Annotated in this window: 58 protein-coding genes and 2 tRNA genes (2 of these 60 only partly in view); 7 read left to right on the plus strand and 53 right to left on the minus strand. The window is 41.2% G+C overall.

Annotated elements, in window-relative coordinates:
• The 20 genes from lepA to gyrA all read right to left on the minus strand — a co-directional run.
• Window positions 1–1,443, minus strand: partial view of a translation elongation factor 4 gene (gene lepA, locus HMPREF9188_RS05940; RefSeq protein ID WP_009730246.1) — the 5' portion only. The gene continues 381 nt to the left of window position 1, outside the view; the window shows 1,443 of its 1,824 coding nt (coding positions 1–1,443); the start codon lies at window positions 1,441–1,443; the stop codon falls past the left edge of the window.
• Window positions 1,444–1,521: 78 nt separating this feature from the next.
• Window positions 1,522–2,250, minus strand: a complete 729-nt coding sequence (locus HMPREF9188_RS05945; protein WP_009730247.1) for a metallophosphoesterase family protein — start codon at window positions 2,248–2,250, stop codon at window positions 1,522–1,524.
• Complete coding sequence (gene recN, locus HMPREF9188_RS05950) at window positions 2,251–3,918, minus strand: DNA repair protein RecN (protein WP_009730248.1); 1,668 nt, start codon at window positions 3,916–3,918, stop codon at window positions 2,251–2,253.
• A gap of 6 nt (window positions 3,919–3,924) precedes the next feature.
• Complete coding sequence (locus HMPREF9188_RS05955; RefSeq protein WP_001034409.1) at window positions 3,925–4,356, minus strand: arginine repressor; 432 nt, start codon at window positions 4,354–4,356, stop codon at window positions 3,925–3,927.
• Window positions 4,349–5,164, minus strand: coding sequence for a TlyA family RNA methyltransferase (locus tag HMPREF9188_RS05960; RefSeq protein ID WP_009730249.1), 816 nt, complete (start codon window positions 5,162–5,164; stop codon window positions 4,349–4,351). Before HMPREF9188_RS05960 ends, HMPREF9188_RS05955 begins: the two co-directional genes overlap by 8 nt.
• Window positions 5,157–6,032, minus strand: coding sequence for a polyprenyl synthetase family protein (locus HMPREF9188_RS05965; protein WP_009730250.1), 876 nt, complete (start codon window positions 6,030–6,032; stop codon window positions 5,157–5,159). Before HMPREF9188_RS05965 ends, HMPREF9188_RS05960 begins: the two co-directional genes overlap by 8 nt.
• Window positions 6,029–6,241, minus strand: a complete 213-nt coding sequence (locus HMPREF9188_RS05970; RefSeq protein ID WP_000043226.1) for an exodeoxyribonuclease VII small subunit — start codon at window positions 6,239–6,241, stop codon at window positions 6,029–6,031. The genes HMPREF9188_RS05965 and HMPREF9188_RS05970 overlap by 4 nt, the downstream gene beginning before the upstream one ends.
• On the minus strand, window positions 6,219–7,559 hold the full coding sequence (gene xseA / locus HMPREF9188_RS05975) for an exodeoxyribonuclease VII large subunit (RefSeq protein WP_009730251.1): 1,341 nt from the start codon (window positions 7,557–7,559) through the stop codon (window positions 6,219–6,221). The genes HMPREF9188_RS05970 and xseA overlap by 23 nt, the downstream gene beginning before the upstream one ends.
• Before the next feature lie 128 nt (window positions 7,560–7,687).
• A complete protein-coding gene (gene udk, locus HMPREF9188_RS05980; protein ID WP_009730252.1) occupies window positions 7,688–8,326 on the minus strand; it encodes a uridine kinase in 639 nt (212 codons plus the stop codon).
• 112 nt (window positions 8,327–8,438) lie between these two features.
• A complete protein-coding gene (truB, locus tag HMPREF9188_RS05985; RefSeq protein ID WP_009730253.1) occupies window positions 8,439–9,317 on the minus strand; it encodes a tRNA pseudouridine(55) synthase TruB in 879 nt (292 codons plus the stop codon).
• 10 nt (window positions 9,318–9,327) lie between these two features.
• On the minus strand, window positions 9,328–10,602 hold the full coding sequence (locus tag HMPREF9188_RS05990; RefSeq protein ID WP_009730254.1) for a DUF2130 domain-containing protein: 1,275 nt from the start codon (window positions 10,600–10,602) through the stop codon (window positions 9,328–9,330).
• Window positions 10,603–10,696: 94 nt separating this feature from the next.
• The gene (locus tag HMPREF9188_RS05995) at window positions 10,697–11,977 is read right to left on the minus strand and encodes an O-acetylhomoserine aminocarboxypropyltransferase/cysteine synthase family protein (protein WP_000196306.1); all 1,281 of its coding nucleotides are present in this window, start codon (window positions 11,975–11,977) and stop codon (window positions 10,697–10,699) included.
• Window positions 11,978–12,126: 149 nt separating this feature from the next.
• On the minus strand, window positions 12,127–12,924 hold the full coding sequence (locus HMPREF9188_RS06000; protein WP_000254787.1) for a formate/nitrite transporter family protein: 798 nt from the start codon (window positions 12,922–12,924) through the stop codon (window positions 12,127–12,129).
• 125 nt (window positions 12,925–13,049) lie between these two features.
• Window positions 13,050–13,397, minus strand: coding sequence for a hypothetical protein (locus tag HMPREF9188_RS06005; protein ID WP_009730255.1), 348 nt, complete (start codon window positions 13,395–13,397; stop codon window positions 13,050–13,052).
• 122 nt (window positions 13,398–13,519) lie between these two features.
• Window positions 13,520–13,861 (minus strand): hypothetical protein, encoded by a 342-nt coding sequence (locus tag HMPREF9188_RS06010; protein WP_009730256.1) that lies wholly within the window; start codon window positions 13,859–13,861, stop codon window positions 13,520–13,522.
• Between the two features lie 37 nt (window positions 13,862–13,898).
• Entirely contained in the window at window positions 13,899–14,102 is a 204-nt protein-coding gene (locus HMPREF9188_RS06015; RefSeq protein WP_009730257.1) for a hypothetical protein, read from the minus strand.
• 131 nt (window positions 14,103–14,233) lie between these two features.
• Window positions 14,234–14,863 carry a hypothetical protein gene (locus HMPREF9188_RS06020; RefSeq protein ID WP_009730258.1) on the minus strand — a complete coding sequence of 210 codons (630 nt, stop codon included), beginning with the start codon at window positions 14,861–14,863 and terminating at the stop codon, window positions 14,234–14,236.
• Between the two features lie 26 nt (window positions 14,864–14,889).
• Window positions 14,890–15,306, minus strand: a complete 417-nt coding sequence (locus HMPREF9188_RS06025) for a hypothetical protein (RefSeq protein WP_000464449.1) — start codon at window positions 15,304–15,306, stop codon at window positions 14,890–14,892.
• Between the two features lie 74 nt (window positions 15,307–15,380).
• Window positions 15,381–16,127, minus strand: a complete 747-nt coding sequence (locus HMPREF9188_RS06030; RefSeq protein ID WP_000018514.1) for a class A sortase — start codon at window positions 16,125–16,127, stop codon at window positions 15,381–15,383.
• On the minus strand, window positions 16,127–18,595 hold the full coding sequence (gene gyrA, locus HMPREF9188_RS06035) for a DNA gyrase subunit A (RefSeq protein ID WP_009730259.1): 2,469 nt from the start codon (window positions 18,593–18,595) through the stop codon (window positions 16,127–16,129). The genes HMPREF9188_RS06030 and gyrA overlap by 1 nt, the downstream gene beginning before the upstream one ends.
• 194 nt (window positions 18,596–18,789) lie before the next feature.
• Here gyrA and HMPREF9188_RS06040 point away from each other — a divergent pair, with 194 nt between their 5' ends.
• Window positions 18,790–19,776, plus strand: coding sequence for an L-lactate dehydrogenase (locus HMPREF9188_RS06040; RefSeq protein ID WP_000204722.1), 987 nt, complete (start codon window positions 18,790–18,792; stop codon window positions 19,774–19,776).
• A gap of 278 nt (window positions 19,777–20,054) precedes the next feature.
• On the opposite strand, the gene HMPREF9188_RS06045 is transcribed toward HMPREF9188_RS06040, so the two are convergent.
• On the minus strand, window positions 20,055–20,330 hold the full coding sequence (locus HMPREF9188_RS06045; protein ID WP_001284630.1) for an HU family DNA-binding protein: 276 nt from the start codon (window positions 20,328–20,330) through the stop codon (window positions 20,055–20,057).
• Window positions 20,331–20,436: 106 nt separating this feature from the next.
• Window positions 20,437–21,273: a DegV family protein gene (locus HMPREF9188_RS06050; protein WP_000195447.1), complete on the minus strand. Its 837-nt coding sequence runs from the start codon at window positions 21,271–21,273 to the stop codon at window positions 20,437–20,439.
• 143 nt (window positions 21,274–21,416) lie between these two features.
• Here HMPREF9188_RS06050 and HMPREF9188_RS06055 point away from each other — a divergent pair, with 143 nt between their 5' ends.
• A complete protein-coding gene (locus HMPREF9188_RS06055; RefSeq protein WP_000619962.1) occupies window positions 21,417–22,265 on the plus strand; it encodes a YitT family protein in 849 nt (282 codons plus the stop codon).
• Window positions 22,266–22,287: 22 nt separating this feature from the next.
• Here the strand turns inward: HMPREF9188_RS06055 and HMPREF9188_RS06060 are convergent, their stop codons facing one another.
• From HMPREF9188_RS06060 to parE, 19 genes are all read right to left on the minus strand, one after another.
• Window positions 22,288–23,685: an APC family permease gene (locus tag HMPREF9188_RS06060; protein ID WP_001020303.1), complete on the minus strand. Its 1,398-nt coding sequence runs from the start codon at window positions 23,683–23,685 to the stop codon at window positions 22,288–22,290.
• Between the two features lie 126 nt (window positions 23,686–23,811).
• Window positions 23,812–25,224: a Fe-S cluster assembly protein SufB gene (gene sufB, locus HMPREF9188_RS06065; RefSeq protein ID WP_000797070.1), complete on the minus strand. Its 1,413-nt coding sequence runs from the start codon at window positions 25,222–25,224 to the stop codon at window positions 23,812–23,814.
• A gap of 53 nt (window positions 25,225–25,277) precedes the next feature.
• Complete coding sequence (gene sufU / locus HMPREF9188_RS06070) at window positions 25,278–25,718, minus strand: Fe-S cluster assembly sulfur transfer protein SufU (protein WP_009730261.1); 441 nt, start codon at window positions 25,716–25,718, stop codon at window positions 25,278–25,280.
• The gene (locus tag HMPREF9188_RS06075; protein ID WP_009730262.1) at window positions 25,705–26,931 is read right to left on the minus strand and encodes a cysteine desulfurase; all 1,227 of its coding nucleotides are present in this window, start codon (window positions 26,929–26,931) and stop codon (window positions 25,705–25,707) included. Before HMPREF9188_RS06075 ends, sufU begins: the two co-directional genes overlap by 14 nt.
• Window positions 26,932–26,941: 10 nt before the next feature.
• On the minus strand, window positions 26,942–28,204 hold the full coding sequence (sufD, locus tag HMPREF9188_RS06080) for a Fe-S cluster assembly protein SufD (protein WP_009730263.1): 1,263 nt from the start codon (window positions 28,202–28,204) through the stop codon (window positions 26,942–26,944).
• Window positions 28,205–28,231: 27 nt separating this feature from the next.
• Window positions 28,232–29,002: a Fe-S cluster assembly ATPase SufC gene (gene sufC / locus HMPREF9188_RS06085; RefSeq protein ID WP_009730264.1), complete on the minus strand. Its 771-nt coding sequence runs from the start codon at window positions 29,000–29,002 to the stop codon at window positions 28,232–28,234.
• Between the two features lie 152 nt (window positions 29,003–29,154).
• Entirely contained in the window at window positions 29,155–29,349 is a 195-nt protein-coding gene (locus HMPREF9188_RS06090) for a DUF3272 family protein (protein ID WP_033588917.1), read from the minus strand.
• A 27-nt stretch (window positions 29,350–29,376) separates the two neighbouring features.
• A complete protein-coding gene (dnaX, locus tag HMPREF9188_RS06095) occupies window positions 29,377–31,032 on the minus strand; it encodes a DNA polymerase III subunit gamma/tau (protein ID WP_009730265.1) in 1,656 nt (551 codons plus the stop codon).
• Window positions 31,032–31,529, minus strand: coding sequence for a GAF domain-containing protein (locus tag HMPREF9188_RS06100; RefSeq protein ID WP_009730266.1), 498 nt, complete (start codon window positions 31,527–31,529; stop codon window positions 31,032–31,034). Before HMPREF9188_RS06100 ends, dnaX begins: the two co-directional genes overlap by 1 nt.
• 82 nt (window positions 31,530–31,611) lie before the next feature.
• Window positions 31,612–32,814, minus strand: coding sequence for a 30S ribosomal protein S1 (rpsA, locus tag HMPREF9188_RS06105; RefSeq protein WP_001001620.1), 1,203 nt, complete (start codon window positions 32,812–32,814; stop codon window positions 31,612–31,614).
• 162 nt (window positions 32,815–32,976) lie between these two features.
• Window positions 32,977–33,048, minus strand: a tRNA-Gln gene (locus HMPREF9188_RS06110).
• Between the two features lie 8 nt (window positions 33,049–33,056).
• Window positions 33,057–33,137 (minus strand) — tRNA-Tyr (locus HMPREF9188_RS06115).
• Between the two features lie 49 nt (window positions 33,138–33,186).
• Window positions 33,187–33,417, minus strand: coding sequence for a DUF2969 domain-containing protein (locus tag HMPREF9188_RS06120; RefSeq protein ID WP_000037105.1), 231 nt, complete (start codon window positions 33,415–33,417; stop codon window positions 33,187–33,189).
• A gap of 112 nt (window positions 33,418–33,529) precedes the next feature.
• Window positions 33,530–34,567, minus strand: coding sequence for a branched-chain amino acid aminotransferase (locus HMPREF9188_RS06125; protein WP_311043421.1), 1,038 nt, complete (start codon window positions 34,565–34,567; stop codon window positions 33,530–33,532).
• A gap of 115 nt (window positions 34,568–34,682) precedes the next feature.
• The gene (parC, locus tag HMPREF9188_RS06130) at window positions 34,683–37,163 is read right to left on the minus strand and encodes a DNA topoisomerase IV subunit A (protein ID WP_083888892.1); all 2,481 of its coding nucleotides are present in this window, start codon (window positions 37,161–37,163) and stop codon (window positions 34,683–34,685) included.
• 233 nt (window positions 37,164–37,396) lie between these two features.
• Window positions 37,397–38,215: an aminoglycoside 6-adenylyltransferase gene (locus tag HMPREF9188_RS06135; RefSeq protein WP_033588975.1), complete on the minus strand. Its 819-nt coding sequence runs from the start codon at window positions 38,213–38,215 to the stop codon at window positions 37,397–37,399.
• A 140-nt stretch (window positions 38,216–38,355) separates the two neighbouring features.
• Window positions 38,356–38,553: a hypothetical protein gene (locus tag HMPREF9188_RS10625; RefSeq protein WP_232194155.1), complete on the minus strand. Its 198-nt coding sequence runs from the start codon at window positions 38,551–38,553 to the stop codon at window positions 38,356–38,358.
• 20 nt (window positions 38,554–38,573) lie between these two features.
• Window positions 38,574–39,464, minus strand: a complete 891-nt coding sequence (locus HMPREF9188_RS06140; protein ID WP_232194156.1) for a hypothetical protein — start codon at window positions 39,462–39,464, stop codon at window positions 38,574–38,576.
• 16 nt (window positions 39,465–39,480) lie between these two features.
• Window positions 39,481–41,430, minus strand: a complete 1,950-nt coding sequence (gene parE / locus HMPREF9188_RS06145) for a DNA topoisomerase IV subunit B (protein ID WP_009730271.1) — start codon at window positions 41,428–41,430, stop codon at window positions 39,481–39,483.
• Between the two features lie 135 nt (window positions 41,431–41,565).
• Here parE and plsY point away from each other — a divergent pair, with 135 nt between their 5' ends.
• Together plsY and HMPREF9188_RS06155 are read left to right on the plus strand one after the other, a co-directional pair.
• The gene (gene plsY / locus HMPREF9188_RS06150; RefSeq protein ID WP_033588918.1) at window positions 41,566–42,207 is read left to right on the plus strand and encodes a glycerol-3-phosphate 1-O-acyltransferase PlsY; all 642 of its coding nucleotides are present in this window, start codon (window positions 41,566–41,568) and stop codon (window positions 42,205–42,207) included.
• Between the two features lie 108 nt (window positions 42,208–42,315).
• Window positions 42,316–43,590, plus strand: coding sequence for an MFS transporter (locus HMPREF9188_RS06155; RefSeq protein ID WP_009730273.1), 1,275 nt, complete (start codon window positions 42,316–42,318; stop codon window positions 43,588–43,590).
• A gap of 120 nt (window positions 43,591–43,710) precedes the next feature.
• Here HMPREF9188_RS06155 and HMPREF9188_RS06160 read toward each other — a convergent pair whose 3' ends face one another.
• The 9 genes from HMPREF9188_RS06160 to HMPREF9188_RS06200 all read right to left on the minus strand — a co-directional run bounded on the left by HMPREF9188_RS06160 (window position 43,711) and on the right by HMPREF9188_RS06200 (window position 52,072).
• Window positions 43,711–44,667, minus strand: coding sequence for an ABC transporter permease (locus tag HMPREF9188_RS06160; protein ID WP_009730274.1), 957 nt, complete (start codon window positions 44,665–44,667; stop codon window positions 43,711–43,713).
• A 2-nt stretch (window positions 44,668–44,669) separates the two neighbouring features.
• A complete protein-coding gene (locus tag HMPREF9188_RS06165; RefSeq protein ID WP_009730275.1) occupies window positions 44,670–45,728 on the minus strand; it encodes an ABC transporter permease in 1,059 nt (352 codons plus the stop codon).
• Window positions 45,721–47,256, minus strand: a complete 1,536-nt coding sequence (locus tag HMPREF9188_RS06170) for an ABC transporter ATP-binding protein (RefSeq protein ID WP_007519847.1) — start codon at window positions 47,254–47,256, stop codon at window positions 45,721–45,723. Before HMPREF9188_RS06170 ends, HMPREF9188_RS06165 begins: the two co-directional genes overlap by 8 nt.
• 137 nt (window positions 47,257–47,393) lie before the next feature.
• Window positions 47,394–48,449 carry a BMP family lipoprotein gene (locus tag HMPREF9188_RS06175; RefSeq protein ID WP_009730276.1) on the minus strand — a complete coding sequence of 352 codons (1,056 nt, stop codon included), beginning with the start codon at window positions 48,447–48,449 and terminating at the stop codon, window positions 47,394–47,396.
• A 90-nt stretch (window positions 48,450–48,539) separates the two neighbouring features.
• Window positions 48,540–48,929 carry a cytidine deaminase gene (locus HMPREF9188_RS06180; RefSeq protein ID WP_009730277.1) on the minus strand — a complete coding sequence of 130 codons (390 nt, stop codon included), beginning with the start codon at window positions 48,927–48,929 and terminating at the stop codon, window positions 48,540–48,542.
• Window positions 48,916–49,578 carry a deoxyribose-phosphate aldolase gene (deoC, locus tag HMPREF9188_RS06185; protein ID WP_009730278.1) on the minus strand — a complete coding sequence of 221 codons (663 nt, stop codon included), beginning with the start codon at window positions 49,576–49,578 and terminating at the stop codon, window positions 48,916–48,918. Before deoC ends, HMPREF9188_RS06180 begins: the two co-directional genes overlap by 14 nt.
• A gap of 19 nt (window positions 49,579–49,597) precedes the next feature.
• On the minus strand, window positions 49,598–50,875 hold the full coding sequence (locus tag HMPREF9188_RS06190) for a pyrimidine-nucleoside phosphorylase (RefSeq protein ID WP_009730279.1): 1,278 nt from the start codon (window positions 50,873–50,875) through the stop codon (window positions 49,598–49,600).
• Window positions 50,872–51,462, minus strand: coding sequence for a class I SAM-dependent methyltransferase (locus tag HMPREF9188_RS06195; RefSeq protein WP_083888893.1), 591 nt, complete (start codon window positions 51,460–51,462; stop codon window positions 50,872–50,874). Before HMPREF9188_RS06195 ends, HMPREF9188_RS06190 begins: the two co-directional genes overlap by 4 nt.
• 208 nt (window positions 51,463–51,670) lie before the next feature.
• Window positions 51,671–52,072 carry a hypothetical protein gene (locus HMPREF9188_RS06200; protein ID WP_009730281.1) on the minus strand — a complete coding sequence of 134 codons (402 nt, stop codon included), beginning with the start codon at window positions 52,070–52,072 and terminating at the stop codon, window positions 51,671–51,673.
• A gap of 201 nt (window positions 52,073–52,273) precedes the next feature.
• Here HMPREF9188_RS06200 and coaA point away from each other — a divergent pair, with 201 nt between their 5' ends.
• From coaA to HMPREF9188_RS06215, 3 genes are all read left to right on the plus strand, one after another.
• Window positions 52,274–53,194 carry a type I pantothenate kinase gene (gene coaA / locus HMPREF9188_RS06205; RefSeq protein ID WP_009730282.1) on the plus strand — a complete coding sequence of 307 codons (921 nt, stop codon included), beginning with the start codon at window positions 52,274–52,276 and terminating at the stop codon, window positions 53,192–53,194.
• Window positions 53,195–53,261: 67 nt separating this feature from the next.
• Complete coding sequence (gene rpsT, locus HMPREF9188_RS06210; RefSeq protein WP_001274000.1) at window positions 53,262–53,498, plus strand: 30S ribosomal protein S20; 237 nt, start codon at window positions 53,262–53,264, stop codon at window positions 53,496–53,498.
• Between the two features lie 52 nt (window positions 53,499–53,550).
• On the plus strand, window positions 53,551–54,084 hold the full coding sequence (locus HMPREF9188_RS06215; protein ID WP_009730283.1) for a DNA topology modulation protein: 534 nt from the start codon (window positions 53,551–53,553) through the stop codon (window positions 54,082–54,084).
• A 16-nt stretch (window positions 54,085–54,100) separates the two neighbouring features.
• Here the strand turns inward: HMPREF9188_RS06215 and metG are convergent, their stop codons facing one another.
• From metG to HMPREF9188_RS06230, 3 genes are all read right to left on the minus strand, one after another.
• Complete coding sequence (gene metG / locus HMPREF9188_RS06220) at window positions 54,101–56,098, minus strand: methionine--tRNA ligase (protein WP_009730284.1); 1,998 nt, start codon at window positions 56,096–56,098, stop codon at window positions 54,101–54,103.
• Window positions 56,099–56,233: 135 nt separating this feature from the next.
• Window positions 56,234–57,493 (minus strand): ABC transporter permease, encoded by a 1,260-nt coding sequence (locus HMPREF9188_RS06225; protein WP_009730285.1) that lies wholly within the window; start codon window positions 57,491–57,493, stop codon window positions 56,234–56,236.
• On the minus strand, window positions 57,494–57,671 hold the 3' portion of the coding sequence (locus HMPREF9188_RS06230) for an ABC transporter ATP-binding protein (RefSeq protein ID WP_009730286.1). It continues 524 nt past the right edge of the window; only the last 178 of its 702 coding nucleotides appear in the window; the start codon falls outside the window, past its right edge; it ends in the stop codon at window positions 57,494–57,496.

The following is a 57,671-nucleotide window of genomic DNA, read 5'->3' on the forward strand; positions in this document are numbered from 1 at the left end:
TTCGTAGTCAAAGCTTGCATAACCACGCGTCGAAGACTTGAGCTTGTCAAAAAAGTCAAAGACAATTTCAGCAAGTGGGATTTGATAGATAACATTGACACGATTGTCATCAATATAGTCCATGGTCACAAAGTCCCCACGTTTGCGTTGAGTCAATTCCATTACTGCTCCAACAAACTCCTGTGGTACCATGATTTGCGCCTTAACATACGGTTCTTCAATAGTCGCAATCTTGGTTGGATCTGGAAACTCTGATGGGTTAGAGACATCCATAGACTCACCGTCAGTTTGGTTAACCTTATAGATAACAGACGGAGCTGTCATGATGAGGTCAATATTGAACTCACGCTCCAAACGTTCTTGGATAACATCCATATGGAGAAGCCCAAGGAATCCACAACGGAAACCAAATCCAAGCGCCTGAGATGTTTCTGGTTCAAACTGCAAGCTGGCATCGTTGAGCTGCAATTTTTCTAGGGCTTCACGAAGGTCATTGTATTTATTTGACTCGATTGGGTAAAGTCCTGCAAAGACCATAGGATTCATCTGCTTGTAGCCATGTAATGGCTCTGCCGCAGGATTGGTTGCCAAGGTAACTGTATCACCCACACGAGTGTCTTGAACTGTCTTGATAGAAGCCGCAATATAACCAACGTCACCTGTCGCTAGGAAATCGCGCCCGACTGCTTTCGGCGTGAAAATACCAACTTCCGTCACATCAAAGGTCTTGCCATTGCTCATAAGCTGAATCTTATCGCCAGGTTTAACCACTCCGTCCATAACACGAACTTGGAGAATAACCCCGCGGTAGGCATCATAGACCGAGTCGAAAATTAAGGCTTTTAATGGAGCTGAAACATCACCAGTTGGTGCTGGCACTTTTTCTACGATTTGCTCGAGGATTTCTTCAATCCCGATACCAGCCTTGGCAGAAGCTAATACTGCTTCACTGGCATCCAGTCCAATGACATCCTCAATCTCTGTACGAACACGCTCAGGATCGGCTGCCGGTAGGTCAATCTTGTTAATGACGGGCAAGATTTCCAAATCATTGTCCAAGGCTAGATAAACGTTAGCAAGAGTTTGAGCTTCAATCCCTTGGGCAGCATCAACCACCAAAATCGCTCCTTCACAGGCCGCTAGCGAACGCGACACTTCATAGGTAAAATCCACGTGCCCCGGCGTATCAATCAAGTGGAAAATATAGGTCTCGCCATCTTTTGCAGTGTAATTGAGCTCGATAGCATTGAGTTTAATGGTAATCCCACGTTCCCGTTCTAGATCCATGCTATCCAGAAGCTGGGCCTGCATTTCACGGCTTGAAACCGTCTCTGTCTTTTCCAAAATTCGGTCTGCAAGCGTTGACTTCCCATGGTCAATATGGGCGATAATAGAGAAGTTTCTAATCTTCTCCTGTCGTTTCTTTAATTCTTCTAAGTTCATGCTGCTCTTCCTTTCAGGGTATCTATTAATTATAAATTGTTTTTAACATTTTGACAAGACCATACCCTGCTAGGAGTACTAATCTTCGGCAATAAAGCCATCATTTTCAATAAAGTGGTGTTCTGTCATGCCTTGGTCAGTAAAGACAATTCCATGAAGGACACCACCATAAACAGCTCCTCCATCCATGCCAATCTTACCATCTTCTGTTATCCAAAGCTCAGCAGTACCTCGGTCTTGCTTCAGCAAACCATAAACTGGTGTATGCCCAAAAACAATGGTTTTCCCGGTATGATTTTCAGCTTCATGGAATGGCTTTCTGAGCCAGACTTTCTTGTAATCAGTCGTTTCATGCCAGTCTTCCAAGGTCAAATCAATACCAGCATGAACAAAGATATACTTGTCTGTCTCAACAACAAAAGGCATCTGACGAATAAATTCAACTAAATCTGCTGCTTCCGTCTTGACTCGTTTAGCGTCTTCAACTGCATCCACAGGTGCATCCAAGGGACGACCTAGGATCGAGTTAATGGTTGTATCACCACCATTTCGACGATAGTGGTCATAGCTTTCTTCGGGATTGTCCAACCAAGTTAAAAACATATACTCGTGGTTGCCTGATAGACAGATAGCCCCTTGATTGTCCACCAAGTCCTTGACCATTTCTAGAACACGGCGGCTATCTTCACCTCGGTCAATCAAATCCCCTAGAAAAAGCAACTGGGTGTGACCATCCCATGTTTTGAGAAGGTCTTCCAGCATACCTGCTTTTCCATGGACATCTCCAATTACATAATAGTCTGTCATTTATTTCTCCCTCGTTTGCAATAATTCTCTGGCTTGGGTAAGGGCAGCTTCGGTTACATTCTCCCCGGCCAACATCTTAGCAACTTCCTCTACTCGCTCTTCTAAAGTTAAGAGACGAACCGTCGACACCGTAGAATGCTCATCACTAATCTTCTCAATAAAGAATTGATAATCCGCAATCGCAATTACTTGAGGTAAGTGAGAGATAGCAAGAACCTGACCATGCTGGCCAATCTTATGAATCTTTTGAGCAATGGCTTGGGCCACACGACCTGAAACTCCAGTATCCACCTCATCAAAGACAATACTGGTCTTGCCTTCTTTACGAGAAAAGGCAGACTTGATAGCCAACATGAGACGGGATAATTCCCCACCGGACGCAACTTTGACCAAAGGCTTAAAGTCCTCACCCGGGTTAGTAGAAATGTAAAACTCGACCGTTTCATTCCCCTCACGACTAAATTTGCCCTTGCTAAAGCGAACCTGGAACTGTGCCTTCTCCATATAGAGATCCTGAAGTTCTTGTTTAATCTCAGCTTCGAGCTGCTGGGCCAAATCATGACGAGCAGATGCAAGCTGCCCTGCCAAATCAACAAGATTAACTTCCAATTTCTTGAGCTCTGCTTCCATGTCTTCAGAAGAAAGGTTATTACCCGTCAAGAGATTGTACTCATCCGTAATCTTGGCAAAATAAAGCAAAACATCGTCTACAGTCCCACCGTACTTGCGGGTAATAGTATTCAGAAGGTCTAAGCGATTCTCAACCTGCATGAGACGATTACCATCAAAATCCAAGTCATCAATAATATCTTCCAAACGCTTGCTAATATCTTCTAAAACATAGTAGGTCTCAGACAGAGAACTTGAAATTTCACGGTATTCAGGATCGTATTCTTCAACACTTTCCATGTCATTCATGGCTGAACGAACATTAGCTAGGCTAGAAAACTCCTCATTGTCCAACATGCTATAGGCATTAGTTAGCGTATCCGCTATATTTTTATGATTGAGGAGTTTATCTCGTTCTTGGTTGAGAGCCAAGTCTTCACCAGCCTGCAAGTTTGCTGTCTCAATCTCTGCCATTTGAAATTCCAACATCTCAATACGAGCCTTATGTTCCTGCTGATTTTTCTTGACTTCAAGAACTTGTTTACGCATTTTGCGATAGGCGTCAAAGCTTGTCTGATAGGCTTGTTTAAGCTCAAAAAAGGCAGTATCACCAAACTCATCCAACATTTGGATATGAAGTTGTGGACGCATTAACTCCTCTTGGTCATGCTGACCATGGATATCTACAAGGTGTTGCCCAATTGCACGCAGGACAGAAAGATTGACCATCTGCCCATTGACGCGACTAATACTACGTCCGTTTTGGAGAATTTCACGGCGAATGATGATTTCATCGCCCAATTCCAAACCTTGCTCATCAAAAAGTTCCTGTAAAAGGCGACTGTTTTCAACCGAGAAAAGCCCCTCAATCTCTGCCTTTGGCGCACCGTGACGAATAACGTCTGTCGTTGCACGAGCCCCCAACATGAGATTCATAGCGTCGATAATGATAGACTTTCCAGCACCCGTTTCCCCGGTCAAAACAGTCATACCCTTTTCAAAATTGAGGGAAATCGCCTCAATAATGGCAAAGTTTTTTATCGAAATTTCAAGTAACATACTGACCTACCATTTTTTGACTTGTTCAACAATTTCCTCAGCTGCCTCTGCTGTTCTAGCTACAATTAAGATAGAATCATCATCCGCTAGACAGCTAAAAATCTGTTCAGAAAATGCTTCAACCAACTGACTCTTCACAAAAATGGTATTTCCAGGGATGACAGAAAGGTTGATCATATTTCCCATTAACTCAGAACTCACAATATTGTCCTCAGCCAACTGCAAACTTTTGACGATTGATTTTGGCAACTCATAGATATAGGTGTTGTTCTTCAAAGGAATTTTAACAATACCAAGCTCCTTGATGTCCCTTGAGACAGTGGCTTGCGTAGCAGAAATACCTGCTTCCCTCAAGTACTCAACGATTTCTTCCTGAGTCCCGATTTGATAATCCGTAACAAATCTTCTAATTTTTTCAAGTCTTTCTTTTTTATTCATCTTTAAATTCTCTATGCGCTCTCTCTACAACTTTTTCTATTTCAGGGGCAACTTGGTTACTTGCTCTGTCTTCCTTTTTCAAATATGCCAGAAATTCGATGTTTCCATGTCCACCTTGGATAGGTGAATAGTCTAATCCAAGAACTGAAAAACCTTGTTCAACCGCCATAGCAGTGAAAGATTCAAGGACAGTTTGATGAACCTTGGCATCTCGAATGATTCCATTCTTTCCAATCTGCTCACGACCTGCTTCAAACTGAGGTTTGACAAGTGCTACCACCTGACCTTGATCAACCAAGACACGGTGCAAGGCAGGCAAAATCAGACTGAGGGAAATGAAACTCACATCAATACTGGCAAAACTTGGTTCCTGCTCAAAATCAGTCTTTTCAGCATAGCGGAAATTGAACTGCTCCATACTGATAACCCGAAGGTCTTGACGTAATTTCCAAGCCAACTGATTGGTACCAACATCAACTGCAAAGACTAACTCAGCACCACTCTGAAGCATGACATCGGTAAATCCTCCAGTGGAGGCTCCAATATCAATCGTTGTCGCTCCTTCAACTGACAAATCAAAGACCTGCAAGGCCTTCTCCAGTTTTAGACCACCTCGACTGACATACTTGAGTTTTTCACCCTTGAGTTTTAGCTCAGTGTCATCTGGGATTTTCTCTCCTGGTTTGTCAAAACGCTCCCCATTGAGGACAGCTACAACCAGACCAGCCATGACACCACGCTTGGCTTGTTCGCGTGTTTCAAACAAGCCCTGTTTATAAGCTAGTACATCCACTCTTTCCTTAGCCATTGATTCTCAAACTTTCTACTACTTTCACAATCGCCTCTGTTTCAAAGCTGACTTGCTGGGAAATTTCTTCTAATTTTTCATTAGCTTGATCCAAGGTTTGGTTACAAAAGGCAATCGCCTCCTCCAAACCCAACAAGGCTGGATAGGTTGACTTTTCTGCCTGCAAATCCTTTTGTGGAGTCTTCCCGATTTCCTCAAAACTAGCTGTCACATCCAGCACATCATCTCGAACTTGAAAGGCCAGCCCAATCAATTCACCAACCGTTTTCAATTTTGCTTGAATTTCTGGTGCTAATTCAGCTATGATAGCAGCTGCTTGGAAAGGATAGGCAAGTAACTTACCTGTTTTATTAGCATGAATGGTCTGAAGTTCTTCCAAGGACAAGTGCTGACGTTCACCCTCCATGTCCAGAACCTGCCCTGCCACCATGCCCAAACTACCTGACGCAAGGGATAAGTTGGCTATCAAGTCCACCTTGATCTGACTTGGCAAATCTGCCTGCGCAATCAAGGCATAAGGATCTAGGAACAAAGCATCTCCAGCCAAAATGGCCATCGCTTCGCCAAATTTCTTATGATTGGTCAAGCGTCCACGACGATAATCGTCGTCATCCATAGCAGGAAGATCATCATGAATCAAGCTTCCTGTATGAATCATTTCCAAAGCCGCAGCCACCTGCGCGTGTGCTGGTCTAATAGCAACATGCAAGGCTTCCAGAACTTCTAGCAAGAGAAAAGGTCGAATACGCTTGCCACCAGCATGAATGGAATAGAGAACGGACTCTCGCAAACTAGAAGCAAACTGCTGGTCTCCATAAAAGTCTTCCAAAGCAGACTCCACAAGAGCTAATTTTTCTTGCTTCTTCATTCAAAATCACTTTCTGTTCCGTCTTCTTGCATGACCTTGACCAAGGTCTTTTCAGCCTTGTCTAGCGTCGCTTGGAGTTCTTTTGATAAGACCATGCCCTTTTGAAAGGCCGCAATCGCATCTTCCAGAGCAATTTCACCATTTTCCAAACTTTGGACAATGGTCTCCAGCTCTGCTAGATTTTCCTCAAATTTCTTTTGTTTTGACATCTTTAACCTCTAATTCTACCTGACCATCTCGCATCAAAAGCGTTACTTGGTCTTTTTTCTTTAACTTCTCAACCGAATCTACTACGGACTCTTCTTTTTTGACAATAGCATAGCCACGCGCCACGATTCGACTGGTATCCAGCATCAGCAGGGCTTCTGAAAGTCGCTTCACTTCAGCGACCTTGGCATCATAAACCAGAGCCATTTGGCTACGTAGGAGCTTGTCCAACTGACCTAGACGGTCTTGATAACGCTGGATTTTGGTAACAGGTGATAATTGTACCAGTCGGTGTGTTCTAGCTTGTACTAATTGGTTGCTATCAGAAATCCGCGTTCGCAAACTTTGTTTTAATCGCAGTTGCAGCTGATCCAACCGTTGCAAATAACCATCATACAAGCGCTCTGGCTGTCTAAAGATGACTGACTGACTGCATTTTTTCAGAGCTTCTTTTTTCCTTGACAGGACATTCTGAACCGCTGTTGCCAATCGTTTTTCTTGATTCTGCAAATGCGTCAAGAGATCCAACTTAGTGACAGGTGTTGCCAGTTCAGCTGCAGCCGTTGGGGTCGCCGCTCTGCGATCCGCTACAAAATCTGCCAAGGTCACATCCGTCTCATGCCCCACACTAGAAATGATTGGCAAGCGAGATTCAAAAATAGCCCGTACCACAATCTCTTCGTTAAAGGCCCAGAGATCCTCGATGGAACCCCCACCACGACCAATGATGAGGACATCTAGATCCTCACGCTGATTGGCACGAGCAATATTCCGTGCTATTTCCTCTGCTGCTCCATCTCCTTGCACCTTGGTCGGATAGAGAAGGATATCGACACTAGGAAAACGTCTGCTGACGGTTGTGATAATATCTCGAATAACGGCTCCACTGCGACTGGTTACTACGCCGATACGCTTAGCAAACTGGGGCAGAGGCTGCTTGAACCGTTCTTGAAACAGGCCTTCTTCTGTCAATTTTTTCTTGAGTTGTTCAAACTGAATCGCAAGCGCACCAACCCCATCAGGTTCAGCCTTCTCAATGATGATAGAGTAGCTCCCACTTGGCTCATAAACCTGAACACGCCCAATCACATTGATCTTCATTCCTTCTTCGAGGTCAAAGCCTAATTTCTGATAGATCCCTGACCAGATGGTCGCTTGGATGACCGCGTGATCATCTTTTAGGGAGAAATATTGGTGAGTAGGTCGTTTACGAAAGTTGGAAACTTGACCAGTTAAATAGACCCGTTCCAAGTAAGGGTCTTTATCGAATTTCATTTTCAGATACTTAGTCAAAGTTGTTACCGATAAATACTTTTCCATCTCCACCTACTATTCATTTTCTTGCTTTTCCATGGGTATTATTATACCAAAAAGATGATTAAAAATCTCCTTTTGCATACTGAAACCAAAGGAAAAATAGAAAAAGGAGGCTAGGCCTCCTCATCTGATTATTTGCTGTTTCGTGCTTCTTCCAAAATCTTTGCAATTTTGGTGGTCAAAAGGTCGATAGCAACGGTATTGCTGACCCCTTCAGGAATGACGATATCCGCATAGCGCTTGGTCGGCTCGATAAACTGGTGGTACATAGGTTTAACTACACCTAAGTACTGCTCAATGACACTGTCAAGGCTACGTCCACGCTCTTCCATATCACGCTTGATCCGACGAATAATACGCACATCATCATCTGTATCCACAAAAATCTTGATATCCATCAAATCGCGCAGACGCTTGTCCTCCAAGACCAGAATCCCCTCAACGATAAAGACATCCTGAGGCTCCTGACGATAGGTCTTGCTACTCCGTGTATGCTCTGTATAGTCATAAGTTGGAATGTCCACCGGGCGCCCTGCCAACAATTCCTTAATCTGCTCGATCATCAAGTCTGTATCAAAGGCAAATGGATGGTCGTAGTTGGTTTTGACACGCTCTTCAAAGGTCAAGTGAGACTGATCCTTGTAGTAAGAATCATGCTCAATCATGGAAATCTTTTCATCAGGAAAGTGAGATAAAATGGCTCTTGAAACACTGGTCTTACCACCACCAGAACCACCTGTCACTCCGATAATGATTGGTCTATTTTGCATGCTATCCTCCGTTTTTTTATCCGTCGTCTATTCTATCATATTTTTTGTAAAATTTATAGTCTGATTTTGGATAGATTATGGGTAACAATTCTAATACTTGCACTTAGCTAGACTAGCAAAAAACCTTCCTTGGCTTATAGAGATTACCACGTTTTTCTAGAATAGCTAGCAATTTATCTCCCTCAAAGGCGGCCAATTCTTTATCCGACTGTTCTAACTCGATAAAACGACCAAAACGAACTTCTGTAGCCTGTTCTGGAGTTAGGGAAACTTTGTCAAGATCCCCTGTCCCAATCTCTAGAGGATGGAGAAAGTCCAGTTGCCCATCTTCCACTTTTTCAGCAATTTCTTCCAAGGTAAGAGCATCTTCTAGCTGTAAACCGGCTGCACTAGTCCGTGTTAAATGGGACATATGAGCCGCATAACCCAGTTTCTCTCCCAAGTCAACTGACAAGGTACGGATATAGGTTCCCTTACTGCATTTTACACGAAAAGTAAAGCGTGCAAGATGACCATCATAAGAAATCGGACTTGTCCGTTCAAATTGATAAATGGTCACTTGACGTTCTGGACGCTCCACTTCCTGACCAGCACGCGCATACTCATAGAGCTTGCGACCATTGACCTTGACTGCCGAAAACATAGGCGGAATCTGAGTAATAGGCCCAGTCAGGCTAGCAATGGCTTCATCGACAATGGTTTCATCCAAGGGTGATAAAACGGGTGTCTCTGCGACCACTTCACCACTGGCATCTTCGGTCGTTGTTGAATAGCCGAGAGTGATTTCCCCCTCGTAGACCTTGCCCTCATCCTGCATAAATTCGACCATACGAGTCGCCTTGCCAACCGCAATGGGCAAAACACCCACTACATCCGGATCCAAGGTCCCACCATGACCAATCTTCTTGGTTCCCAAAATCTTACGCAGTTTAAAAACCGCATCATGCGAGGTCATCCCTGCTTCTTTTCTTAAGTTGATAATACCGTTCATGTGTTGCTTTCTACTCCCCCTTCAGCGCTTCAAACTTAGCTTTCATAGTTGGATTTTTGCGAGTCAATTTTTTAACTGAAACATCTTCCAGCTTATTGTTAGCTAAGCGGAGTTGGTTTTCGGATGTTGTAAGGAATTTCTTGACCTCTTCCATCCGTTTGATGGCCTTATCGATTTCATCGATAGCTTTTCCAAAGTTGGTTGAAGCTGAGTTGTAGTTCTTGGCAAAAGCCTGTTTAAAGGCATCCAAGTCTTCTTCAAAATGGGTGATATCGATATTCTGCTCACGAACAAGCGCTAACTCCTGCTTGTATTTTAGAGAATTGAGCGCAGCATTTCGCAAAAGACCGATCAACTGGATAAAGAACTGAGGACGGACCACATACATCTTTTCATACTCATGACTGACATCCACGATACCCGTGTTAAAGTAATCGTTATCTGCTTCTAACATGGTTACCAAAACAGCATACTCACAGTTCTTCTCCCGACGGTCCTTGTCCAATTCCTTGTAAAAATCTGCATTCTTATGCTTCTTCTCTGTTCCGTCCGCTTCATTTTTCATCTCAAACATGATAGAAATGAATTCTAACCCATTTTCATCAAAGTCACGGAAGATAAAGTCGCCTTTAGAACCACGCGCAGAGACCTTGTTATCCTTCTCAAAGTAGGCATTTGGAAAGGCAAAACTACGAACCTTGTTAAACTCACTCTCTGCATACTGTTCCAGACTTTCACCGATAGCTTTTGTGGATTGTTGGGCTTTGAAATTCTTATAAAATTCGACTTGCTCACTGGCTGCCTTAAGCTGGGCTTCGTAATTTTGCTTGAGGGAAGCTAGAGATAACTCATTTTCCTTTTCTTGCAAAAGGAGCTGGTTTTTGACCTGATCACGCTCTCTTTCTAAATCAGAGAGAGTCTTTTGGAGTTGGTTTTCATGCTCTAAACGCAAGGTGGCCAATTGGCTTTCCAAGGCCTGCACTTCCTTTTCCTTTGCTAATAAGGCCTCATGGCTTGTCTGTTCCACTTCTTTCTTAGCTAACTCTTTCTCTGTATCAAAGTTTTGGATTTGACTCTGCAGTTGCGCGATTTCTTGGTCTTTTTGAGCCAGTTTAGACTGTTGCTCATTCATGGCCTTTTGCTCAGCCAAGGCCAGCTCCTGCTTCATTCGATCGTGTAATTCCTTATCAAACTCAGCTGTTCTCACTTGGGATAAAAGTTCGGCATACTGACTTTCATTTACTGTAAAGACTTCCCCACAGTTGGGACATTTGATTTCGTTCATAACCTTCCTCTTTCTAGACTTCTGTAACCATTATATCATGCCTGAGGGAAAATCAAAAACAGCGAGTCGAAACCCACTGTTTATATCTGTTACTTTAAATTTTTTCCAAGGCCAAACGCAAATCTTCAATCAAATCCTCTACATTTTCAAGACCGATAGACAAGCGGATTTGGTTTGGTGTGACACCTGCTGCTTCTAGATCTTTTTCTGACAACTGACCGTGAGTGGTTGTCGCTGGATGGACAACAAGCGATTTGGCATCTGCTACGTTTGCAAGGTCAGAGAAGATTTCCAAATTATCAATCACCTTGCGAGCCTCTGTCTCTCCACCTTTAACATGGAAGGTAAAGATTGAACCAACACCTTTTGGCAAATATTTCTCAGCCAAGGCATGGTAAGGACTGTCAGCAAGTTTTGGATAATTTACCTTCTCTACCTTAGGATGGTTGACAAGGAAATCAACAATTTTCTCTGCGTTTTGCACATGGCGTTCGACACGAAGAGAGAGAGTTTCAAGCCCTTGGAGCAAGAGAAAGGCATTAAATGGCGACAAGGCTGCACCAGTATCACGGAGCAATTGGACACGAACAGCGATGATAAAGGCTGCTGCCCCAACATCACGAGTATAGCTCAAGTTGTGGTAGCTAGGATCTTCCTCAACAAATTGAGGGAATTTCCCTGACGCTTCCCAATCAAAACGACCACTGTCCACGATGACACCGCCAATAGTCGTACCATGTCCACCAATAAACTTAGTTGCTGAGTGAATGGCAATATCTACACCGTGAGAGAAAACGTTAATCAAATATGGTGTGGCAAAAGTATTGTCAGAAACGAGAGGAATCTGGTGTTTATGCGCAATCTCAGCCAATTTTTCCAAGTCAGGAATGTTAATCAAGGGATTCCCTAAGGTTTCAATCAAGACAAGTTTGGTATTGTCACCGATAGCTGCTTCAACTTCCTCCAAATTATCCACATCCACAAAGGTAGTTGTGATCCCATAACGAGGAAGGGTTTCCTTCAAGAGGTTAAAGGTCCCACCGTAAATAGTTGACGCCGCTACCACATGGTCACCTGCGTGAGCAAGCGCCAAAATAGTGTAGGTTACAGCAGCCATACCTGATGCTGTCGCTAGTGCTCCAACACCACCTTCAAGAGCGGCTATTCTTTCTTCAAATGCCGCTGTTGTAGGGTTGGTAATACGAGTATAGATATTGCCTGGTTTTCTCAAGGCAAACAGATCTGCACCTTCCTGCGTGTCATCAAAAACGAAGGATGTTGTTTGATAAATCGGTACTGCACGAGACTTAGTTGCTGGATCAACTACTTGCCCAGCATGTAATTGTAGAGTTTCAAATTTAAAATCACGAGTCATAAGACGACCTCCAAATAGCTTCATTACGGATATTGTACCATCTTGGGCTAGTCTTTTCCAATACCGTTTTTCTATATTTTGATATAAGGAACAACTATGACTAGTCTTACGTCTCAAACAAAAAAGCACGATTAACTCGTGCCTGTTTTTTAATCTACATAAGTATCTTCGTTTTTGTTGAGGAAGGCGTAAGGCAAGCCCATCAAGAGACCTCCTCCGATAAAGTTCCCGACAAAGGTTACACCCCAGTGACGAAGAATATTAGGTATGTCAAAGTTAGCAATTGAATCAGCTGCAACACTGAACTTAACAATCGCGAAAGAAGCAAAGTTCGCCGCAATGTGTTCGTTTGTTAAGAATACAAACATGTAAATTGCTGATAAGACAAGCCAAAGTTTGGCCCCACCGTCTTTCACCAAAACAAATGAAAGAATGGCAATGTTTACAAAGATATTGGCTAAAATACCTTCAAGTAAGACTAACTCATTGGAACGACCTAACTTCATCTCTACAACCCCTGAAATGAAGCTATCATGTGTTAGATTTGCATATGCTGCTGAGTGGGCAAAGCCCCAACCTGCTATCAAAGCTCCGATGAGATTGAACAAGGTACAGTAAAGTAAAATCTCAGCTGTTTTTCTCCAAGAGATTTTTTTCAAGAAACTACCAGCTGTCAAAAACATCATATTTGAAGTTACTAGCTCAGCATTCAAGAAAACAATGTAGGCCAATCCCCAAGCAAAAACGAATGGGAAGAGGAAGCGTCCACTGCCTGGTGCGATCTTATTAATCAAGTCAGCCCCAACTGCGCCCGCAGCCGTACTAAATGTTAAAAAGGCACCTGCAAACATGGAACGAATCGCATACTTAAACTTACTTTGGCTATAAAGACTTTCTTTCTTCTTACAAGCAAATTCAATCTTTGAGATAAATTCTGAAGAGACCATAAAAAAACTCCTAAACTTTTATTTGTGAATATTATAACATAAAGCACGCATTTTGAAAAGCCTTTCTTGTATACGTTTTCTACAAAGAAAATCAAGGCATTGGAGGAATTCCATAAATCTCTCCTTTACCCATTAACAGAAAAACATTTCAATGTTTCAAATTGATCATCCAAAAATTCAAACTCAAATAGGTGCCAGTCATCGAAGGTTTGCTCACAATAACTAACTGTTCCTTGATTGTAGTCAATGATAGGTTTCCCCAGTTTGTTCTTCACATCTTCCTCGCTGACTTCTCCATACATTTCCTTAAGATCAGCTAGCATGAAGTTGATAATTCTATTGAGATTTTCCTGATAATTTTTTGATAACAGTTCAACTTTATCTATAAAGTCACAATCAGGCTCTTCGTCCCAAACAAAGGTCACTCCTTCATGCTCATAAGTGTATTGCTGTAAACTCTCATCAAAATTCATTGTTCACTCTCCAAATCATTATCATTTACTAAAAATTTATTAACATTAATCAAAATGTTCAAATGATTTCATAAAAATGTCTTCCACACACGCGTACGATAAAATAACAACACTTGCAATGATTAGAAGATATCATCATAATGTTCACTCGCTTGTTTCACAAACTCGAAAATATTCAAAGATATGGGTTTCATTTCCAGTGAATCTAATGTCCCCAAATCATTCATATAAATAGTGTCGTCAGAATCTTTCTTTATAAAAAAAGCGACATCCCCATCTTTCCCAATCAGGAAAAAATCAGGTTCCCACTCTTCTATTTGGTAGGTGGGGTTTTTTTCTAACAAATCTAGTCTTGAGTATAAGGTGATGCCTGTATTCTCTATTATCAACTCTCCTGCTTTGTCGATTTTACTCAAGAATTCTGCGTATAGGTTTGGAAGTACCAAGTCAATCTGATTATTCATTGTCAACTCCTCATCTATTTTTCCTACTGCGAAAGTCCTATATCTCATCTTCACTTAGTTCTCTAAAATGTGAAATATGATATCCAGAATAAGACTTCCCAGATTTCCCTATGAAGATTCCGTGTCCAGCCATATTGGCAATTTCTCCCAAGAATATCATAGGAAGATCCTTGTCAAATGGAAAACTACTTGTTATGTCTTCTTTGAGCGTAACGAAAGACTTTTCTCTTAACTGACTCATTATCTATCCTCTCTTATGCCAGGCATCCTTCGGTTACTTACGATAAACCTTTCAACCTACTGACCAGTTTCCTATCACATTGAAAAGATACCATTAAAGTTGAATGATCATCTTGCAAGCATCATACATTATCAAGTTTTATAGCTTTCGATTTCTTCTCTACTCATTCCTACAAGTTCTGTCGTCCACAAGCCCACAATGTTCGACAAGACTGAATCACAGGTATATTCTTCTTCACCGTCTATATGCTTACAGGAAAAGACAGGCTTCCTTGTCGCCGCTTGATAAAATGTCATGGCTACTTCTTCTAGTTTTTTAGGATTGAAATCAAGTGATAGTTTTTGAGCCATATTTCCTCGTATCTGATCCCAATCTTCCTGCTTAATCTGATAGCTTTCTCGTATTTTAGACACATAACCTTTACAAAATGCTTTCAATAAGTCTGTATTCTGATAAAGATACTGACAGCTAAAATCCGAAATACAACCTGCGTGAAGTAGGAATGTCAGTAAGTCATCCAGACTTTCTGCTACTCTTCCCACTTGGCCCTCACTTCCGATAAAGCCTATGCTGTTATCTTCAAGAAAAACATATTCGCCCCCACTGCCATCCTGGGCAAATGCCTTACAGGCAAGAGAGTATTCCTCATTGTTCCCTGAAAACTGGACTTCACTTATCTTGTCATAAAAATAAATATCACATTCAGTCATCAGTAAGGTCCTTAACTGTTCATTTTCTCTGACTTCTTGTAGCTTATCCATGATCATTCCTTTCTTAAACTAAACACTTATCCATCTATTACAATTCTAATATGGTAGTTTTTAGTTTCATTCTTTAGATTCTTCACAAGGAGATCATTCTGTTTTGATTTGCCACAGAAAAATGATAGAGTCTTTCTGTTTTTCTGTTCAATAAACACATGATACCTTGCCCCATTCAATTTGACACTTCGAATATATTTGACTTCAATCCTTTTGATGTTATTCAGCGGAATGATTCGCTTCACAAATACGAAAGCATTGTGAATATAAAGTCTCCCATTGGCAATGTGAAATGGGGCAAAAAAATTACCACCACTACGACGGACAATTATAAAACGTCGCCAAAAGATTAGTAAAAGAATAGAGGTTAATAAGTAAAAGGCAAAACTAAAGACAGGACTTTCCCACATCATTTTCATTCCAATCCAAAAATATTCGAACATGTATTATTCTCCTTTGAATGATGACTCTATTTGAGAAAAAACCAGTGAAGAAGCAATTTCACTGGTTTTTGAGGTTAATAACGTTGTCTATACGGTTGATTAAAGGCCTTCAAAATATCCTCAGAAGTCTCTGAATAAGCTTTTGATTCTTTAAAAATCCCCTTAACAATTATACGCTCAGTCGCATTATAGTCCACACAAGTTACCAGCGTAATCTCCTTAACTCCTTCACGATCTTCGATTTCATCTACTCGGTCCGGAGTAACGTGTTTAACTTCCGTAATCTCATAAGTATAAACCTTATCCTTATCGGTCAGGTAAATTTTCATGCCCGCTTTAGCGTTAACTAAAGGTGAGAAGAGCATTTGACTGGCATTTTCAGCAGTAAAGATATGGTGACTCGCTAGAGAATAGTTGCCCTCTCCCATTTTTTGGTCTGGTTTCATGGTTCCTGCTCCGTAGAACAAGTTTACATTATCCAACCCTTTGAAAATTGGCAAGTTAATCTCCACTTCGGGAATAGCAATTCCTCCAATAACAGGAAGCTTCTGAGCGTCCCACTGAGCGGCTAGAACTGCTTCAGATGAGATAGATTTAACCGAATCAAAATCAAAATTTCCTTCTGTTTTGAGATTTTCATCTATATTTTCTTTAGTAACCTGATTGACTTGGTATTTATTGGTGTTCCACACCATAAAGAGATCTCGAATCTTTGAATTAAAAATCAAAGCTAAGGATAAAAGAATTAAGAAAACCGCTAAAATATTGAGAAATAGATTCCTACGCTTATTCTTCTTACTTTTCGTTTTTTTATGAGACATTATGCTTTACCTTCTGTTTCGTTTTCAGTCCCAACTTCTTCTTTTTCTACCGCATCCACCGTTGTAAAGGTCACAATCTTGGCATCCTGGTCTAGACGCATCACCTTAACTCCCATAGTTGAGCGTCCTGTTTGTGAAATATTGGCAACGTTTGTTCGAATCATGACCCCTGTATCCGTGATAATCATCAGGTCTTCATCACCTTTAACAGTGAGGAGACCTGCCAGAGGACCATTCTTCTCAGCAACATTGGCTGTCTTCATCCCTTTACCACCACGACCTTTTGTTGGATATTCAGTTGCAAGAGTACGTTTACCATAACCTTTTTCAGTGATGATAAGGACCTCGTCCTGGTCAGTGATGACACTAGCACCAACTACAGTGTCTCCATCACGGAGGTTAACACCTCGGACACCTGTCGCGATACGGCTCATACCACGAACGGCTGATTGATTAAAGCGAACGGCATAACCAAACTTAGTACCAATGATGATATCTGTATCTTCTTCTGTCAGCAAGACATTAATCAGTTCATCTTCATCCTTAAGATTCAAAGCTTTAAGTCCATTTTGACGGATATTAGCAAATTCTTTAACACTGGTTCGTTTCACGATACCGTGACGGGTTGTGAAGAAGAGATAGGCGTCATCACTACGTTCAGATTTAACATTAATGATGGTTTGTATGCTCTCCCCTTCATCCAGCTTCAAAAGATTGACAACCGGCAATCCCTTGGCCGTGCGACCGTATTCAGGAATTTCATAACCTTTTAGTCGGTATACGCGACCTTTATTGGTAAAGAAGAGCAAGTGATCATGGGTGCTGGTTGAAACCAACTCACGCACAAAGTCATCATCCTTAACTCCTGTACCTTGGACTCCACGACCACCACGTTTTTGAGCAGTAAATTCACCTTGGTCCAAACGTTTGATATAGCCCTTGTTAGAAAGAGTGATTAAGACATCTGACTCCTCAATCAAGTCTTCATCTTCAAGAGTTAAGACTTCTCCAACCATCAACTCGGTACGACGTTTGTCACCAAATTTACGTTTTACTTCATCTAATTCATCTTTTATGATTTGCACTACGCGTTCTGGTTTAGCAAGAATATCGGTTAGGTCTGCAATCAAGGCAATCAATTCATCATATTCAGACTGAATCTTATCGCGTTCCAATCCTGTCAAACGACGAAGACGCATATCAAGGATAGCCTGACTTTGACGTTCAGAAAGCTTAAACTTGCTCATCAACTCAGCTTGTGCTTCCGCATCCGTTTCACTAGCACGGATGATGCGGATCACTTCGTCGATATGGTCTAGCGCGATTAAAAGGCCTTCTAAGATGTGCGCACGCGCTTCTGCCTTTTCCTTGTCAAAACGAGTACGGCGAACAACCACTTCTTTTTGGTGCTCGATATAAGCATCCAAAATTTGACGAAGGGACAAAATCTTTGGTACGCCATTTTGAATAGCAAGCATATTGAAACCAAAGTTGGTTTGCATCTGGGTCATCTTGAAGAGGTTATTGAGGATGACATTTGCAGAAGCATCACGCTTCACTTCGATAATGAAGCGAACGCCTTCGCGGTTAGACTCATCACGTACAGCTGTAATTCCCTCAATTCGTTTTTCTTGCGCCAAACGAACGATATGCTCATGTACCTTGGTTTTATTGACCATATAAGGAAATTCTGTTACCACGATGCGCTCACGCCCTGTCTTAGTCGTCTCAATCTCTGTTCGAGAACGGAGGACAATGGAACCTTTACCAGTCTCATAAGCTTTGTGGATACCTGATTTCCCCATGACAAGGGCACCAGTTGGAAAATCTGGACCAGGTAAAACTTCCATCAAGTCCTTAGTCGTCACTTCAGGATTGTCCATGACCAATTTCACCGCATCAATGGTTTCACCCAGGTTGTGAGGTGGGATATTGGTTGCCATCCCAACAGCGATACCAGTTGCCCCATTGACCAAAAGGTTTGGAAAACGAGCTGGCAAAACCAAGGGTTCACGTTCGTTAGCATCGTAGTTGTCTACGAAATCAACTGTGTTTTTATTGATGTCACGAAGCATTTCAAGAGCAATCTTGCTCATACGTGCCTCGGTGTAACGCTGCGCTGCAGCACCGTCTCCATCCATGGAACCAAAGTTTCCATGCCCATCGACAAGCATGTAACGGTAGCTCCACCACTGAGCCATACGAACCATGGCTTCATAAATAGATGAATCCCCGTGTGGGTGGTATTTACCCATAACATCCCCTGTAATACGGGCTGATTTTTTATGAGGTTTGTCTGGTGTAACACCTAGTTCATTCATTCCGTAAAGAATACGGCGGTGAACAGGTTTTAAACCATCTCGAACATCAGGAAGAGCCCGCGCAACGATAACACTCATAGCGTAATCGATAAAGCTGGTCTTCATCTCCTTTGTCAGATTGACATTCACTAAATTTCTATCCTGCATTAATAAATGCCTCATTTCACTATTAGTAATTAGATATATTATACCATAATTTGTCCTTCATTTCAGTCTTTGAAAACCACTAAAACGTTTACATCGATAACCGAATAGAATATTCGTGACAAAGTTTTTTAAAAGTGATAGAATGAAAGTGTCTGGGGATTCCCCTAAAAAAAAATGAAGGAGATGTTTAGATAATGACTTCAACTAAACAACACAAAAAAGTGATCCTTGTTGGTGACGGTGCCGTAGGTTCATCTTACGCTTTTGCACTTGTTAACCAAGGAATTGCACAAGAGCTTGGAATTATCGAAATTCCACAATTACACGAAAAAGCTGTTGGTGATGCGCTTGACCTTAGCCACGCCCTTGCCTTCACTTCACCTAAAAAAATCTACGCTGCTCAATACTCTGACTGTGCAGACGCTGATCTTGTTGTTATCACTGCAGGTGCTCCTCAAAAACCAGGTGAAACTCGTCTTGACCTTGTAGGTAAAAACTTGGCTATCAACAAATCAATTGTAACACAAGTTGTTGAATCAGGTTTTGATGGTATCTTCCTTGTTGCGGCTAACCCAGTTGACGTTTTGACTTACTCAACTTGGAAATTCTCTGGATTCCCTAAAGAACGTGTTATCGGTTCAGGTACTTCACTTGACTCAGCACGTTTCCGTCAAGCACTTGCTGAAAAATTGGATGTTGATGCTCGTTCAGTTCACGCCTACATCATGGGTGAACACGGAGATTCTGAATTTGCGGTTTGGTCACATGCCAACATCGCTGGTGTAAACCTTGAAGAATTCCTTAAAGATACTCAAAACGTTCAAGAAGCTGAATTGATTGAATTGTTCGAAGGTGTTCGTGACGCTGCCTACACAATCATCAACAAAAAAGGAGCTACCTACTACGGTATCGCAGTAGCACTTGCTCGTATCACAAAAGCAATCCTTGATGACGAAAATGCAGTACTTCCACTTTCAGTCTTCCAAGAAGGTCAATACGGTGTTAAAAACGTCTTTATCGGTCAACCAGCTGTTGTTGGTGCACACGGTATCGTTCGTCCAGTAAACATCCCATTGAACGACGCTGAAACTCAAAAAATGCAAGCATCTGCTAAAGAATTGCAAGCTATCATTGATGAAGCATGGAAAAACCCTGAATTCCAAGCAGCTTCTAAAAACTAATTAAAAGAAGGTTCCCAAACATGGGAACCTTTTTTCTTTTACTGTAAAGGCTTAAGCCCTATTTTTCAAAAGACTACTTATCTCAGAAGTTATATATCATATCAAAGACTCAGTTGAAAAATACCTAAATTTATACATATATAACTAAAGAAATGAAATCAACAGTGGTATGTGTCATGAAAAAGTTTTCGTCTTTGCCCCCAAAATGCCCCAAAGCAACAAAAAAAGCCTATTGACCAAGCTAGAAAGCTTGATACAATAGGCTTTTTCTAAATTCATTATTTAACAGCGTCTTTAAGAGCTTTACCAGCTTTGAATGCTGGAACTTTAGAAGCTGCGATTTCGATTTCTTTACCAGTTTGTGGGTTGCGACCTTTACGTGCAGCACGTTCACGAACTTCAAAGTTACCAAAACCAATCAATTGAACTTTTTCACCAGCTGCAAGGTATTCAGTTACTGCTGCGAATACAGCGTCAACTGCTGCTGCTGAATCTTTCTTAGTCAAGTCTGTAGCTTCTGCCACTTTAGCGATCAAATCTTGTTTGTTTGCCATGTTAACAAATCCTCCAAATAATTTCTGATTAACAAATATAATCATATCCTAAAATCGCCCATAGGTCAAGTCAAAAACACTATTTCAAACATTTTTCTCTATTTTTTTAGGAATTATAGCGGATTAGAATTGCCCAAGCATTTTCTCCAGTATGAGTTTGAATAATAGAGCCAGTTTCCAGTACAGAGATTGGTTTCTCAACATAGGCTTGCAATAAACTCTTCATCTCATTTGCCCATTCATTCGTTCCAGCATAGGAAATTCCAATTTCTGCAACTGATTTATGAGTAAGGGCCACCGTTAACTCTTCAAGCCATTTTTTGAAAGTTTTCGCACCACGTCCTTTGACGATTGGTTGGAGTTCGTGGTTTTTCATCTGCATCACTACACGAATATTTAATAGTGAGCTTAGTAGTCCCGTCACACGTCCAATACGCCCACCTTTCACTAGGTTTTCTAGAGTCGAAACACCGATATAAAGCTCTGTGTGATTCTTCACTTCTTCTATATGTGCTAGAATAGTTTCTAAATCTTTACCCTCTTTAGCAAGTTTTGCAGCTTCAACAACTTGAAACTTCATAGCCTGATCTGTAAAGGAACTATCAATAACAGTCACATCTGAACTTGAGAGACTTGCGCCTTGGCGAGCAGCTTCAACCGTTCCAGACAAGGCATGAGACATATGAATAGCAACAACCTGACTGCCATCTTTTCCCAGCTCTTCAAAGACTTCAGCAAACACTCCCACAGGTGGTTGACTCGTTTTAGGGAGATTCTTGCTTTGTTGCATGAGATGAAGGAATTCCCCCTCTTTTAGATCAGCATCTGAGTAGAGTACGCCATCAATCATAACTGATAAGGGGACAATAGTGATATTTAATTCTTTAACTACTTCTGGTTCGATAGTAACAGAAGAGTCCGTTACAATTTTTACTTGTGTCATAAGTTCAATCTTTCTATTCTTCTCAATAGGATTGGGATTTTTCACTCTTATTATATCAAAAAAATGATAAAAAATCATAAGTAATCCAATTAAAAAAACTGAATTTTTGGTATAATCTATCTATAGAAAAGCGAGGAACAGCTATGATTCGAAAAGTTCAACCGATTATTACGATTATATTTGGAGCAGCTATCTATGCCTTTGGTCTCACCTACTTTGTTGTTCCTTATCATCTATTTGAGGGAGGGGCGACAGGTATCACCTTGATTACCTACTATCTTTTTAAAATCCCTGTCTCATTGATGAATCTCTTGATTAATATCCCTTTATTTATCCTAGCTTGGAAAATATTTGGACCTAAGACCCTCTACTCCAGTCTTTTAGGATCTATTTCACTTTCCGTTTGGCTAGCAATTTTTGAGCGTATTCCTTTGCACATCGACTTGCAAGGGGATCTCATCATTGTCGCTTTGGTCTCAGGGGTTTTACTGGGAGTTGGTTTAGGAATTATCTTTAATGCTGGTGGAACCACTGGTGGCTCTGATATCGTTGCCCGCATCCTTAACAAATACACCAATATTTCGATTGGGAAATTGCTTTTTGGAATTGACTTTTTCATTTTAATGTTAATTCTGCTTATTTTCCAAGATCTCCGTCTTGTGACCTACACTCTCTTGTTTGACTTCATCATCGCTCGCGTTATTGACCTGATTGGCGAAGGGGGTTACGCTGGCAAAGGATTTATCATCATTACTCAATATCCTGACCAACTGGCTGATAAGATTAATGAGGAGCTTGGCCGTGGCGTTACCTTTATATCTGGTCAAGGATACTACAGCAAAAAGGATTTAAAAATTATCTACTGTATCGTCGGTCGAAACGAAATCGTAAAAATGAAAGATATGATTCACAAAATCGACCCTCAAGCCTTTATCACCATCACTGAGGCTCATGAAATTCTGGGTGAAGGATTTACTTATGTGAAAGATTAAAAAAGCTGGGAATTCCCAGCTTTTATTTTTCTTCTGTGAGGGTTGAATGATGATAACCATAAGTAAAGTAGATGACTAGACCAACTACAAGAGCAATGCCAAAGGCAATCCAGGTATCTAGACTATATTGAAGCATAAAGGAAACACAGATAAGGATGGAAAGGATTGGCAAAAGTGGCACCAAAGGAGTTTTAAACTCTCCTTTTTGGGGCATACCCTTATCTTTTCTGAGTTTTATTATTCCGTAGGCTAGTAAAATGAGATAAGCTAGCGTACAGATATTTAGGAAGGCTGCAATACTGGCTAGAGGAAACACTCCGGCAGCAAGGGCTGAAACAACTCCTGTTAAGAGGGTCGCATTTTTAGGAACGCGACTGGTCTTGCTTAGTTGTTTGAAACTTTGAGGTAAAAGTCCATCACGTGCTAAGCTATATATCATTCGAGACAAAGCATAAGTCATGGAAATACATACCGTTATCAGGGTTAGAATGGCTACAAGCGAAACATAGTTAGCTGCCCAACCGATACCAATACTCCGTAATGAAAATGCTACTGCATCGTCCACATTGAGCTTACTGTAGTGAACAATCCCTGTCAATACTAAGGTTACCAAGGCATAGAGAATGGTGACGATTGTCAGAGAAAGTACAATTCCACGAGGAATATTTTTTTGCGGGCTTTGGATTTCATCAACTGCCATGGAAATAGACTCAAATCCGAGAAACCCAAAAAACATCAAAGATGCACCTGCCATAATCCCAGTGCTTCCTCCATAAATCTGGCCAAAGCCAAAAGGAGCAAAATTCGACCAATTTTCAGGTTTGATGTACCAAATACCAACTAGGATAAATAAGGCTAGAGCAGAGAATTTCAAGATTACTAGAAGCGAATTAAAGCGTAAGGCTGCCTTGGAATTTAATAAAACCAATCCTGTTACCAAGGTCAGCACCAAAATAGGTAGAAGGTCGATATAGGTTCCTTGTTCAGGGTTGAAGGTGCCATTTAAGGCTTGGGGCATGGAGATACCATAATCACTGAGTAAGCCCTTAAAGTAAGCTGCCCAGCCAGACGCCACACCTGAAACAGCTGTCATGAATTCCATGATGGTCAACCAGCCAGCAATCCAGGCTGGCAATTCTCCTAAAATCGCATAGAGATAACTATAAGCACCTCCAGTTGCAGGTACACGAGAGGCAAATTCTGCAAAAAAGAGAGCTGATAAAGAAACACATAAGGCAGAAATCACAATGGAAATCACTAGTGAGGGACCAGCTAGAGTAGCCGCCGCTGTTCCTGTAATGGTGAAAATCCCCGTCCCTACCATAGCACCGATTCCCAATAGAATCAAATCCCACAATTTCAAATGGCGACGCATCTCTGTCTGTCTCAGACTAACATCCTTGGTTCTAAAAATATTCATACTTCATCTCCACTAAATGTAATTGTTTTATTTTACCATATAAAAGCATTTTTGTGAATATTTATTAGGTTCTTTTTTGAAAAAAATTCTGAACAGAAAGGATTCCTGTTCAGATTTTGCATATTCTTATCCGACTGAACCTTCCATTTCATAGCTAATCAAGCGGTTCAGCTCAACCGCGTATTCCATTGGAAGTTCTTTTGTGAAGGGCTCTACAAATCCCATGACAATCATCTCGGTCGCCTCAGATTCTGACAATCCACGGCTCATGAGGTAATAGAGTTGTTCCTCTGAAATCTTAGATACCTTGGCTTCGTGCTCCAATGCAACTTGCGAGTTGTGGATTTCATTAAATGGAATGGTATCTGACGCTGATAAGTCATCCATGATAATGGTATCACACTCGATATGAGAAACAGATTTCTTAGAGTTCTTGTTAAAGGTTACTTGTCCACGGTAGTCCACCTTTCCTCCACCTTTAGCGATGGATTTAGACACGATAGACGAGCTTGTATGTGGAGCGTTGTGAATCATCTTGGCACCCGTATCTTGGTGTTGCCCTGCATTAGCAAAGGCGATGGAGAGCATGGTTCCACGCGCACCTTCTCCATCTAGGTAAACAGATGGGTATTTCATGGTTGTTTTGGCACCCAAGTTACCATCAATCCACTCAACAGTCGCATCTTTCAAGGCTTTGGCACGTTTTGTTACCAAGTTATAGACATTATCAGACCAGTTTTGGATGGTTGTATAGCGCATGTAAGCTCCATCCAAAGCAAAGATTTCTACAATGGCAGCGTGCAAGCTATTGCTTGAATATGTTGGTGCTGTACATCCTTCTACGTAGTGGACGCTTGCTCCCTCATCAACGATAATCAAGGTACGCTCGAACTGACCTGTATTTTCGTTGTTGATACGGAAGTAAGTTTGAAGCGGAATATCTACCTTGACCCCTTTTGGTACGTAGATAAAGGTTCCACCAGACCACACTGCCGAGTTGAGGGCTGCCAACTTGTTATCAGTCGGCGGTACCAACTTGGCAAAGTATTGTTTAAACAAATCTGGGTATTCCTTGAGGGCAGAATCTGTATCTGTAAAGATGATACCTAACTTCTCAAATTCTTCCTTCATGTTATGGTAAACTACTTCTGACTCATACTGGGCAGAAGCTCCAGCTAGATAGGCACGCTCAGCTTCTGGAATCCCGATACGTTCAAAGGTTTCTTTGATTTTTTCAGGAACTTCATCCCAAGAACGAGCAGGTTTATCAGATGGTTTTTGGTAGTAGATTAAGTCATCAAAGTCAATCTCTGACAAATCTGCTCCCCATGTTTGCATGGGCATTTTTTTGAAGGTTTCATAAGACTTCAAACGAAATTCTAACATCCACTCAGGTTCCCCCTTGGCAGCAGATAATTCACGAATAACACCTTCGTTGAGTCCTTTTCCTGTCGATAGGACAGGCTCTACATCATCATGGAAACCAAATTTATATTCACCAAGGTCAATTGGTTTTGGTTCTACTCTTTCTTCAGCCATAATATCCTTTCTTTCTTCATTTCTAATGATTTATAAGACAAAAGAAACTTGTCTTATCTGTTATCTTGATTTTCAATTGTCTTCTTAAGAGCGTTCCAAGCTAGAGTTGCACACTTAATCCGTTGCGGGAATTTGGCAACACCTGATAAGAATGCCGCGTCTCCAAGTTGGTCTTGACGGTAATCCTTTTGACCTTGAACCATTTCAGAAAAGATGGTTGCAAGTTCTAGAATTTCTTGCTTGGTCTTCCCTAAAACGGCATCTGTCATCATACTAGCAGAGGCAGTTGAGATAGTACAACCCGAGTTTAGAAAAGCGATATCTTCCAAACGGTCCTCTGCGTCAAACTTGACAGAGAGGTTGATGACATCCCCACAGGTTGGATTATTGAGACTGATTTGCTCAGCATCATCCAACTTCCCTTGGTGATGTGGATTTTTCGAATGGTCCGCTACCACTGCCATATAAAGGCTATCTAGTTTAGAAAGTGCCATTGAAAAACTCCTTTGTCTTTTGTAAGGCATCGACTAGTTTGTCGCAATCTGCCTTGGTATTGTAGATATAAAAACTTGCACGAGCAGTTGCTGGGACGTCCAAATACTGGAGCAAAGGTTGGGCGCAGTGGTGACCCGCACGAACGGCTACTCCTTCATAATCCAAAGCAGTCGCAAGATCGTGAGGATGAAGATCACCTAGGTTAAAGGCAATAACACCTGAACGTTGAGACAAGTCCTGAGAACCGTAAATGGTCAATCCCTCAATTGCCTGCAGTTTTGGATAGACGTACGCAATCAATTCCTGTTCATGAGCTTCAATGGCATCCATGCCAATCTTTTCAAGATAATCTACTGCAGCAGCAAGTCCGATTGCCCCCGCCATATTTGGCGTTCCAGCCTCAAATTTCCAAGGCAATTCCTTCCAACTAGCAGATTGCTCGTAGACGAAATCAATCATCTCTCCACCAAACTCAACTGGTGACATTTGTTCTAAATACTTCTCTTTTCCGTACAGAACACCGATACCAGTCGGACCAGCCATCTTGTGACCCGAAAAGGCAAAGAAGTCCACATCCAAGTCCTGGACATCAATCTTCATATGAGGCGTAGATTGAGCACCATCCACCACCATGATAGCTCCAACTTGGTGGGCTAATTGAGTGATTTCCTTGATCGGATTGACCACACCAAGAACATTGGAAGCATGAGCTAGGGAAACAAATTTAACCTTATCAGTCAATTTAGCTCGCAAGTCATCCATATCCAAGGCACCGTCCTTGAGATAAACATAGACAAGCTCTGCTCCAGTCTTACGGCAGGCTTCCTGCCAAGGAATAATATTAGAATGGTGTTCCATGATAGAAATCAAGACCTGGTCTCCCTCAGTCAAAATTTCCTCAGCAAAGCGTGCCACCCAGTTAAGACTGGTTGTCGTTCCTCTGGTAAAGAGAACTTCCTTTGTAGAGCCTGCATTGATAAACTTACGAATGGTTTCACGAGCAGCTTCATAAGAAGCTGTTGCTCGCTCAGCCAAGGTATGAACACCACGGTGAACGTTGGCATTGTCTTTCTCATAGTAGCGGTTAATCGTTTCAAGAACTGCTAGTGGTTTTTGTGTCGTCGCAGCATTGTCCAGATAGACCAGAGGTTCATCGTTGACAATCTGGTCCAAAATTGGAAAATCCTTGCGAATCGCTTCTACATCTAACATAGGCTTCCCCTTAGCGTTTTGACAATTTTTCTTCGATAGTTGCAATCATTTCGTCACGAACTTCCTTGACTGGAATCTCTACGATTACAGATCCAAGGAAACCGCGGACAACCAAACGTTCTGCAGTTGCTTTATCCAAGCCACGGCTCATGAGATAGTACATGTCTTCTGGATCCACCTGACCGATAGAGGCCGCGTGTCCTGCAGTAACGTCATTTTCGTCAATCAAAAGAATTGGGTTAGCATCTGAACGAGCCTGGTCTGAAAGCATGAGAACACGGCTTTCTTGTTGCGCATCCGCTCCCTTAGCGCCCTTGATGATGTGACCGATACCATTGAAGGTCAAAGTTGCTTTTTCAAGGATAACCCCATGTTGGAGGATATTTCCGATAGAATTGCATCCGTAGTTAGTCACTCGCGTATCAATCCCTTGTACCTGACGACCACTTGAAAGAGCTACGGCTTTAAGGTCAGCATGGCTACCATTCCCAATCAAGTCGCTATCAAAGTCAGCAACAACATTTCCTTCGTTCATGACACCGATTGCCCAGTCAATGCTTGCATCGTTGCCTAGTTTACCACGACGGCTAATGTAGGCAGTGACATTTTCACCTAGACGGTCAATGGCAGCAAATTTCACTTGCGCACCAGAACGAGCAATCACTTCAACTGTGATATTGGCAGTTGCTTTTGCACTGCCTCCACCTCGTGACTCTAGACGTTCAAGATAGCTTATTTTAGAGTTTTTACCAGCAATGATAAGAATATGCTTGTTAAATGGCACGTCGCTGTCGCTGTCTTGGTAGAAAATCCCTTCGATTGGTTCTGCAATCTCAACATTATCAGGAATGTAGAGAACAGCGCCACTATTAAAGTAAGCTGTGTGGTAGGCCGCCAACTTGTCATCATCGTACTTGACAGATGACATGAAGAATTCTTCTACAAGTTCTGGAATTTCTTCTAAAGCTGAGTGGAAGTCTGTAAATATAACACCTTGTTCAGCCAACTCAACTGGAGTTTGCTCAAAAACAGTCTGCGTTCCTACTTGTACCAATTTCAAGTGATTGTCTAGAGCTGTGAAGTCAGGAACATTTGCTGATGGTTCACTTTCAGTAATGGTTCCATCTCCCAAATTCCAACGGTGAAATTTCACACGCTCAATAACTGGTAATTCCAAACTCTCAATCTTATCAAAAGCTTTTTGACGGAGGTCGGACAACCAGCTTGGTTCAGCGTGCATTTCTGAAAAAAGTTTAATAGTTTCTTTAGTCATTTACTTCTCCTAAAAGATACGAGGGAATTACAATTCTTCCTTGTAGTCGTAGCCAAGTTCTTCAGCTAGTTTTGCGTATCCTTCACGTTCTAGACGCGCAGCCAATTCTGGCCCACCAGAAAGGACCACACGACCTTCCATCATCACGTGTACCACGTCTGGTGTGATGTAGTTCAAAAGACGTTGGTAGTGAGTGATGATCATAGCACCAAAGCCTTCACCACGCATAGCATTCACACCTTTAGATACAACTTTAAGGGCGTCAATATCAAGACCTGAGTCAATCTCATCCAAAAGGGCAAATGTAGGTTCCAACATCAAGAGTTGAAGAATTTCATTACGTTTTTTCTCACCACCAGAGAAACCTTCGTTGAGGTAACGCTCTGCCATTTCTTCTTTCATGTTGAGCAATTCCATCTTCTCGTCTAATTTAGTGATGAACTCACGAACTGAAATCTTTTCATCGTCTTCTTTACCAGCATTCATGGCTGCACGAAGAAACTCAGCGTTGGTAATTCCTGGAATTTCAGATGGGTATTGCATAGCAAGGAAAAGTCCCATACGCGCACGTTCGTCCACTTCCAACTCAAGGATATTTACGCCATCAAACAAGACTTCACCTTTGGTAACTTCATAGTTTGGATTTCCCATGATAGCGGCTGAAAGAGTCGATTTACCAGTACCATTTGGTCCCATGATAGCTGCGATTTCTCCTGTTCTCAGAGTCAGATTGACTCCTTTCAAAATTTCTTTTCCTTCAATCTCAACGTGAAGATCTTTGATCTCTAATACTGACATGATAATTCCTTTCTTTTTCTGGCCTACTTCCTTTATCATTAAAGAAATCACTTACATTTCTCTAAAAAATACAAGAAAAGATCCATAAATATACTCTACTAGTATAACAAAAAAAAGCCTAAAAGGCTTTGATTTTGTCTAGAAGCTGGGAGCTAGTCCTTGCGGTTTAGGTGCTGATCAATGGTGTTTACAATTTTTCCCATCACGTAACTTAACCTAAAATTTCGAAAAAGTAGAATGGCCCAAAAGGCTGCCATGAAATAGCGACCAGTCATCCAAGCTTCATTGAAAAAATAAGTCTCAGCAGCCGTAAATAACGCTATCATAATAAATTGTTGTCTATTCATAAACTTATTGTATCATGAAATCTTTCTTTAGTCTTCCTCTACCTTCACTTTATCAGCCAAAAATTCAAATCCTTCTGGAATCAGACTGTCTTCTGCTTCTTTTTCAACTTGAGAAGATTTAGCTTTAGCTGAAAAGGCCGCTCGAACCTCTTTCCATTCCTCTAAGGAAATCGCCAAGATTTCAGGTGAAAAACCTGCTGCCTGACTGAGGATGTTGCCAAACATGGTATTGAGATTGTCCCGTTTCATGGTTTGCCCTGCATTGAAATTAGACTCAAAGGCTAAAATAGCATGGTGTTCGTTTGCTGCAACTGGTTGAGAACCAACGAGCAGAGCCTTATCCGGACCAGCTAAGCTTTCAATCACTTCTCCCCATGCATTTTGGAGGCGAATCAAGTTTTGCCGTGCCAAATCAGGATTTTCGACAGCTTCTTGCAGGATAGTCTGAACTTTGTTGCGATCCACTCGATAGACTGTCTTGGAAGTGACTGGACGGCTAGGAACTGGCACCACTTGTTTAGGAGCTGTTTCAACATTGGCAAGTTCTTGTTTGAGACGAGCGACTTCCTGTCTCAGTGCAGCTATTTCACCTTCGACAGCTTCTGAAAACACTGGTTCAGGCTTAATCTCAGCTAAACGAATGGTCATCATCTCAGCATAAATCTTAGGTTGCAGGCTTGCTTTCATATCTGCCAAGCTCACAGTCGCTATTCGAATCATTTCAAAGAGGCTTTCTTGAGATAAAGCTAGATTGTCCATAAAAACTGGACTATGATGAGTATTTTCGCCACCCGTCTGAACAACTAGTAGATCACGCAAATACTGTAAGAGATCCGTCACAAAACGAGTCATGCTCTTGCCATTCTCAAATAAAAGATTCAAAGAATCAAGCGCTTTTGGAACATCCTGCTGGGATAAGGCAGCTACATAGTCATCTAGCGCCGATATACTAATGGTGCCTGTAATCTCCTCAGAGATAGCAGTCGTGAGCTCATTTCCCTGTGTTAAACTCAAGGCTTGATCCAGAATGGACAAGGCATCCCGCAATCCACCTTCAGCTCGTCTGGCAATGATTTCCACAGCCTCCGGTTCAGAACTGATATTTTCTTTTTCTAGAATATGATAAATATGCTCCTTGATATCTTGAGTTTTAATCGATTTGAACTCAAAACGTTGAACACGCGATAAAATGGTTGCAGGAATCTTATGCAATTCAGTGGTTGCCAAAATAAAGACGACATTCTGAGTCGGCTCTTCAAGCGTCTTCAAAAGCGCATTGAAGGCTCCCGTAGACAGCATATGGACCTCGTCAATAATATAGACCTTGTAACGTGCTAAGCTAGGTGCATAGGTAGATTTGTCACGAATTTCACGGATTTCATCGACTCCGTTATTCGAAGCTGCATCCATTTCGATAACATCTTCTAGGCTACCTTCTGTCACAGCCTGACAGATATAGCAGTTATTACATGGTTCCCCGTCCACTTGGTTCGGACAGTTCATTGCCTTGGCAAAAATCTTTGCAACACTAGTTTTCCCAGTTCCACGAGGGCCCGAGAAAAGATAAGCGTGACTAATCTTTTCCTGCTCAACCGCTTGTTTTAGGGTTTTAGCAACAACCTCTTGTCCTACCAATTGTGAAAAAGTCTGGCTTCTATATTTTCGATAAAGTGCTTGATACATTAGGCTTTCTCCTCAAACATCGTAAAGTCCCATTCTGTCTTCTCAAGCAAAATCGCGACAAATTGTTCCAAGTAATCACGATCAATAGCATTGTAATCATCAATCAGAGAAGAATCCAAGTCTAAGACACCGACTAGTCTTCCATTCTTGAGCATAGGGACTACGATTTCACTCTTGGCCATACTATCACAAGAAATGTAGTTTGGATAGGTGCTCACATCGCCAACTAAAACAGTCTCTTGAAACTCAGCAGCTTCTCCACACACGCCTTTCCCAAGCGGAATGCGAATACAAGAAACACCCCCCTGAAAAGGCCCTAAAACCAACTCGCTACCATCAAACAGATAAAACCCTGCAAATACAGTATTTGGAAAGCGAGATTTTAGGAGGGCACTAGCATTCGAAAGATTGGCAAGAACATTGCTCTCACCTTCAAGTAAATAAGAGAGTTCCTCATTTAACAATTGATATTGTGATTGTTTTTCTGAATCTAACATAGAACTATTATATCAAAAATGGGAAAGAGACAAAAGAAAAATCCCTTGTTTTAAACAAAGGATTTTGCGATTATCAATTTGATTAAAGTTCGATATCACCGAACAAGTCAGCCATTGAGAATCCTGTTTGTGTTTCTGGAAGTTCGAAATCACGTTTTTCTTGACGTTTTGGACGACGTGGACGAGCAGCACGTTTTTCTTCTTTTTGTCCTTCTTCTTGAGCTGGACGTTCTTCAAGAGCTTTGATAGAAAGTGATACACGTTCTGCGTCAGCGTTAACATCAAGGACTTTAACAGTAACTTCTTGACCAACAGTAAGAGCTTCTTTTGGATTTTCGATACGTTTGTGTGAAATTTGTGATACGTGAACAAGTCCATCGATACCTGGCAATACTTCAACAAATGCACCGAAGTCAGTCAAACGTTTAACTGTTCCTTCTACTACATCACCTTTAGCCAATTTTTGCTCAACGCCATCCCATGGTCCAGGTGTTGTTGCTTTAAGTGAAAGGGATACGCGTCCTTCTTCTTCATTAAGATCAAGGACTTTAACTTCGATTTCTTCACCAACAGTTACAACTGATTTAGGTGATACGTTACGTTCGTGTGACAATTCAGTCAAGTGAACCAATCCGTCAACACCACCGAGATCGATGAAAGCACCGAAGCTAGTGATACGAGCAACTTTACCAGTTACGACATCACCAACAGCCAATTTACTGAATACTTCAGCACGAGCTGCTGCAGTAGCTGCTTCAACAACTTCACGACGTGAAAGGATGAAGCGGTTTTCTTTAGGATCAACTTCTTTGATTTTAGCATCAAATTCTTGACCTACGAAACGCTCAGTGTTACGTACGAAACGAGTATCCAACATTGAAGCTGGGATGAATCCACGAACACCTTCAAATTCTACTGAAAGTCCACCTTTAACGGCACGAGTTCCTTTAACAGTAACAACTTCTTCTTCGCGTCCTACAAGTTTGTCCCATGCTTTGCGAGCTTCAAGGCGTTTTTTAGATACAAGGTATGTAACTGTATCAGTATCTTTACCAACTACTTGACGAAGTACAAGAACATCCAATACTTCTCCTACTTTCACAAAGTCATTGATATCTGCATCGCGATCGTTTGTCAATTCGCGAAGAGTCAAGACACCTTCAACACCAGTCCCAGAGATTGCAACGTTAGCTTGAGTCGCATCAACTGTCAATACTTCAGCACTAACAACATCACCAGGCTCAACTTGGCTAACGCTATTTAGCAAATCTTCAAATTCGTTCATCTAAAAAATCCTCCAACAATCAAGTCTTTCCAAACTTGACATACTTATAATTTTTTTCCTAAGCACCCGCAAGGACATGTTCATATCGTTCACGTCTATCAATTATAAAAATAAAATACCCTAAGATATTTTTCTTTTTATCTTGAATTTATTACCTAAGAACTGGGGTAGCTGGATTCGAACCAACGCATGAGGGAGTCAAAGTCCCTTGCCTTACCGCTTGGCTATACCCCATTGATAAATGGAGAGAGAGGGATTCGAACCCCCGAACCCGAAGGAGCGGATTTACAGTCCGCCGCGTTTAGCCTCTTCGCTATCTCTCCAATGTTTAACGAGAACTATTATATCATGAAATTTTCAATAAAACAAGTATTATTTTGTCAAATTATAGTTTTCAATCAAAATTTCCACAGCTTTTTCAAGTTTTTTATAAAAACTATCGACATTTCCATTCTTTATGATGGCAAATTGGTTATCTAATTCGGCAATTTCACCAATGACCTTTTTCCCGATTGTCAAAACGTAGCCTTCATAACTGTCTTTTCCAACAGTCACTTTAGCATCTGTTAATTGAATTTCAATTTTCTTATCTTTTTTACTCATACTGTACCTCTTTTCACTTTTTCTATTGTACAAGAAAATACTCAAACTAGCAAGAAAAAACTCCATTTCAGCCATTACAACTGCTATGGAGTTCTTCTTTACTTCGTGTCTTTTAGTCCACTTTGACAATCCATCCCTCTGGTGCTTCCACATCACCAAATTGGATACCAGTCAATTCATCGTAGAGTTTACGTGTAACAGGACCTACTTCCGTTTCACTATAGAAAACATGGAAATCATCGCCATGTTGAATCCCCCCAATTGGAGAAATAACTGCTGCTGTACCACAAGCTCCTGCCTCTACAAAACGATCCAAATTATCGATTGGGACATCGCCTTCAATCGGTGTCAAGCCCAAGCGGTGCTCTGCTAAGTAAAGCAAAGAGTACTTGGTAATAGATGGCAAGATGGATGGACTCAATGGTGTAACAAATTCATTGTCTGCCGTGATTCCAAAGAAGTTGGCTGATCCGACTTCCTCAATCTTTGTATGCGTAGATGGGTCTAGGTAGATAACATCTGAAAATTGGCGTGACTTGGCCATTTTACCTGGGAGGAGACTAGCAGCGTAGTTCCCACCTACCTTGGCCGCACCCGTACCATTTGGAGCTGCACGGTCGTATTCATCCTGAATCAAGAAGTTAGTTGGGACTAAACCACCTTTAAAATAGTTACCAACCGGCATAGCAAAAATGGTGAAAATGTACTCTTCTGCTGGTTTAACCCCGATGATATCTCCAACACCAATCAAAAGTGGACGAAGATAAAGTGTTCCACCTGTTCCATATGGTGGGACGTATTCTTCATTTGCACGCACAACTGCTTTACAAGCTTCTACAAACATTTCTGTCGGAACTTGTGGCATCAAGAGACGGTCACAGGTACGTTGCAGACGCTTGGCATTTTCATCAGGACGGAAAAGTTGAATACTACCATCCTTCGTACGATAGGCCTTCAAACCTTCAAATGCTTGCTGTCCATAGTGAAGACTTGGAGAAGACTCTGAAATATGCAAGGTCGCATCCTCTGTCAATTCTCCTTGATCCCATTGACCATTCTTGTAGTGAGCGATATAACGGTAAGGTAATTTCATATAAGAAAATCCAAGGTTTTCCCAATCAATTGCAACTGTCATGTGTTTCTCCTTTATACTATTCAAACTATGTGTTCTATTCTACACTTTTCTAGTAAAATTTCAAGTATTATTTGTAATTTTCTGAAAATTTTTTCAACATAAAGAAATCAGCCCTCTGGACTGATTCTTTTTATGAATTTGTTTTGTCCTCTTTAAAGACTTCTTTGAGGTAAGCAGCGAAAACTTCCTCATCTGAAATGGTGTCTGAAATAAAGCTTCCATTGCTAGTTCGTTCTGACAAGCTGAGATCTTGCAATCGACTTTCATAGATTGTGCCTTTGTTAGATTGGACAAGTAACGTTTGATCGTTTTCTTCTACTACTGTACTAAAGAGATCACCAACGAATCCTTGCTCTGAAACTGCTCCAGCCAAGAAGACACGATGCGGTTTGTTTTTCAACTCACGCAAGACTTGTAGGCCTCGTTTGGCACGGCTGGTTGCCGGAATTTCCTCACAAGAGACACGTTTCAAGCTACCACGTTGGGTCAAGAGGTAGAAGGATGAGGTGTTACAGATAAAGGCAGCCCGAAGCGCATCATCTGCTTTCAGGTTCATAGCCTTGACACCCGCAGCCTTGGCACCAACAACCGGTACCTCTTCGATATTGAAACGAAGGGCGTAACCGTTTTGGCTAATCAAGAGTACATCATCCAGTTTGATTGGTGCTACTGCTACAATCTGGTCTGTCTCGTCTTTGAGCTTAGCATACTTGACAGACTTAGACTTGTAGGTCCGCCATGGAGAGAACTCTTTGCGTTCAACACGTTTGATTTGACCAAGACGAGTTGCAGCAAAGTAGGTTGTCGCATCATCAAACTGATCCACGACTTCTGCATAAAGAATTTCTTCGTTAGTCTCAAAGTTTGTAATGGTCTGGCTCAAGTGCTCTCCGATGTCCTTCCAGCGAATATCTGCCAACTCATGGATTGGTCGATAAATGACATTTCCAAGAGTTGTGAACATCAAGAGGTGTTGCGTTGTCTTGACAGATTGTACAAAGATCAGACGATCATCATCACGTTTGCCAATTTCTTCCAGAGTGGAAGCTGCAAAGGAACGAGGACTGGTACGTTTGATGTAACCTGCCTTTGTTACACTAACGTAAGTGTCTTCTTCAGCGATAAGACTAGCTGTGTCAATCTCGATTACTTTCGCAGTATCTTCTAAAGTACTCAAACGTGGTGTCGCAAATTTCTTCTTGACCTCACGAAGCTCTTTCTTCATGAGATTATACATGGTGCGTTCATCGCCAATGATAGCCGCAAGCATGGCAATCTTTTCACGAAGTTCTGCTTCTTCTTCCTGCAAGACAACAACATCCGTATTGGTCAAACGGTAAAGTTGCAAGGTAACGATAGCCTCAGCCTGCTCCTCTGTGAATTCATAGCTGACCTTGAGATTTTCCTTGGCATCCGCCTTATTCTCAGAAGCACGGATAAGGGCAATGACTTCGTCCAAAATCGAAATCACGCGAATCAAACCTTCGACGATATGGAGACGTTTCTCAGCCTTTTCCTTGTCAAAGCGTGAACGCGCCAGAATCACTTCACGACGGTGGGCGATGTAGCTAGACAAAATTGGGACAATTCCGACCTGACGAGGCGTGAAATTGTCAATCGCCACCATGTTAAAGTTGTAGTTGATTTGTAGGTCGGTGTATTTGAAGAGATAGTTGAGGACAAGCTCAGTGTTAGCGTCTTTCTTGAGCTCAATAGCGATACGAAGACCGTCACGGTCAGACTCATCACGAATCTCAGCAATACCTGCTACCTTGTTATTGACACGAACATCATCGATTTTCTTGACCAGATTGGCCTTATTGATTTCATAAGGAATCTCAGTGATAACGATTTGCTCCTTGCCACCTTTTAACTTTTCAATCTCAGTTTTAGAACGAACGACCACGCGCCCTTTCCCAGTTTCATAAGCCTTTTGGATCTCGTCACGCCCCTGGATGATAGCTCCTGTAGGGAAGTCTGGTCCAGGCAAGAATTCCATGAGTTTGTCCACCTTGGCTGTTGGGTGGTCAATCATGTAAACAGTCGCATCAATGACTTCAGCCAAATTATGCGGAGGAATATCTGTGGCATAACCAGCCGAAATACCAGTCGAACCATTGACCAAGAGGTTTGGAAATGCTGCTGGCAAAACCGTCGGCTCTTTCTCCGTATCGTCAAAGTTCCAGGCAAAAGGAACTGTCTTTTTCTCGATATCCTGAAGAAGATAACCAGCAATCTCAGACAAACGAGCCTCGGTATAACGCATCGCCGCAGGCGGATCTCCGTCCATAGAACCGTTGTTACCGTGCATTTCAACTAGAATCTCACGGTTCTTCCAATCCTGAGACATACGAACCATGGCATCATAGATAGAACTGTCACCGTGTGGGTGGAAATTCCCCATGATGTTCCCGACAGACTTAGCTGACTTGCGGTAGCTCTTGTCAAAGGTATTGCCATCTTTATTCATCGAATAAAGAATACGACGCTGAACCGGCTTCAAGCCATCTCGAATGTCTGGCAAAGCCCGATCTTGAATGATGTACTTGGAGTAGCGACCAAAGCGCTCTCCCATGATGTCCTCAAGGGACATGTTTTGAATGTTACTCATATAGGATACAGAGCCCGTAAAAAGCAAAGTGAAAATAGGAAATTATTGCAGTGAGCGATGTTCACAAGGGAATTTATCTTTTTCACACAGCATTTAGGGCGTATTCAACTCCTTTCAAAAAATGTAGAGTATGTGTAATGATAAAAGGATGTAGAAAGGATTAGTCCCGTGTTCAGTTACGATAAGTAACCAAAACGACCCTTTCTGTAGTTTAAAATACGTTGCTTAATTATTTAGCGATTAGGAAGTTTCTCCTCAGCATATCTCATCATCTTCTCAGCCACTTCCTTATCGTAGGCAAAGCCCATCTTTTGAGCAAGGATTTGAGCTTCTCTGTGGAAAAGTTGCGTCGTAGCAAACAATGACTGAGTGACTTTGTCACTACATGAGAAATCAAGCAGATTCGAGAATTCCTTCTCTTTCTCAGCAGACAAATAGTTAAAGAGATACTTGTAGTTCTTGCCGATGTCGACAGTCCCCCTATCACTTGCTACCTGCCAGGCTAAGACCTTCAAGAGTTCTTGTTGACAAATACCGTAGAGATGGTCGATCGCATAGATGAGCTGATTACGACAAATCCCTTTAACCACGTAGGCTGATACCCACCAAAATTCATTGCAGGCTTTTTCAAAATCAATCGGGCTAGCTGGATCCGTCCAGTAACGTTGAGGACTTGTAGTATAGGACTCAAACAAGCCTTTCTCATCTTTCAAAACTGTATAATCAGCTTCGCTATCCACCCACTCTTGAATGTGGTCTTTGGGGCAGAGGGTTAAATCTATCCGATTGCCATCTTCAAAAAGCATGAGATAGAGGCGACGGTTGCCTAGGACATTATACTGCTCAATCATACGAGTGCCAAACTGGTCTAACCAAGCAAGATTGCTTGTTAGAATATCTAAGTCATCCACAACATAAACCACGTCGTAATCCTGAAACTCATCTTTTGGTGCTTTTGGATCAGTTCGTGAACCAGACATGGCGACAGCCTCGATTTGGAGCACTTTTGCGGTTTGAAAAATTAAACCAAGCATTTTGGATTCTGTTTTCATGATCATATCTGATTTATTAATTTTCATCTTGTTATAAAAGTGTAAAAAATCACATTAGTACACTTAAACATACTGTAATCTTGTAATTTATAAAGTAATAATTCTCTTCAGCGATATAATAGTTAGATAAAAATAATGCTCTATTCTATATTTGCATTAGTAGCAAGACTTGCAGCATAATATTTGTCATAAATTAAATTTTCATCTAAAGATTCTATTAAATCTTTGTTGTAGTCTATATCCTTCATTAAAGTAGGAGCATATTTTTGTAAAAGTAAATAGAAAATTCCATAAAAAACTCCCGTCTCCTGTTTATACACAGGAATTCGAATATCCAAAGAATATTTTTCTTTGCTCTTTATCTTTTTTTACCGCACTTAATGGCAACGCGATATCTCAGGTTACAACTTCTATCAACCAATACATGAAACATAACATCATTAGTACCCTGTTTTAAACTTTGAGAGCAACTAACAGATTGTCTATTGATATCCTCGCGCAAATCAAGAATCGGAATTCCACCACCATTAAAACCGCCACGCCCCTCTTGAGGTCTATAGAATCGATTTTCCTTTCTGTTGTAGATTACAACCAACTTTAGACGAGGAAACTCATTTCCATTATCATCAAATACTGAAACTTTTAGAGTTTCTAAACTTCTATTCTTTTTGAACTCAGAAATAAATTCATCAAATTGATATATAAGTAAACTTTTGATATCTCCAGACTTTAAAACATGAGCTCCATCTATAACTTTCTCTATTTCATTAATTATTTTATAAGTGTCTTTCTCACAGAATGAAAATTTAACACTGCATTTCCGTAGCGACTCTTCCTTAGTTCCATTGTTATAAGCTAGCAGCACAAATTTTTGATTACCATCATAAAAACCGCCATCATATTGAATATCTGAAAAATCATTATTTTGTTTCTTGATATTATATAATTCAATATTTGTTACTGATTGAGTAGTACTTCTTTTATTTTCTACAGTTAAAATATTTAATATAAAATTTGAGTATAATCGTTGTCCAGAAGTCACTTGTTCAGGCATTCCATTCCTGTTATTTATGTTTGAAATATTACTCCCAATTATAGTTATTCTTTTTTTATTATCAAATCTATTTTTTAAAACATGTACTGTAATCGGCCCCAAAATCGTAGTCACCATCAGAGCTATTATTATCCACCACCACTGTTGTGATAATGGTAGATTATTTTGCTGTACATTTTGTGTTACTATAAACATCCTTTTCAATATCTCCTCAAAACACCATTTCCCCACTCTCTTCCAGCGTAAACTTGACATTATCCTCAATCCACTTACGGCGTGGTTCGACCTTGTCTCCCATGAGGACGTTTACGCGGCGTTCAGCACGTGCTAGATCTTCAATCGTAACACGAATGAGAGTGCGGGTTTCTGGATTCATAGTTGTTTCCCAGAGTTGGTCCGCATTCATCTCACCAAGACCTTTGTAGCGTTGAAGGGTTGCGCCTTTACCGAACTTTTTGCGGAGTTCTTCTAACTCACCGTCTGTCCAAGCATAGGCCACTTCTTCTTTCTTGCCTTTCCCTTTGGACATCTTGTAAAGAGGCGGAAGGGCGATATAGACATGTCCTGCCTCGACTAGTGGACGCATGTAGCGGTAGAAAAAGGTTAAAAGAAGAGTTTGAATGTGGGCACCATCGGTATCCGCATCGGTCATGATAATAATCTTGTCATAGTTGGCATCCTCAATGGAGAAGTCTGCTCCCACACCCGCACCGATGGTATAAATCATGGTATTGATTTCTTCATTTTTGAGAATATCCGCCATCTTAGCCTTGGCTGTATTGATAACCTTACCTCGAAGAGGTAAGATAGCCTGAAACTTACGGTCACGACCTTGTTTAGCAGAACCACCGGCAGAATCACCCTCGACCAGGTAGAGTTCATTCTTTGCTGGATTTTTAGACTGGGCTGGGGTCAATTTTCCAGACAGCAAGCCTTTGTCTTTTTTATTTTTCTTGCCATTTCGGCTCTCATCACGCGCCTTACGGGCCGCTTCACGGGCATCACGAGCCTTGATAGCCTTTCTGATGAGATTTGAAGCTAGTTCTCCATTCTCCATTAGGAAGAAAGTCAACTTATCAGATACTATGCCATCCACAACAGGACGAGCCAGAGGGCTTCCAAGTTTGTCCTTGGTCTGTCCCTCAAATTGAAGGTGTTCTTCCGGAACTAGGATAGAAAGAACAGCTGCTAGTCCCTCACGATAATCTGAACCTTCTAGGTTTTTATCTTTTTCCTTGAGAAGTCCCGTCTTACGCGCATAGTCGTTCATGACCTTTGTAATGGCAGACTTGAGTCCCGTCTCATGCGTCCCACCGTCCTTGGTACGAACGTTATTGACAAAAGACAAGATGTTATCTGAAAATCCATCATTGTACTGGAGGGCAACTTCCACTTGGAAGCCATTGTCTTCGCCTTCAAAGTATAGGACTGGCGTCAAGGTTTCCTTGTCTTCATTGAGGTAAGAAACAAAGTCTTGTACCCCGTTCTCATAATGGAATTCGATTGCTTCATCTGTTCGCTTATCTGTCAAAGACAAGGTAACATTTTTTAAGAGAAAGGCTGACTCATTGAGTCGTTCTGAAATGGTATTGTACTTGAAGTCTGTCGTAGAAAAAATCGTCGCATCAGGCATGAAGGTGACCTTGGTACCTGTTTTAGACTTGGGCGCTGTACCGATTTTCTTCAAGGTTGTGACGGGTTTCCCACCATTTTCAAAACGCTGTCTATAGACTGCACCATCACGGGTGATTTCAACTTCCAACCAGCTTGATAGGGCATTAACAACAGAAGACCCCACCCCGTGGAGACCTCCAGATGTCTTATAACCTCCTTGACCGAATTTCCCTCCGGCGTGAAGAATGGTAAAGATAACCTCGACAGTTGGAATTCCCATGGCGTGCATACCAGTCGGCATCCCACGACCTTGGTCTTCTACTGTTAAACTTCCGTCTTTATTGATAGTCACATCAATGCGATCACCGAAGCCAGACAAGGCCTCATCGACTGCATTGTCCACAATTTCCCAGACTAGGTGATGGAGACCAGCACAGTCAGTCGATCCGATATACATCCCCGGACGTTTACGGACTGCATCCAACCCTTCTAGCACCTGAATGGCGTCATCATTGTAGTTATTAATATTGATTTCCTTTTTTGACACAAGGAACCTCCTATTCGTTCATCTTTTCTATTTTACAGGTTTTCTAGGGATTTTGCAAAATTTTTCCCATTCAGCCGTCACAATTTTACAGGATATTCTCTGACTTTCGAAAGCATTTCATGGTATAATAGGTCTATGATGACATTTGTATTATTAATTTTAGCTTATCTGCTAGGTTCGATTCCGTCTGGTCTTTGGATTGGACAAATCTTCTTTCAAACAAATCTGCGCGAGCATGGTTCTGGTAATACTGGAACGACTAATACCTTTCGCATTTTAGGTAAGAAAGCTGGTATGGCAACCTTTGTGATTGACTTCTTTAAAGGGACCTTGTCCACTCTACTTCCTATTCTTTTCCACCTACAAGGTGTATCGCCTCTTGTCTTTGGACTTTTAGCTGTAATTGGACATACCTTTCCTATCTTTGCAGGATTTAAAGGGGGCAAGGCTGTCGCAACTAGCGCTGGAGTTGTTTTCGGATTTGCGCCTATCTTCTGTCTCTACCTAGCAGTCGTATTCTTTGGAACCCTCTATCTTGGTAGTATGATTTCCTTGTCTAGCGTTGCCGCTTCTATCGCAGCCGTTATCGGAGTTCTCCTATTTCCACTATTTGGTTTTGTCCTAAACAGCTATGACCCTCTCTTCATTTTGATTATCCTAGCACTTGCTAGCTTGATTATCATTCGTCACAAGGATAATATCACACGCATCAAAAACAAAACTGAAAATCTCGTTCCTTGGGGACTAAACTTGACACATCAAAATCCTAAAAAATAAAACGCCAGTTTAAACTGGCGTTTAAAAATATTCTATTACACTAGTATCCTAGTGAAGAATTTTAATATATAAACTTTCTAAGTAATAATTTTCATGGTGGAAATAAAAATGAAAAATATAATTAGTGATCGTATATCAAATAAGCAAATTATAAAAGATTTTATTAGCAATTTCATTGGCTCTTTGAGCGGGAAATCTTTCAATTTTGCTTTAGGTCTGATGCTACTGGATCAAACAAAATCTGCAATGAGTTTTGGGATTAATATGATTATTTATCCTTTAGTCAGTTTGATTTTCTTAATTCCCATTGGTAATCTAGTAGACAGATACCCACACAAGAAAATTTTAATATATAATTTCATCTTTAGGATTTTTATCTTTCTTTTGTTTTATACTTTTTATTTTCTTATGGATTCTTCTAGTATCTTATATCTAGTAATTCCATTTGTAATACTCCACTCTATTACAGTCAATATAAGTGATACTTGTTATTCAGCCTCAATTCATGAATTAGTAAATGATAAAAAAATTCAAAGATTAAGTTCTGTTACACAGACTGCCATTGCAATTGCAACCATGATTTCTCCAGCTATTGGAGTCATTTTTTATGGTTGGTTAGGTTTTGCAGGTTTTATTCTAATTGAAATTTTTGCAAATCTCCTCTCTTTAGGAGTTCTACTTAGTATGAAATTTTACTATGAATATAACGAGAAAGAGAACAAGGCTACGAGTTGTGAAAATCCTCTGCATGGAGTCAAAGAAATTATTCAATTTCTTAAAAAAAATCAAATTGTAAAATACATTATTCTTGTAAGTGTTATCCTCAATTTTTTCTACACATCTATCAGTATTGGGGTGCCATTTGTAGTAAAGGAACAACTTCTGTTAGGTAACTCAACAGTAGGAATGCTTGAAACTATGGCAGCAGTAGGAATGCTTTTAGCCAGTATTTCAATGTCACTATTGCCAGATAAGAAAGAAAACAACATCTTACTCTCGAGTAAGATAACCATGCCGCTTGTTCTCTTAACTATGGCTATTATTGGTTTAGGCATCACATTTGCATCAACTAACTCTCAAATTATTATTTCTTTTCTTGGTAGTATATTTATGGGAATCATAGCGTTTACTCTTGTTGTTTTAAATATTATTGTGATGACTTACCTTCAAAGTTCCATCGAAACAAAATTTTTAGGCAGAGTAATGAGTACTTTATTTACACTAAATACATCTATCATGCCAATAGGTACCCTAGTATTCACTTATCTTTTTCAAAAAGAAGTGAATGGAGGGGTGATATTCATATTTGGAGGAGGAACCCTCCTAATATATATAATTATAATGTTGCCTAAAATTTTTAGAATACTAAAAATTGAAAACTAAGTTTAATTAGAACTTAAAATTTAAGAGTTGCTTATTCGCTATAATTTACTATCATATATTTCAAAACTGAAATTTTAAAAATAGAAAACGCCAGTTTGAAACTGACGTTTTTTTGTATGCTTATTTTGACTTGATGTAGTTGATACCGTCTGCCTTTGGTGCGACTGCTTTTCCAAAGAAGGCTGCCAAGACAAGGATGGTCAAGACATAAGGGGCGATTTGAAGGTAAACCGCTGGCACTCCTTGTAGGAAAGGTAATTGAGAACCGATAACTGCCAAACTTTGTGAAAGTCCAAAGAAAAGACTAGAAAGCATAGCACCGATTGGGTTCCATTTACCAAAGATCATTGCCGCAAGAGCGATAAATCCAGGACCGACAATAGTTGTCACTGAGAAGTTAACTGAAATGGATTGAGCATAAATCGCTCCCCCAATTCCACCAAGAAAACCTGATATGATAACTCCAAGATATCGCATCTTGTAGACATTGATCCCCAAGGTATCCGCTGCTTGAGGGTGTTCACCGACAGAGCGAAGGCGAAGACCAAAGCGTGTCTTAAAGAGAATAAACCAAGCAAAGAATGAAAAGGCAATCGCGATATAACCTAGTAGACTGGTTGACTTGAAGAAGATATCTCCAATCACTGGGATATCAGCCAAAACTGGGAAATCAAAACGTCCAAAAGTCTGGCTTAAGTTATCCGTTTGTCCTTTGTTATAAAGAACTTTAACTAAGAAAACCGCTAGGGCAGGAGCCATCAAGTTCAATACTGTACCACTGACAACATGGTCCGCACGGAAATGAACCGTTGCGACGGCATGGATGAGGGAGAAAATGGCTCCCACGATACCAGCAACTAACAAGGAAATCCAAGGAGTCGCTGCTCCAAGTTGTTCTGCAAACTCAAGGTTAAAGACAACCCCAGAAAAGGCTCCCATAACCATAATTCCTTCAAGACCGACGTTAACGACACCACCACGTTCAGAGAAAACTCCTCCGATACTCGTAAAAATAAGTGGTGCTGAGTAAATCAGCATAGAAGAGACCAAGAGGGTGAGTAATGTTGTAATAGACATCCTTACTTACCTCCTTTAACTTGTTTTTTTGGTTTGACAAAATGTTCGATAATATAGTGAACACTGACAAAGAAGATAATGGACGCTGTTACAATGCTGACAAGCTCAGACGGAACTTGCGCTGCGTTCATACCCGGTGCTCCTACTTGCAAAACTCCAAATAAGAAGGCTGCAAAGAGAATTCCAATTGGTGAATTTCCAGCAAGCAAACTAACTGCCATCCCGTTAAATCCGATAGCTAATGATGATCCCTGAACGTAAACGTTTTGGAAAGTTCCAAGACCTTCTACCGCTCCACCAAGACCAGCCAAGGCACCAGAGATAATCATCGATAGAATGATTGTACGTTTTGCTGAAATACCAGCGTACTCTGAGGCATGGGGATTAAGACCAACTGCACGAATTTCAAAACCGAGAGTCGTTTTCTTGAGCAAGAACCAAATCACACCAACAGCAATGATGGCGAAGAAGATCCCGATATTCATACGAGAATTACCAGTCAACTCAGATAACCATGGTGTTTGATAAGTGGCATTGGCACTCACACGAATCGTTGAGTCCGTACTTTGCATAAAGTCTTTCGGAAAAGAATGAATAAAGGCGTTCCCTACGTACAAAACAATGTAGTTCATCATGATGGTTACAATAACCTCTGATGTACCTAAATAGGCTCTGAGAATACCTGGAATAGCACCTACAATCCCACCTGCAATCAAAGCAATTACTACGGTAGCTAAAATCAACATTGGGCGTGGCATGTCCGTATGCGACAAAGCAAACCAACCACTAAGAATCCAACCCGCTAGTGCCTGACCAGGAAGCCCAACGTTAAAGAAACCTGCACGACTAGCAACTGCAAACCCCAGACCAATCAAGATAAGAGGACCCATGGCACGGAAAATTTCACCAATCCCACGGAGACTACCAAAAGCTGTATAGAACAACTCCTCATAACCCCAGATAGCATCGTAGCCGAAAATCCACATGACAATGGCTCCGAGCAAGATTCCTAAGAATACGGAAATCAAGGGAACCGAAATTTGTTGTAACTTTTTAGACATCATCCTTCTCCTTTCCCAAGTTTCCACCTGCCATCAAGATACCAAGTTCTTGTTTGTTAGTCGTTTCTGGCGACACAATACCTTGAATCTTCCCATCATGAATAACAGCAATTCGGTCTGAAACATTTAAAATCTCATCCAATTCAAAGCTGACAACAAGCACAGCTTTTCCGTTATCACGTTCTTCAATCAAGCGTTTGTGGATATATTCAATGGCACCGACATCCAAACCACGAGTTGGTTGGCTGACGATAAGGAGATCAGGATCACGATCAATCTCACGAGCGATAATCGCTTTTTGTTGATTTCCCCCTGAAAGAGCTGCTGCTGGGACAAATTCGCTCGCCGCACGGACGTCAAATTCTTCCATTAATTTTTTGGCATGTGAAGTGATATTCGCATAGTTTAAGATACCATTCTTGCTGAGTGGTTCTTTGTAGTAAGTTTGGAGAGCGATATTTTCTGAAATCATCATATCCAAAATCAAACCATCACGGTGGCGGTCTTCAGGAACATGCCCTACACTGAGTTCCGTAATTTGTCGAGGGTGCATCCCTACGATTGATTTGCCTTTTAATTCAATACTACCAGACTCAACCTTACGAAGACCCGTGATGGCTTGAATGAGTTCAGATTGGCCATTGCCATCAATACCTGCAATACCGACAATTTCACCAGCACGAACATCCAAAGAAAGATTCTTCACAGCTGGTACACCTCGGTTTTCATTAACAACCAAGTCTTTGATAGACAAGACTACTTCTTTTGGTTGTGGTGCCTGTTTCTCCGTTTTGAAGGAGACAGAACGTCCTACCATCATCTCTGCCAAGTCTGCATTGGTTGCCCCTGCAATTTCAACCGTCTGGATTGATTTCCCACGACGAATAACCGTCACTCGATTGGATACCGCACGAATTTCATCCAGTTTATGGGTAATCAAAATAATGGATTTTCCTTCTTTAACAAGGTTTTTCATGATAGCCATCAACTCATCAATCTCTGAAGGAGTCAATACTGCCGTAGGTTCGTCAAAGATGAGGATATCAGCACCACGGTAAAGTGTCTTCAAGATTTCTACACGTTGTTGAGCACCAACGGAAATATCTGCCACCTTGGCAGCAGGATCCACTGCCAAACCATAACGTTCAGAAAGAGCCTTGATTTCTTTAGTAGCTTCAGCTATATCTAGCACACCATTTTTAGTGATTTCACTCCCCAAAATGATATTTTCAGCTACTGTAAAAGCCTCAACCAACATAAAATGTTGGTGAACCATCCCAATTCCAAGACTAGCGGCTTTAGAAGGTGAATCTAGTTTGACAACTTGACCATTCACGGCAATTTCACCACTAGTTGGCTCGAGAAGTCCTGCCAGCATATTCATCAGAGTGGATTTACCCGCTCCATTTTCTCCTAAAAGTGCATGGATTTCACCTTTTCGCAGTTGCAAGTTGATCTTGTCGTTCGCTACAAATTCACCAAACACCTTGGTAATATCCCGCATCTCAATGACATTTTCGTGTGCCATATGCTTTTCCTTTCCGAGGTTTATTTTGTTTCAATAAAACCTGCTAATCGTGTTAACAAGTTCTATTGAGACAAAAAATTGCCTCAATTCTTAAAGAAGCGACCGATGGTCGCTTCCTAAGAAATGACTTTTATCCATTATTTTTCAGGAACTTTTACGCTTCCGTCAAGGATTTTAGCTTTTGCGTCTTCAACAGCTTTTTTACCTTCTTCTGAAAGGTTTGTTACTGCCAAGTCAACCCCTTTATCCTTCAATGAGTAGACAATAACTTGTCCACCAGGGAACTCACCTTTTTCTGTTTTGTTGGCAATATCTTTTACAGTTGTACCAACTTGTTTCAATGTAGATACAAGAACAAAGTTTGATTCTTTACCATCTTTAGAAGTGTATTTACCTTCTGCTGCTTGGTCACGGTCTACACCAATAACCCAAACTTTTTCGTCTTCATTTTTACTTTCGTTCAAAGATTTTGCTTCAGCAAAGACACCAGCACCTGTACCACCAGCTGCTTGGTAAACAACGTCTGCACCTGCAGCGTATTGAGCAGCTGCAATTGTTTTACCTTTGGCAGCATCACCAAATGAACCAGCGTAGTCAACTTGTACTTTGATAGATGGGTCTACTGACTCAACACCAGCCTTAAATCCAGCAGCGAAACGTGAAATAACTTCAGATTCGATACCACCTACAAAACCAACTTGTTTTGTTTTAGTTGTTTTCGCTGCTGCAACACCAGCAAGGTAAGCTGCTTCGTTATCAGCAAATGTTACGCTCGCAACATTCTTTTGATCTTTGATCACATCATCAATCAAGACATAGTTTAAGTCAGAGTGGTCTTTTGCTGCCTCTTCAACTGCATTGTGAAGTGCAAAACCAACACCGAAGATCAGGTTGTAACTTCCAGTCGCTTGTTGCAAGTTGTTAGCATAGTCTGCTTCGCTTGTTGATTGGAAGTAAGTATAACCGTTATCTTTAGAAAGATTGTGTTCTTTACCCCAGTCTTGCAAACCTTCCCAAGCTGATTGGTTAAATGATTTATCATCAACACCACCAGTATCTGTTACGATCGCTGCTTTGGTCTTCATTTCTGATGAAGATGAAGCTGCGTTACGAGAAGAGCGGTTACCACATGCAGCAAGTCCAACTGCTGCTACTGCAACTAGACCAAGGCCTAGCCATTGTTTCTTGTTCATTACTGAACCTCCTAAATAAGATGTGCAACGATGTTGCAAGTTTGGATTATTTGGTCACACAGACCACAGCCACTGCAAGAGTGACCCAGACTAATTTAAGTCTGTAAATGAGTATGGAAGTAACTCCCCGACCGTCATCTCGACCGTCGATTTATCTTTAGCGACTAAGGTCACTTTTAGATCTTTTTCAAAAAATTCAACCATGACCTGGCGGCAAGCACCACATGGCGAGATGGGTTTTTCAGTTTGTCCATAGACAATCAACTCTGAAAACTCTCTTTGGCCTTCGGAAACTGCTTTGAAAATCGCTGTACGCTCTCCACAGTTTGTCAAAGAATAGCTAGCATTCTCAATATTAACACCCGTATAAATGCTACCGTCCTTAGCTACTAAAACAGCTCCAATAGGAAAATGAGAATAGGGTACATAGGCTTGTTTGCTGGTTTCAATTGCTAGTTCAATCAACTCAGTAGTCGCCATCTGCTAATTCTCCTTTTAAAATTGCAACGCCAGCTGATGTTCCGATACGGGTAGCGCCCGCTTCCACAAAAGCAACAGCATCCGCATAAGAACGAGCACCACCAGCAGCCTTAACTCCCATATCTGGCCCGACTGTTTTACGCATCAACTTAACATCCTCTATAGTGGCACCACCAGTTGAAAATCCAGTTGATGTTTTGACAAAGTCAGCACCTGCTTTCTGGGATAATTGGCAAGCCACAACCTTTTCATCGTCTGTCAACAAGCAAGCTTCAATAATGACCTTAACCAACTTGTCACCACTTGCTTCTACGACAGCACGGATGTCCGATTCAACCAAATCAAGATTACCTGATTTGAGGGCACCGACATTGATAACCATATCAATCTCATCTGCACCATTTTGGATGGCTTCCTTGGTTTCAAAAGCTTTTACAGCTGAAGTTGTCGCTCCCAAGGGGAAACCAACTACTGTACAAACCTTTACATTTGAGCCTTCAAGTCCTGTTTTCGCATGTTTAACCCATGTGGGATTAACACAAACGCTGGCAAAGTCATACTCACGCGCTTCAGATAGCAAACGATCAATTTGTTCTTGACTTGCATCTTGTTTTAAAAGCGTATGATCAATGTATTTGTTTAATTTCATATTCGGATTCCTCTCTTTTTCATGAGATGATTTCAATTATTTCCTGCAAACGTTTCACTCCATCATTTATTTTAACATATTTTTGGAATTCTGTAACTAGTTGAGGGGAAATTTTTCCATTTGTATAAACTTTTGCGACAATTTCTCCCTTTTGAACGGAGTCACCGATCTTCTTCTCAAAAACGATTCCAGTTTCATAGTCCAAGTCATCAGTCTTGACTGCACGACCAGCTCCCAATCTCATGGCATAGAGACCAAATTCCATCGCTGGAAGGGCTGAAATGACACCTGACTCTTGAGCCAGGATATCTACTACATGCGCCACCTTGACTGGGCGATAAAGATCTTCTAAATCACCGCCTTGAGCCGCCACCATTTCTTCAAACTTAGCCAGCGCTTGGCCGTTTTCAAGATGTTGACGTACTTCTTCAACTGTCTTCTCAACATTTGCCAAACCAAGCATAATCTGAGCTAGTTCACAAATAAAGTGACTAATATCTTCTCGACCCTTTCCTTGAAGAATTTCAATTGCTTCTAGGATTTCGAGACGATTGCCAATGGCTCGTCCCAAGGGTTGGCTCATATCTGTAATGACTGCAACTGTTTTTCGACCAACTGCCTTCCCCAAATCAACCATGGTTTGAGCCAATTCGCGCGCCTCCTCAACAGTCTTCATAAAGGCACCCTCACCAACTGTCACATCTAGCAAAATGGCATCTGCCCCAGCAGCGATTTTCTTGCTCATGACAGAGCTTGCAATCAAAGGAATCGTGTCGACAGTCGCTGTCACATCACGGAGGGCATAGAGAAGTTTATCTGCTTTAACAAGCTGATCTGACTGCCCAATAACAGATACACCAATGTCCTGTACCTGACGAATGAAATCTTCTTGACTGCGCTCGACTTGATAGCCCTTGATCGCTTCTAACTTATCTAAAGTTCCGCCAGTGTGTCCTAGTCCACGACCACTCATTTTTGCCACGGGCACACCAAAGCTAGCAACAAGGGGAGCTAAAATCAAGGTCACCTTATCACCTACACCACCAGTAGAATGTTTGTCAACTTTAACCCCATCAATAGCTGACAAGTCAAACTCCTGACCTGTCTTAACCATATTCATCGTCAGGTCAGAAATCTCTCGTGTCGTCATTCCTTTGAAATAAACCGCCATAGCAAAGGCAGACATCTGATAGTCTGGAACAGTTCCTGCCACATAGCCTTCTACTAGCCACTTGATTTCATTTGAAGTAAGTTCTTGACCATCTCGTTTCTTTTGAATTAAATCAACTGCTCTCATTCTTTCACACTTCTAAGTATATAGTATCCCTTATTTTTCTTTACGATTTCACAATTTCCAAAAACGTCTTCCATCTTACTTTTAGCACTCGGAGCACCTTGCTTTTTCTGAATGACAATGGTTAAATCACCTCCATCTTTCAAGAAATCTCTGCTCTTTTCGATAATCTCATGAACAACTTGTTTACCCGCTCGAATAGGCGGATTAGAAATAACATGGTCAAATTTCCCTTCAACTTGTTCATAGATATTGGATTGGAAAATCGTTGCTTCAACCTTATTTCGTTCAGCATTTTGTCGAGCCAAGTCTAGAGCACGATTATTGATATCAACCATGGTTGCCTGAACTCCATAAGCCTTGGTCAAGGACAAGCCCAAAGGCCCATATCCACAACCCACATCAAGGACCGTTTCTCCTTTGTTAACCTCTAGACACTTCAATAAAAGCTGACTCCCGAAGTCAACCATTTTCTTACTAAAAACACCCGCATCTGTCAAAAAGGTCATTTTTTCTCCCAACAACTCTACTCTCAATTCATGAATATCGTGAGCTGCATCAGGATTTTCTGCATAATACATTTTACTCATGAAACTATTTTACCATAATTTGGCTTGAATTGTAAGTCGTTTACAAAGTGATGATAAAATGAAAAAAACTGAAGAATCCTAGTCAAAAAACCTTTTCTTCAATCTCTTTCAATTATTAGAAATACATTACAATCTATCGGGAACTACAAATTATCATAGTCAGGAAAAACAGATCGTTTGTAATTAGACGCATTTTTATCACTATTTCTTAACTAACCTTAAAATGCTTTATTATCAACAGGATTCCCAATATGATGTTTAGATAAAAGCCCAACTGATAAGTTTGTGTCAGAATTTCCAAACTTGTCCAAAGTCGTATCAAGTCTTCTAGCGACATACGGAATAGATATCCTTCTGTAGCAATCCACAAAATCAAAAATAGATAACTACCAGCAGCAAGCCATTTCGTCCACTGCTTTTTTACTAGCCAAGCAATCAAGAGTGAACAGATAAAGATAACTGTTACAATGGCATGTTCCATCAAAAAAGTAAAACCGTAATAGATTTCCACAAAGCGTCTACCATTATCCGCATTCGCTCCCCTTATAAAAGGTAGTGTAAAACTTAAAATAAAACAGAGTTCCAATATGTAACATCTCAAGATTTTCATTGTATACCTCCTATAAGTTGCGAACTAAAAAACCCACTTTTAATAACTGATAACTCTTCAGAAACCATTCCCTATCTCATCATTAAATTATTCAACCTCCATCTACCTCTATTATACGATATTGACTTACTACCATCAAGAAACCGCTTTATTTTTTTAGCTTTTTATGGTATGATAGACAAAATATCTAGGGGAAAACAAATGACCAACGAATTTTTACATTTTGAGAAAATCAGCCGCCATACTTGGCAATCATTGCATCGCAAAACAACCCCTCCCTTGACAGAGGAAGAGTTAGAATCCATCAAGAGTTTCAATGACCAGATTAGTCTGCAGGACGTAACGGATGTCTATCTTCCCCTTGTCCATCTTATCCATATTTACAAGCGCACCAAGGATGATTTGGCATTTTCAAAAGGAATTTTCCTCCAACGTGAAAGCAAATCACAGCCTTTTATCATTGGGGTTTCTGGTAGTGTTGCTGTCGGGAAATCAACAACTAGCCGACTTCTGCAAATCCTTCTCTCTCGTACAGTTACTGATGCTACTGTAGAGCTAGTGACAACGGATGGCTTTCTCTATCCCAATCAAACCTTGATGGATCAAGATATATTAAATCGCAAAGGTTTTCCTGAAAGTTATGATATGGAAACCTTGCTGAATTTTCTTGATCGCCTAAAGAATGGGCAAGATGTCGATATCCCCGTCTATTCTCATGAAGTGTATGACATCGTTCCTGGAGAGAAACAACGTGTCAAAGCTGCGGACTTTGTTATTGTTGAAGGCATCAATGTCTTTCAAAATCCTCAAAATGAGCGCCTTTACATCACTGATTTCTTTGATTTCTCCATCTACGTGGATGCTGCTGTCGAGGATATTGAAAGCTGGTATCTGGATCGTTTCTTGAAACTGCTCAGCTTTGCCCAGAATGATCCTGAAAGCTACTACCACCGGTTTACGCAAATGCCGATTGGAGAAGTTGAAGCCTTTGCACATCAGGTTTGGACCAGTATTAATCTCACAAATCTACAAAACTATATCGAACCGACAAGGAATCGCGCCGAGGTCATTCTCCACAAGACTAAAAACCACGAAATCGATGAAATTTACCTAAAAAAATAATTTCCCCTTGTCAAAACCTAAGTTTTCATATATAATGGTATAGTTAGTAAATATGGAGGTAAGAACATTGGCAAACATTAAATCAGCTATCAAACGCGCTGAATTGAACGTTAAACAAAACGAAAAAAACTCAGCTCAAAAATCAGCTATGCGTACTGCTATCAAAGCTTTCGAAGCAAACCCTTCTGAAGAACTTTTCCGTGCTGCAAGCTCAGCTATCGACAAAGCAGAAACTAAAGGTTTGATTCATAAAAACAAAGCAAGCCGCGATAAAGCTCGTCTTTCAGCTAAACTTGCTAAATAAGAAACAGTCCATAGAGGCTGTTTTTTTATCCTCTAATAAGAAAAGGTAGAAAATGAAAATCGCAATTATTGGATATTCTGGATCAGGCAAGTCAACTCTAGCTGAAACATTATCAAACCACTACTCCATTTCTAAACTGCATATGGACACACTCCAATTTCAACCTGGCTGGCAAGATAGTGACCGCGAATGGATGCTGGACGAGATGAAAAACTTTCTCACTAAATATAAAGCTTGGGTCATTGATGGTAATTATTCTTGGTGCTATTACGAAGAAAAAATGCTGGAAGCCGACCAAATCATCTTTCTCAATTTTTCACCATGGACTTGTCTCTTTCGAGCCTTTAAACGGTATCTCACATACCGAGGCAAGGTCAGAGAAAGTATGGCTGCAGGTTGCCCTGAACGCTTTGACTGGGCGTTTATCCGATGGATTCTCTGGGATGGGCGGACAAAGAATGCTAAAGAACGCTATCAATGGGTTCAAGAAACCTATCCAGAGAAAGTAATTGTCCTCCGGTCGCAAAAGGAGATGGACCACTTCTTAGATAATCTCGCATATAACAAGAAAAACCAACGTACTTAACGTTGGTTTTTTGCTATTACCCAATCATACTTCCGTTTGGTACAGCTGGATCAACTGTGAGAAGGGTTAGTTTGCCATCATGTTCAGCTGAGAGAATCATCCCTTGGCTGACATATTTTTTCATCATCTTACGAGGTTTGAGGTTGGCAACGATTTGAACTTTCTTGCCGACCAATTCTTGTTCGTTTGGATAGTATTTTGCAATTCCTGAGAGAATTTGACGGTCTTCACCATCACCAGCATCCAAGCGGAATTGAAGCAACTTATCAGAACCTTCCACTTTAGAAACTTCTTTGACTTCTGCGACACGAATTTCAACCTTATCGAAGTCTTCAAACTTGATTTCTTCCTTGCTTAGTTTGAGTTCGACTTCTTCTGGATTCCATTCTTTCTCGACGTCTGGCTTGTTGCCTTCCATTTGTTCCTTAATATAGGCGATTTCTTCTTCCATATCCAGACGCGGGAAGATTGGAGTTCCTTTGGCAACTACAGTCACACCTGCAGGTAAATCAGCCAAGCTCAAGTTTTCAAGGCTAGCAACTTCTGCCAAACCAAGCTGAGTCAAGACTGCACGACTGGTTTCCATCATAAAGGGTTCAATCAAGTGGGCTACGACACGAAGACTGGCTGCCAAGTGGCTCATAACACTTGCTAATTGGTCACGGAGTGCTTCATCCTTAGCCAAGACCCATGGGGCTGTCTCATCGATGTATTTGTTGGTACGAGAGATAAGAGTCCAGACAGCTTCAAGTGCACGTGGGTAGTCAACTTCTTCCATGTGTGTATGGTAGTCAGAGATAGATTGCTCTGCTACTTGAGCAAGAGCATTGTCAAATTCAGTCACACCTTCTACATAGGCTGGAACTTTTCCATCAAAATACTTATTAATCATGGAAACCGTACGGTTGAGGAGGTTCCCTAGGTCATTTGCCAATTCATAGTTGATACGGCCTACATAGTCCTCAGGAGTAAAGGTTCCATCTGAACCGACTGGGAGGCTACGCATGAGGTAGTAACGAAGTGGATCCAGTCCATAACGTTCTACTAGCATTTCAGGGTAAACGACATTCCCTTTAGACTTAGACATCTTGCCGTCTTTCATGACAAACCAACCGTGGGCAATCAAACGTTCTGGCAACTTGATATCGAGCATCATGAGCAAGATTGGCCAGTAGATTGAGTGGAAACGGAGAATATCTTTTCCGACCATGTGGAAGACTGTTCCGTTCCAGAACTTGTCAAAGTTAGTATGATCGTCTTGACCATAACCAAGAGCAGTCGCATAGTTGAGAAGGGCATCGATCCAAACATAGACAACGTGTTTTGGATTAGATGGTACTGGCACACCCCAGGTAAAGGTTGTACGAGAAACCGCTAAGTCTTCCAAACCTGGCTCAATAAAGTTACGTAACATTTCATTAAGACGACCATCTGGAGTGATGAAATCAGGGTGCGATTTGAAAAATTCAACCAAACTGTCTTGGTATTTGCTGAGACGAAGGAAGTAAGACTCTTCTGAAACCCATTCCACTTCATGTCCTGATGGAGCGATACCGCCCGTTACATTTCCAGCTTCGTCACGGAAAACTTCCGCAAGCTGGCTTTCTGTAAAGAATTCCTCATCTGAAACTGAATACCAGCCAGAGTATTCACCCAAGTAAATATCATCTTGAGCAAGCAAGCGTTCAAAAACTTGAGCTACTACTTTTTCATGGTAGTCATCAGTTGTACGGATGAATTTATCGTATGAGATATCGAGTAATTTCCAGAGTTCTTTGACTCCAACCGCCATCCCATCAACATAAGCTTGAGGTGTGATACCAGCTTCTTCAGCTTTTTGCTGGATTTTTTGACCATGCTCGTCAAGACCTGTCAAATAAAAGACATCGTAGCCCATGAGGCGTTTGTAGCGAGCTAGGACATCACAAGCGATGGTAGTATAGGCAGAACCGATATGAAGTTTACCAGATGGATAGTAAATCGGTGTTGTAATATAAAAATTCTTTTCAGACATAATTTTTCCTTTCCAGGCAAATGAAACCTGTTTTTCTAATACTTCATTATATCATATTTTTAGTGATTTTCGATAGGAAAATCCATACAAAAACAAGACAGACAAATGTCCATCTTGTTTTTTCTGCTCTATATCTTATTCATAACGAAGGGCTTCGATCGGATCGAGCTTAGACGCTTTATTGGCTGGCAAGACTCCGAAGATCATCCCAACACTTGCTGACACAGCCAAGCTAAAGAGAGCAATTGGGAGGGAAACCCCAACTTCGATACCTGCAATCATGTTTTGAAGCAATACTCCAGCTAACATGGTCATTCCAGCAGCAATCCCAAGACCGATAACACCACCTAGCAAGGTCAAGATCATGGACTCAATCAAAAACTGAACTAAGATATTAGCTCGTGTAGCTCCGAGAGCCTTCCGCAGACCAATCTCACGCGTGCGTTCTGTTACCGAAACCAGCATGATATTCATGACACCTGTTCCTCCAACAAAAAGAGAGATACCTGCAATGGCACTGATAACAGTGGTCATAAAACCAAAGATTTGTTGCACTTCTTGGAAGGCGGCAGTAGCATCCGCAACTTGGTACTCCCCTTGTTGAAGACCTGCAATCTCAGTCAGTTTTCGAGCCAACTCTGGACCCAAGGTCTGCGTTAGACTAGTATCATTGACACGAAAGACGATGTTCGAGATTTCATCAGTATTAAAATTGGCTGCAAGAGAGATATTGGTCGTAATTGGAAGACCACCAATCCCAAAGGCTTTAGCAGTTTTGGCTTCATTGCTAGTATAAACACCGATCACACGGTAACTAAATTCATTGACAGAGATGATTTGATTAACCGCGGCTTCTGGACTATCAAACAAACTCTTGGCTAGTTCTTCATCCAACAAAATCACACTGGCAAATTCCTTGTAGTCTTGCGGTCTTAGACTTCTACCCGCAACGATTTCATTTTCAACTGCGTTCATGTAGGTGCTATTTCCGCCTGTCAGAGTCGCTCGTTCAACCTTCTTATCCTTATAAGATAGGGTAACGTTAGTCGAGTTGGTGACATAGTAACTGTCTACTCCTTTGAGTTTAGCAGCCTCCTTGACCCAAGACTCCAGTGGTTTTGGTGGTTCAACATGAACATCCTCTTCTTTACCACTGACTGTCAAAGCGGATTGTTTCTGCGTAAAGGAGCCGTCCTTGCTTTTGATAGGAGAGAAAAAGACATGGATATCCTTCTGTGATTTGGTCATGTTTTTATTGACCTGACGAGACATGGAGTCCCCTAGAGCCATGATGACGACGACAGACGAAACCCCGATAATAATCCCAATCATGGTGAGGAAGGAACGCATCTTGTGGGCCATGATGGATGAAAAGGCAAATTTCAGATTCTGCATCTAGTTTTCCTCCTTTTCTACCTGAGCACTGTCGGACGAGATGATCCCATCACGAATAACAATCTGGCGTTTGGCATAGGCCGCAATCTCAGGTTCATGCGTGACCATGATAATGGTTTTCCCTTCCTTGTTTAACTCCACCAACAGCTGCATGATTTGATTTCCCGTCTTGGTATCC

Origin of the sequence: Streptococcus sp. F0441 (assembly GCF_000314775.2) — a bacterium.
In the GTDB taxonomy this organism is placed as follows: Bacteria; Bacillota; Bacilli; order Lactobacillales; family Streptococcaceae; genus Streptococcus.

What these genes read in the sequence shown, in the direction of transcription:
- HMPREF9188_RS05945 (WP_009730247.1), bottom strand. Translation starts at nt 2,250, where the DNA reads ATGACAGACTATTATGTAATTGGAGATGTCCATGGAAAAGCAGGTATG.
- xseA (WP_009730251.1), bottom strand. Translation starts at nt 7,559, where the DNA reads ATGGAAAAGTATTTATCGGTAACAACTTTGACTAAGTATCTGAAAATG.
- HMPREF9188_RS06030 (WP_000018514.1), bottom strand. Translation starts at nt 16,127, where the DNA reads ATGTCTCATAAAAAAACGAAAAGTAAGAAGAATAAGCGTAGGAATCTA.
- HMPREF9188_RS06165 (WP_009730275.1), bottom strand. Translation starts at nt 45,728, where the DNA reads ATGTCTAAAAAGTTACAACAAATTTCGGTTCCCTTGATTTCCGTATTC.
- HMPREF9188_RS06160 (WP_009730274.1), bottom strand. Translation starts at nt 44,667, where the DNA reads ATGTCTATTACAACATTACTCACCCTCTTGGTCTCTTCTATGCTGATT.
- HMPREF9188_RS06090 (WP_033588917.1), bottom strand. Translation starts at nt 29,349, where the DNA reads ATGAATAGACAACAATTTATTATGATAGCGTTATTTACGGCTGCTGAG.
- HMPREF9188_RS05995 (WP_000196306.1), bottom strand. Translation starts at nt 11,977, where the DNA reads ATGACTCGTGATTTTAAATTTGAAACTCTACAATTACATGCTGGGCAA.
- truB (WP_009730253.1), bottom strand. Translation starts at nt 9,317, where the DNA reads ATGAACGGTATTATCAACTTAAGAAAAGAAGCAGGGATGACCTCGCAT.
- sufD (WP_009730263.1), bottom strand. Translation starts at nt 28,204, where the DNA reads ATGACTAAAGAAACTATTAAACTTTTTTCAGAAATGCACGCTGAACCA.
- sufU (WP_009730261.1), bottom strand. Translation starts at nt 25,718, where the DNA reads ATGGCACTTTCTAAACTAGATAGCCTTTATATGGCAGTGGTAGCGGAC.
- udk (WP_009730252.1), bottom strand. Translation starts at nt 8,326, where the DNA reads ATGCAAAATAGACCAATCATTATCGGAGTGACAGGTGGTTCTGGTGGT.
- rpsA (WP_001001620.1), bottom strand. Translation starts at nt 32,814, where the DNA reads ATGAACGAATTTGAAGATTTGCTAAATAGCGTTAGCCAAGTTGAGCCT.
- HMPREF9188_RS05955 (WP_001034409.1), bottom strand. Translation starts at nt 4,356, where the DNA reads ATGAATAAAAAAGAAAGACTTGAAAAAATTAGAAGATTTGTTACGGAT.
- coaA (WP_009730282.1), top strand. Translation starts at nt 52,274, where the DNA reads ATGACCAACGAATTTTTACATTTTGAGAAAATCAGCCGCCATACTTGG.
- dnaX (WP_009730265.1), bottom strand. Translation starts at nt 31,032, where the DNA reads ATGTATCAAGCACTTTATCGAAAATATAGAAGCCAGACTTTTTCACAA.
- HMPREF9188_RS06135 (WP_033588975.1), bottom strand. Translation starts at nt 38,215, where the DNA reads ATGAAAACAGAATCCAAAATGCTTGGTTTAATTTTTCAAACCGCAAAA.
- HMPREF9188_RS06215 (WP_009730283.1), top strand. Translation starts at nt 53,551, where the DNA reads ATGAAAATCGCAATTATTGGATATTCTGGATCAGGCAAGTCAACTCTA.
- HMPREF9188_RS06180 (WP_009730277.1), bottom strand. Translation starts at nt 48,929, where the DNA reads ATGGCGACTACTGAGTTGATTGAACTAGCAATTGAAACCAGCAAACAA.
- HMPREF9188_RS06010 (WP_009730256.1), bottom strand. Translation starts at nt 13,861, where the DNA reads ATGAATAATCAGATTGACTTGGTACTTCCAAACCTATACGCAGAATTC.
- deoC (WP_009730278.1), bottom strand. Translation starts at nt 49,578, where the DNA reads ATGAAATTAAACAAATACATTGATCATACGCTTTTAAAACAAGATGCA.
- HMPREF9188_RS05965 (WP_009730250.1), bottom strand. Translation starts at nt 6,032, where the DNA reads ATGAAGAAGCAAGAAAAATTAGCTCTTGTGGAGTCTGCTTTGGAAGAC.
- HMPREF9188_RS06025 (WP_000464449.1), bottom strand. Translation starts at nt 15,306, where the DNA reads ATGTTCGAATATTTTTGGATTGGAATGAAAATGATGTGGGAAAGTCCT.
- HMPREF9188_RS06000 (WP_000254787.1), bottom strand. Translation starts at nt 12,924, where the DNA reads ATGGTCTCTTCAGAATTTATCTCAAAGATTGAATTTGCTTGTAAGAAG.
- HMPREF9188_RS05970 (WP_000043226.1), bottom strand. Translation starts at nt 6,241, where the DNA reads ATGTCAAAACAAAAGAAATTTGAGGAAAATCTAGCAGAGCTGGAGACC.
- HMPREF9188_RS06045 (WP_001284630.1), bottom strand. Translation starts at nt 20,330, where the DNA reads ATGGCAAACAAACAAGATTTGATCGCTAAAGTGGCAGAAGCTACAGAC.
- HMPREF9188_RS06190 (WP_009730279.1), bottom strand. Translation starts at nt 50,875, where the DNA reads ATGAGAGCAGTTGATTTAATTCAAAAGAAACGAGATGGTCAAGAACTT.
- metG (WP_009730284.1), bottom strand. Translation starts at nt 56,098, where the DNA reads ATGTCTGAAAAGAATTTTTATATTACAACACCGATTTACTATCCATCT.
- plsY (WP_033588918.1), top strand. Translation starts at nt 41,566, where the DNA reads ATGATGACATTTGTATTATTAATTTTAGCTTATCTGCTAGGTTCGATT.
- HMPREF9188_RS06075 (WP_009730262.1), bottom strand. Translation starts at nt 26,931, where the DNA reads ATGTTAGATGTAGAAGCGATTCGCAAGGATTTTCCAATTTTGGACCAG.
- gyrA (WP_009730259.1), bottom strand. Translation starts at nt 18,595, where the DNA reads ATGCAGGATAGAAATTTAGTGAATGTCAATCTGACAAAGGAGATGAAG.
- HMPREF9188_RS06225 (WP_009730285.1), bottom strand. Translation starts at nt 57,493, where the DNA reads ATGCAGAATCTGAAATTTGCCTTTTCATCCATCATGGCCCACAAGATG.
- HMPREF9188_RS06005 (WP_009730255.1), bottom strand. Translation starts at nt 13,397, where the DNA reads ATGAATTTTGATGAGAGTTTACAGCAATACACTTATGAGCATGAAGGA.
- HMPREF9188_RS06015 (WP_009730257.1), bottom strand. Translation starts at nt 14,102, where the DNA reads ATGAGTCAGTTAAGAGAAAAGTCTTTCGTTACGCTCAAAGAAGACATA.
- HMPREF9188_RS06055 (WP_000619962.1), top strand. Translation starts at nt 21,417, where the DNA reads ATGATTCGAAAAGTTCAACCGATTATTACGATTATATTTGGAGCAGCT.
- HMPREF9188_RS06060 (WP_001020303.1), bottom strand. Translation starts at nt 23,685, where the DNA reads ATGAATATTTTTAGAACCAAGGATGTTAGTCTGAGACAGACAGAGATG.
- HMPREF9188_RS05960 (WP_009730249.1), bottom strand. Translation starts at nt 5,164, where the DNA reads ATGGCTAAGGAAAGAGTGGATGTACTAGCTTATAAACAGGGCTTGTTT.
- HMPREF9188_RS06200 (WP_009730281.1), bottom strand. Translation starts at nt 52,072, where the DNA reads ATGAAAATCTTGAGATGTTACATATTGGAACTCTGTTTTATTTTAAGT.
- HMPREF9188_RS06175 (WP_009730276.1), bottom strand. Translation starts at nt 48,449, where the DNA reads ATGAACAAGAAACAATGGCTAGGCCTTGGTCTAGTTGCAGTAGCAGCA.
- recN (WP_009730248.1), bottom strand. Translation starts at nt 3,918, where the DNA reads ATGTTACTTGAAATTTCGATAAAAAACTTTGCCATTATTGAGGCGATT.
- sufC (WP_009730264.1), bottom strand. Translation starts at nt 29,002, where the DNA reads ATGTCAGTATTAGAGATCAAAGATCTTCACGTTGAGATTGAAGGAAAA.
- HMPREF9188_RS06020 (WP_009730258.1), bottom strand. Translation starts at nt 14,863, where the DNA reads ATGGATAAGCTACAAGAAGTCAGAGAAAATGAACAGTTAAGGACCTTA.
- HMPREF9188_RS06155 (WP_009730273.1), top strand. Translation starts at nt 42,316, where the DNA reads ATGAAAAATATAATTAGTGATCGTATATCAAATAAGCAAATTATAAAA.
- HMPREF9188_RS05990 (WP_009730254.1), bottom strand. Translation starts at nt 10,602, where the DNA reads ATGAACGAAATCAAATGTCCCAACTGTGGGGAAGTCTTTACAGTAAAT.
- HMPREF9188_RS06120 (WP_000037105.1), bottom strand. Translation starts at nt 33,417, where the DNA reads ATGAGTAAAAAAGATAAGAAAATTGAAATTCAATTAACAGATGCTAAA.
- HMPREF9188_RS06040 (WP_000204722.1), top strand. Translation starts at nt 18,790, where the DNA reads ATGACTTCAACTAAACAACACAAAAAAGTGATCCTTGTTGGTGACGGT.
- HMPREF9188_RS06050 (WP_000195447.1), bottom strand. Translation starts at nt 21,273, where the DNA reads ATGACACAAGTAAAAATTGTAACGGACTCTTCTGTTACTATCGAACCA.
- HMPREF9188_RS06100 (WP_009730266.1), bottom strand. Translation starts at nt 31,529, where the DNA reads ATGTTAGATTCAGAAAAACAATCACAATATCAATTGTTAAATGAGGAA.
- HMPREF9188_RS06195 (WP_083888893.1), bottom strand. Translation starts at nt 51,462, where the DNA reads ATGAGTAAAATGTATTATGCAGAAAATCCTGATGCAGCTCACGATATT.
- HMPREF9188_RS06170 (WP_007519847.1), bottom strand. Translation starts at nt 47,256, where the DNA reads ATGGCACACGAAAATGTCATTGAGATGCGGGATATTACCAAGGTGTTT.
- parC (WP_083888892.1), bottom strand. Translation starts at nt 37,163, where the DNA reads ATGAGTAACATTCAAAACATGTCCCTTGAGGACATCATGGGAGAGCGC.
- sufB (WP_000797070.1), bottom strand. Translation starts at nt 25,224, where the DNA reads ATGGCTGAAGAAAGAGTAGAACCAAAACCAATTGACCTTGGTGAATAT.
- HMPREF9188_RS06140 (WP_232194156.1), bottom strand. Translation starts at nt 39,464, where the DNA reads ATGTTTATAGTAACACAAAATGTACAGCAAAATAATCTACCATTATCA.